48 protein-coding genes and 1 pseudogene (1 of these 49 running past the window's edge) are annotated in these 57,671 nt (G+C 64.7%); 27 read left to right on the top strand and 22 right to left on the bottom strand.

Annotated elements, in window-relative coordinates:
* Positions 1-94, top strand: the 3' end of a protein-coding gene (locus L6637_RS33175; protein WP_237864992.1) for an ABC transporter ATP-binding protein. The gene continues 689 nt to the left of window position 1, outside the view; only the last 94 of its 783 coding nucleotides appear in the window; the start codon falls outside the window, past its left edge; it ends in the stop codon at positions 92-94.
* Between the two features lie 16 nt (positions 95-110).
* A complete protein-coding gene (locus tag L6637_RS33170; RefSeq protein ID WP_237864991.1) occupies positions 111-995 on the top strand; it encodes an MlaD family protein in 885 nt (294 codons plus the stop codon).
* 125 nt (positions 996-1,120) lie between these two features.
* Here the strand turns inward: L6637_RS33170 and L6637_RS33165 are convergent, their stop codons facing one another.
* From L6637_RS33165 to L6637_RS33155, 3 genes are all read right to left on the bottom strand, one after another.
* The gene (locus L6637_RS33165) at positions 1,121-1,519 is read right to left on the bottom strand and encodes a hypothetical protein (RefSeq protein WP_237864990.1); all 399 of its coding nucleotides are present in this window, start codon (positions 1,517-1,519) and stop codon (positions 1,121-1,123) included.
* Between the two features lie 64 nt (positions 1,520-1,583).
* Positions 1,584-2,021 (bottom strand): type II toxin-antitoxin system VapC family toxin, encoded by a 438-nt coding sequence (locus tag L6637_RS33160; protein WP_237864989.1) that lies wholly within the window; start codon positions 2,019-2,021, stop codon positions 1,584-1,586.
* On the bottom strand, positions 2,018-2,320 hold the full coding sequence (locus tag L6637_RS33155) for a hypothetical protein (RefSeq protein WP_237864988.1): 303 nt from the start codon (positions 2,318-2,320) through the stop codon (positions 2,018-2,020). Before L6637_RS33155 ends, L6637_RS33160 begins: the two co-directional genes overlap by 4 nt.
* A 206-nt stretch (positions 2,321-2,526) precedes the next feature.
* Here L6637_RS33155 and L6637_RS33150 point away from each other — a divergent pair, with 206 nt between their 5' ends.
* Together L6637_RS33150 and mctP are read left to right on the top strand one after the other, a co-directional pair.
* Positions 2,527-2,703, top strand: a complete 177-nt coding sequence (locus L6637_RS33150; protein ID WP_237864987.1) for a DUF3311 domain-containing protein — start codon at positions 2,527-2,529, stop codon at positions 2,701-2,703.
* Complete coding sequence (gene mctP, locus L6637_RS33145) at positions 2,693-4,183, top strand: monocarboxylate uptake permease MctP (RefSeq protein WP_237873205.1); 1,491 nt, start codon at positions 2,693-2,695, stop codon at positions 4,181-4,183. The genes L6637_RS33150 and mctP overlap by 11 nt, the downstream gene beginning before the upstream one ends.
* Positions 4,184-4,255: 72 nt before the next feature.
* Here mctP and L6637_RS33140 read toward each other — a convergent pair whose 3' ends face one another.
* Positions 4,256-4,570 (bottom strand): hypothetical protein, encoded by a 315-nt coding sequence (locus L6637_RS33140; RefSeq protein ID WP_237873204.1) that lies wholly within the window; start codon positions 4,568-4,570, stop codon positions 4,256-4,258.
* Positions 4,567-5,673, bottom strand: coding sequence for an IS5 family transposase (locus tag L6637_RS33135; RefSeq protein ID WP_237873203.1), 1,107 nt, complete (start codon positions 5,671-5,673; stop codon positions 4,567-4,569). Before L6637_RS33135 ends, L6637_RS33140 begins: the two co-directional genes overlap by 4 nt.
* A 224-nt stretch (positions 5,674-5,897) precedes the next feature.
* Here L6637_RS33135 and L6637_RS33130 point away from each other — a divergent pair, with 224 nt between their 5' ends.
* The gene (locus L6637_RS33130) at positions 5,898-9,464 is read left to right on the top strand and encodes a hybrid sensor histidine kinase/response regulator (RefSeq protein WP_377803199.1); all 3,567 of its coding nucleotides are present in this window, start codon (positions 5,898-5,900) and stop codon (positions 9,462-9,464) included.
* Entirely contained in the window at positions 9,461-10,114 is a 654-nt protein-coding gene (locus L6637_RS33125; protein WP_237873202.1) for a response regulator, read from the top strand. The genes L6637_RS33130 and L6637_RS33125 overlap by 4 nt, the downstream gene beginning before the upstream one ends.
* Before the next feature lie 71 nt (positions 10,115-10,185).
* On the opposite strand, the gene L6637_RS33120 is transcribed toward L6637_RS33125, so the two are convergent.
* Entirely contained in the window at positions 10,186-16,032 is a 5,847-nt protein-coding gene (locus tag L6637_RS33120) for an apolipoprotein A-IV repeat region-like domain-containing protein (RefSeq protein WP_237873201.1), read from the bottom strand.
* 393 nt (positions 16,033-16,425) lie between these two features.
* Here L6637_RS33120 and L6637_RS33115 point away from each other — a divergent pair, with 393 nt between their 5' ends.
* Positions 16,426-16,800 carry an Hpt domain-containing protein gene (locus L6637_RS33115; protein ID WP_237864983.1) on the top strand — a complete coding sequence of 125 codons (375 nt, stop codon included), beginning with the start codon at positions 16,426-16,428 and terminating at the stop codon, positions 16,798-16,800.
* Between the two features lie 111 nt (positions 16,801-16,911).
* Entirely contained in the window at positions 16,912-17,232 is a 321-nt protein-coding gene (locus L6637_RS33110) for a 2Fe-2S iron-sulfur cluster-binding protein (protein WP_237864982.1), read from the top strand.
* Positions 17,233-17,241: 9 nt separating this feature from the next.
* Here the strand turns inward: L6637_RS33110 and L6637_RS33105 are convergent, their stop codons facing one another.
* Positions 17,242-17,709 (bottom strand): acyl-CoA thioesterase, encoded by a 468-nt coding sequence (locus tag L6637_RS33105; protein ID WP_237864981.1) that lies wholly within the window; start codon positions 17,707-17,709, stop codon positions 17,242-17,244.
* Positions 17,710-17,889: 180 nt separating this feature from the next.
* Here L6637_RS33105 and L6637_RS33100 point away from each other — a divergent pair, with 180 nt between their 5' ends.
* The 3 genes from L6637_RS33100 to L6637_RS33090 all read left to right on the top strand — a co-directional run bounded on the left by L6637_RS33100 (position 17,890) and on the right by L6637_RS33090 (position 20,257).
* Entirely contained in the window at positions 17,890-18,918 is a 1,029-nt protein-coding gene (locus L6637_RS33100) for an NAD(P)/FAD-dependent oxidoreductase (protein ID WP_237873199.1), read from the top strand.
* Between the two features lie 124 nt (positions 18,919-19,042).
* Positions 19,043-19,654, top strand: a complete 612-nt coding sequence (locus tag L6637_RS33095; RefSeq protein ID WP_237873198.1) for a DUF2147 domain-containing protein — start codon at positions 19,043-19,045, stop codon at positions 19,652-19,654.
* A gap of 246 nt (positions 19,655-19,900) precedes the next feature.
* Entirely contained in the window at positions 19,901-20,257 is a 357-nt protein-coding gene (locus L6637_RS33090) for a hypothetical protein (RefSeq protein ID WP_237873197.1), read from the top strand.
* A 51-nt stretch (positions 20,258-20,308) separates the two neighbouring features.
* Here L6637_RS33090 and L6637_RS33085 read toward each other — a convergent pair whose 3' ends face one another.
* The 9 genes from L6637_RS33085 to L6637_RS33045 form a co-directional block, all read right to left on the bottom strand.
* Entirely contained in the window at positions 20,309-20,578 is a 270-nt protein-coding gene (locus L6637_RS33085) for a hypothetical protein (protein ID WP_237873196.1), read from the bottom strand.
* Between the two features lie 256 nt (positions 20,579-20,834).
* The gene (gene garD, locus L6637_RS33080) at positions 20,835-22,376 is read right to left on the bottom strand and encodes a galactarate dehydratase (RefSeq protein ID WP_237873195.1); all 1,542 of its coding nucleotides are present in this window, start codon (positions 22,374-22,376) and stop codon (positions 20,835-20,837) included.
* A 165-nt stretch (positions 22,377-22,541) separates the two neighbouring features.
* Positions 22,542-23,990, bottom strand: a complete 1,449-nt coding sequence (locus L6637_RS33075; protein ID WP_237873194.1) for an aldehyde dehydrogenase family protein — start codon at positions 23,988-23,990, stop codon at positions 22,542-22,544.
* A gap of 81 nt (positions 23,991-24,071) precedes the next feature.
* Positions 24,072-25,430 (bottom strand): glucarate dehydratase, encoded by a 1,359-nt coding sequence (gene gudD, locus L6637_RS33070; RefSeq protein WP_237873193.1) that lies wholly within the window; start codon positions 25,428-25,430, stop codon positions 24,072-24,074.
* A 26-nt stretch (positions 25,431-25,456) separates the two neighbouring features.
* Positions 25,457-26,401 carry a 5-dehydro-4-deoxyglucarate dehydratase gene (gene kdgD / locus L6637_RS33065; RefSeq protein ID WP_237873192.1) on the bottom strand — a complete coding sequence of 315 codons (945 nt, stop codon included), beginning with the start codon at positions 26,399-26,401 and terminating at the stop codon, positions 25,457-25,459.
* A gap of 128 nt (positions 26,402-26,529) precedes the next feature.
* Positions 26,530-27,435 (bottom strand): LysR family transcriptional regulator, encoded by a 906-nt coding sequence (locus tag L6637_RS33060; RefSeq protein ID WP_237864972.1) that lies wholly within the window; start codon positions 27,433-27,435, stop codon positions 26,530-26,532.
* Positions 27,436-27,563: 128 nt separating this feature from the next.
* Entirely contained in the window at positions 27,564-28,904 is a 1,341-nt protein-coding gene (locus tag L6637_RS33055; protein ID WP_237873191.1) for an MFS transporter, read from the bottom strand.
* A gap of 274 nt (positions 28,905-29,178) precedes the next feature.
* Positions 29,179-31,131 (bottom strand): SGNH/GDSL hydrolase family protein, encoded by a 1,953-nt coding sequence (locus tag L6637_RS33050; protein ID WP_237873190.1) that lies wholly within the window; start codon positions 31,129-31,131, stop codon positions 29,179-29,181.
* 113 nt (positions 31,132-31,244) lie between these two features.
* On the bottom strand, positions 31,245-32,327 hold the full coding sequence (locus L6637_RS33045) for a lysylphosphatidylglycerol synthase transmembrane domain-containing protein (protein ID WP_237873189.1): 1,083 nt from the start codon (positions 32,325-32,327) through the stop codon (positions 31,245-31,247).
* A 427-nt stretch (positions 32,328-32,754) separates the two neighbouring features.
* Here L6637_RS33045 and L6637_RS33040 point away from each other — a divergent pair, with 427 nt between their 5' ends.
* From L6637_RS33040 to L6637_RS33030, 3 genes are all read left to right on the top strand, one after another.
* Entirely contained in the window at positions 32,755-33,261 is a 507-nt protein-coding gene (locus L6637_RS33040; RefSeq protein ID WP_237864968.1) for a YciE/YciF ferroxidase family protein, read from the top strand.
* Positions 33,262-33,402: 141 nt separating this feature from the next.
* Positions 33,403-34,815, top strand: a complete 1,413-nt coding sequence (locus tag L6637_RS33035; RefSeq protein ID WP_237864967.1) for an MFS transporter — start codon at positions 33,403-33,405, stop codon at positions 34,813-34,815.
* A gap of 105 nt (positions 34,816-34,920) precedes the next feature.
* Positions 34,921-37,320 carry a bifunctional diguanylate cyclase/phosphodiesterase gene (locus L6637_RS33030; protein ID WP_237873187.1) on the top strand — a complete coding sequence of 800 codons (2,400 nt, stop codon included), beginning with the start codon at positions 34,921-34,923 and terminating at the stop codon, positions 37,318-37,320.
* On the opposite strand, the gene L6637_RS33025 is transcribed toward L6637_RS33030, so the two are convergent.
* A complete protein-coding gene (locus L6637_RS33025; RefSeq protein WP_237864965.1) occupies positions 37,317-37,760 on the bottom strand; it encodes a hypothetical protein in 444 nt (147 codons plus the stop codon). The two genes, L6637_RS33030 and L6637_RS33025, sit on opposite strands and share 4 nt — an antisense overlap.
* Positions 37,761-37,820: 60 nt before the next feature.
* On the opposite strand from L6637_RS33025, the gene L6637_RS33020 reads away from it, so the two are divergent.
* Both L6637_RS33020 and L6637_RS33015 read left to right on the top strand, forming a co-directional pair.
* Positions 37,821-38,408, top strand: a complete 588-nt coding sequence (locus L6637_RS33020; protein WP_237873185.1) for a hypothetical protein — start codon at positions 37,821-37,823, stop codon at positions 38,406-38,408.
* 65 nt (positions 38,409-38,473) lie between these two features.
* Positions 38,474-39,073, top strand: coding sequence for a YdcF family protein (locus L6637_RS33015; protein ID WP_237873184.1), 600 nt, complete (start codon positions 38,474-38,476; stop codon positions 39,071-39,073).
* Between the two features lie 5 nt (positions 39,074-39,078).
* Here L6637_RS33015 and L6637_RS33010 read toward each other — a convergent pair whose 3' ends face one another.
* A complete protein-coding gene (locus L6637_RS33010) occupies positions 39,079-40,422 on the bottom strand; it encodes an aminotransferase-like domain-containing protein (RefSeq protein ID WP_237873182.1) in 1,344 nt (447 codons plus the stop codon).
* Positions 40,423-40,609: 187 nt separating this feature from the next.
* Here L6637_RS33010 and L6637_RS33005 point away from each other — a divergent pair, with 187 nt between their 5' ends.
* Entirely contained in the window at positions 40,610-40,846 is a 237-nt protein-coding gene (locus tag L6637_RS33005) for a DUF1127 domain-containing protein (RefSeq protein ID WP_237873181.1), read from the top strand.
* Positions 40,847-41,019: 173 nt separating this feature from the next.
* On the opposite strand, the gene L6637_RS33000 is transcribed toward L6637_RS33005, so the two are convergent.
* Genes L6637_RS33000 through L6637_RS32990 form a run of 3 tightly spaced genes read right to left on the bottom strand, consistent with a single transcriptional unit; the run spans position 41,020 to position 42,506 of the window.
* A complete protein-coding gene (locus L6637_RS33000; protein WP_237864960.1) occupies positions 41,020-41,478 on the bottom strand; it encodes a hypothetical protein in 459 nt (152 codons plus the stop codon).
* A gap of 15 nt (positions 41,479-41,493) precedes the next feature.
* Complete coding sequence (locus L6637_RS32995; RefSeq protein ID WP_237864959.1) at positions 41,494-41,919, bottom strand: universal stress protein; 426 nt, start codon at positions 41,917-41,919, stop codon at positions 41,494-41,496.
* Between the two features lie 50 nt (positions 41,920-41,969).
* Positions 41,970-42,506 (bottom strand): SixA phosphatase family protein, encoded by a 537-nt coding sequence (locus L6637_RS32990; RefSeq protein WP_237864958.1) that lies wholly within the window; start codon positions 42,504-42,506, stop codon positions 41,970-41,972.
* 154 nt (positions 42,507-42,660) lie between these two features.
* Here L6637_RS32990 and L6637_RS32985 point away from each other — a divergent pair, with 154 nt between their 5' ends.
* From L6637_RS32985 to L6637_RS32945, 9 genes are all read left to right on the top strand, one after another.
* Positions 42,661-44,136 carry an NAD(P)/FAD-dependent oxidoreductase gene (locus L6637_RS32985; protein ID WP_237873180.1) on the top strand — a complete coding sequence of 492 codons (1,476 nt, stop codon included), beginning with the start codon at positions 42,661-42,663 and terminating at the stop codon, positions 44,134-44,136.
* Between the two features lie 85 nt (positions 44,137-44,221).
* On the top strand, positions 44,222-44,734 hold the full coding sequence (gene msrB / locus L6637_RS32980; RefSeq protein WP_237864956.1) for a peptide-methionine (R)-S-oxide reductase MsrB: 513 nt from the start codon (positions 44,222-44,224) through the stop codon (positions 44,732-44,734).
* A 190-nt stretch (positions 44,735-44,924) separates the two neighbouring features.
* The gene (locus tag L6637_RS32975) at positions 44,925-47,177 is read left to right on the top strand and encodes a flagellar hook-basal body complex protein (RefSeq protein ID WP_237864955.1); all 2,253 of its coding nucleotides are present in this window, start codon (positions 44,925-44,927) and stop codon (positions 47,175-47,177) included.
* 34 nt (positions 47,178-47,211) lie between these two features.
* A complete protein-coding gene (gene flgK / locus L6637_RS32970) occupies positions 47,212-49,092 on the top strand; it encodes a flagellar hook-associated protein FlgK (protein ID WP_237864954.1) in 1,881 nt (626 codons plus the stop codon).
* A gap of 18 nt (positions 49,093-49,110) precedes the next feature.
* Positions 49,111-51,510, top strand: a complete 2,400-nt coding sequence (locus L6637_RS32965) for a beta strand repeat-containing protein (RefSeq protein ID WP_237873179.1) — start codon at positions 49,111-49,113, stop codon at positions 51,508-51,510.
* Positions 51,511-51,580: 70 nt separating this feature from the next.
* Complete coding sequence (locus tag L6637_RS32960; RefSeq protein ID WP_237873178.1) at positions 51,581-52,360, top strand: hypothetical protein; 780 nt, start codon at positions 51,581-51,583, stop codon at positions 52,358-52,360.
* 10 nt (positions 52,361-52,370) lie between these two features.
* Positions 52,371-53,918 (top strand): hypothetical protein, encoded by a 1,548-nt coding sequence (locus L6637_RS32955; RefSeq protein WP_237873177.1) that lies wholly within the window; start codon positions 52,371-52,373, stop codon positions 53,916-53,918.
* 16 nt (positions 53,919-53,934) lie between these two features.
* Entirely contained in the window at positions 53,935-55,182 is a 1,248-nt protein-coding gene (locus L6637_RS32950) for an ATP-grasp domain-containing protein (protein ID WP_237864950.1), read from the top strand.
* On the top strand, positions 55,179-56,681 hold the full coding sequence (locus L6637_RS32945) for a pyridoxal phosphate-dependent decarboxylase family protein (protein ID WP_237873176.1): 1,503 nt from the start codon (positions 55,179-55,181) through the stop codon (positions 56,679-56,681). The genes L6637_RS32950 and L6637_RS32945 overlap by 4 nt, the downstream gene beginning before the upstream one ends.
* Before the next feature lie 71 nt (positions 56,682-56,752).
* On the opposite strand, the gene flbT is transcribed toward L6637_RS32945, so the two are convergent.
* A complete protein-coding gene (gene flbT, locus L6637_RS32940; protein WP_237864948.1) occupies positions 56,753-57,178 on the bottom strand; it encodes a flagellar biosynthesis repressor FlbT in 426 nt (141 codons plus the stop codon).
* Between the two features lie 320 nt (positions 57,179-57,498).
* Here flbT and L6637_RS32935 point away from each other — a divergent pair.
* Positions 57,499-57,671, top strand: a pseudogene (locus L6637_RS32935) (flagellin); the annotation flags it as partial.

Raw genomic sequence — 57,671 nt, 5'->3', positions numbered from 1 at the left:
TGCGGCAGGGTCGATTGCCGACATGCAGGCCTCGCAGCATCCCTGGCTGAGGCAGTATTTCCATGGCAAGCGCGCCCGCGCAGTGATGAGTTGAGTAGCCGGAGCACCTGATGGAAACGCGGGCAAATTACGTATTGATCGGATCCTTCACGCTGGCGGTGATCGCAGCTGCGATCGGCTTCGTGCTCTGGTTCCAGTCGCTGCACACCACCAAGCAGCGCAGCCCCTTCCGCGTCGTGTTCGAGGGCCCTGCGGCGGGCCTGCGCAACGGCGGCAGCGTCAATTTCAACGGTATCCGGGTCGGCGAGGTGGTCTCGGTGAAGCTCGACAATCCGCGGCGGGTTGTCGCACTCGCCATGATCGAGAACAACACGCCGCTGCGCAAGGACACCCTGGTAGGCCTCGAATTCCAGGGCCTGACCGGTGTCGCCGCAATCTCGCTCAAGGGCGGTGAGGAGGCCGCGCCTCCGCCGCCGCTCGACGAGGACGGCATCCCGACGCTGACGGCGGATCCGAACAAGCTCCAGGACGTCACCGAGGCGATCCGCGGCACGCTGCAGAACATCAACAAGATCGTCGCCGACAATCAGGAGTCGGTGAAGAACTCGCTGAAGAATCTCGAGACGTTCACCAATTCGCTCGCGCGCAATTCCGAGAAGATCGATGGCGTGATGGCCAAGGTCGACGGCGTGATCGTCAAGGCCGACAACCTCATGCTCGGCCTCAACACGCTCGCCGGCGGCAAGGACGGCGGCGAGCTGTTCCTGACGGTGAAATCGATCCGCGAGCTCGCCGAGGATTTCGACAAGCGCTCCGGCGCGCTGATGACCGATGGCCGCCGCACCCTCGGCGACATCAGCCGCGCCGTGAACAATTTCGACCGCAACCCGACCCGCGTGCTGTTCGGCGCCAGCAACAGCAGTGCGCCGGCAGCCGCACCGCCTCCGGCCGAGGCTCCGAAGCCGGCACCGGCGAACGAGCGCAAGCGGCAGTAGGCGTCGAGCGTTCTAGCTTCCGTCAGTTCCCTGCATCGGTATCCATCGGAAGTCGATATCATCGGCTTCGATCACCCATACGAATGCTTTGCATTGGGCGCGATAGGCCCACTCAATCTCGTGGATCAAGTGACCGCGATCGAGATGCGAAATTCGTCGTAGCGCCAATCACCGTGCGACGGCGCATCGGGCGAAAGCTCACGGAGTGAGTAAGCATACACGGTCGGATACCTAATCTCGATGTGTCCATCCTTGTAGGCGCCGAGCAAGCGAAGCGCGATCGAACAGGATCGTTGACGAGGCTGGGAGCCCGGCCTCTCCAATACTTGCAGCGACTCCAGCCAGGCATCATGCGGACAGCGGTGATCCCTCGTATGGTAGAACCAGTCCGAAGTTGCGAGCTCATAGGCGCGAGGCGGGAACACCGCTTGGTTTTCGGCGAGATAGGTCTGGTACCGCTCGAACGCACGTTCTGCTTCAGGATATTCATCGTCGCGCCCGTCGTCCGAGAGAATGAACACCATTAGCCGGTTCCTATCAGATCCCTTTCGTTCAAGATAAATCAGACACCGTAGGTCAAATGCCCGACTAGTCGGCCTTGCGCTCTCGCAGCGGGTTCACGAATTTCAGTCCCGCGAAATCTTTCTCGTTGTCGGTCGCAACAATGCAGTCATTGGCCTCGGCCACGGCGGCGATGATCATATCGAGAGCGCTGCGGGGCCTGCCGGTGGTGGTGCCACGCGCCATGAGGCGCGCCCAGACTAGGCTTGCTTGCTCGTCGAAAGCCAGCACGCGCCCCGCGAAAAGCGATGGCGGCCCTTCAGGACCTGCGAACCAGGCCTCTAATGCGCTCCGTTTTTTCCCCGCTGGTTTTTCCAGGATACCTCGCCGGATTTCTCCGATCGTTAAAGCGGAGACGAACAGATCATCATCGTTCTGTGCGGCCAGCCACGCCAGGAGCGTTGGCGACGGGCGCGGTTTCGTGACGTTGCTGATGATGTTGGTGTCGAGGACGTAGCGTGTCACAGGTCGACCTTGCGACCCGTTACGCGCGTGCGCTTGACCTCGAGATCGGTCCCGACAAGCGGCGAGCGTCGCAGCGCGGCAAGGATGCCGCCCTTCCTGGGAAGTTCCGTTGCCATCGTTTGATGCAGTGTGGAGCGTAGTCGTTCGGCGTCGGCGCCATCTTCGGCGAGTTGCTTGGCAAGGGACCGGATCAATTCGCGATCGGTATCGAGCCCGAGCACCTCGAATCGTCCCATGCCACGCTTGGTCAGGCGGGCTCGGTAGTTTCGAAGTGCTCTTTTTTGGGCTGTGTCGGCCAAGGGCCGTCCTCCAAGTTCTTTTTCTGGATATATATCCTGAAATAGGTCGGAATGCAAACTGATCCAGCGTTGGCGCCCATACGAAAGTATGGGGGGCTGGCCGCGCCAAGGTAGGGGGAGGGGCTGGCGGGTGATCTCAGCTATATCGCGCTTAAGGCGCGCTTCACGAAAGGCGCGTCGACTTCACTCGCAGGGGAGGAGAGAGCGTGATACGTCTGCTGCTATTGTTGCCGTTCATCGGCCTGATGATCGTGCCGTTCTACAATATCCGGGAGCCCCTTCTGTTCGGCTTCCCGTTTTTCTATTGGTATCAGCTCGCCTGGGTGCCGCTGACCTCGCTGCTCACCTACATCGTCTACAGGAGCGTGCGTCGTGCTGGCTAATGTCGATAGCGCGGCCTTCGCCGTATTCCTCGCTTTGTTCATCCTCGTCACCGGCATGGGCTTCGTCGCCGCGCGCTGGCGCAAGCCGGAGACGCTCGCCCATCTCGACGAGTGGGGCCTCGGTGGCCGCAAGTTCGGGACCTGGATCACCTGGTTCCTGGTCGGCGGCGATTTCTACACCGCCTATACCGTGATCGCGGTGCCTGCCCTGGTTTACGCGGTCGGCGCCTACGGATTCTTCGCGCTGCCCTACACCATCATCGTCTATCCCTTCGTGTTCGCGGTGATGCCGGTGTTGTGGAAGGTCGCCAAGGAGCGCGGCTATGTCACCGCCGGCGACGTTGTGCGCGGTGCCTACGGCTCGCGCGGGCTCGAACTTGCGGTCGCCGCAACCGGCGTGCTGGCGACGATGCCCTACATCGCGCTCCAGCTGATCGGCATGGAAGTTGCGCTCAAGGCGCTCGGGCTGAGCGGCGAGGTGCCGCTCGTTCTGGCCTTCCTGGTGCTGGCGCTCTACACCTATTCGTCGGGCCTGCGCGCGCCTGCGCTGATCGCCTTCGTCAAGGACATCATGATCTACATCGTGGTGATCGCCGCGATCGCGATCGTGCCGTCCAAGCTCGGCGGTTATGGCGCGATCTTCAACGGGGCGGATGCAGCGTTTGCGGCGAAGGGCTCGGGCGGTATCCTGCTGTCGCCGGCGCAGATCGTGCCTTACGCCTCGCTGGCACTGGGCTCGGCGCTCGCCGCCTTCATGTATCCGCACACGCTGACCGGCATCTTCGCGTCGTCAGGCGGCAACACCATTCGCAAGAATGCGATGCTGCTGCCGGCCTACACGCTGCTGCTCGGCCTGCTGGCGCTGCTCGGCTACATGGGCCACGCGGCGGGGCTGAAGCTCGCGAGCAACAATGACGTCGTGCCGGAGCTGTTCAAGACGCTCTTCCCGAGCTGGTTCGCGGGTTTTGCCTTCGCCGCGATCGCGATCGGTGCCTTGGTGCCGGCAGCCGTCATGAGCATCGGCGCTGCCAACCTGTTCACCCGCAACTTCTGGAAGGTGTGGGTCGATCCGAAGGTGACGCCGGCCGGTGAGGCCAAGGTTGCCAAGATCACCTCCATGCTGGTGAAGGTCGGCGCACTGCTCGCCATCCTCCTGATGCCGACGCAGTTTGCGCTCGACCTGCAACTGCTTGGCGGCCTCTGGATCCTGCAAACGCTGCCGGCGCTGGTGTTCGGTCTGTATCTGAACCGGTTCTCGAGCACGGCGTTGCTGGCCGGCTGGGCCGTTGGCCTTGCGGGCGGATCGTGGCTGGCCTGGTCGGACGGCTTGAAGCCGCTGCACGGCATCGACTTCGGCGCCGGCAAGGTCGCGATCTACACCGGCGTGCTGGCGCTTGCGCTCAACATCGCCGTCGCGGTCGTGGTAAACGTCGTGCTCAAGGGCCTGCCGCAGGCCCGCCTGTCGCGCGAGGCGGCCTGACGTCAACCCTGGATCGGCGGCCGGACACCCGGCCGCCGATCCAAAAGTGCCTTCCACGCGATTGAAAACGCTTTAGCAGGCTGTTGAAGAAGTGGCCGCTCGGCGCGCGATAAAGGGAATGTCATCGCCGTTTTCGAGGCATATCTCACCTTCGAGTGAGCCGTCGAGGAGCTTTTCTGCCCAACCGCGGCCTCTTGCGGGCTCCATCTCGTCGCTGCCGTCCCATGTGAACTCGACGGCATCGCCTTCGCAACGACCATGTATCGCCCCCGTGAGGCAATCCAGGGCGAACTCGCCGCCTTTGTCTGTGAACAGGATGTAAGAGCCCGCCCCAGCCATGTCGTGATCGGGCGTTTCCACGACACGCCATTTGCCCTGCACACTCATGGCTGCATCGCCAGCAGCTTGGGCAGGCGGATCAGGTTGTAGGCCGCGAGCGCCAACGTAAAGACGGCGTCCACACGCTCGCGCCCCCGCAGCTTTATCTTGGCCAGACCGGCGGAACTCTTGATCCACCCGAACACCTCCTCGATCCGCTTGCGGCAGCGTTGGCTGATCTCGTAGCCGGCATGGCGGGTGGTACGGGCGTCGACCGCCGTCTTGCGCGCGATGCCAGTCTTGCTGAGGTGTCCGTCGATCGCGATATGCGGCGTCACCGATCGTTCTCTCAAGTCGCGCACGAACTGCGTAACGTCATAGGCCTTGTCCGCGCCGAGCGTGATCCGCCGCCCTCCGCGATCGCGACTATCAATCAACGCCAGTGCCGTCTCTCGTTCGGCGGTGCCGGTGGCCTGGCTGACGATGCCGCCGACCGCCAGCCCATGGCGGTTCTCCATCAGCGCATGCCCCATGTAGCAGAGCTTGGCCGGCTGCCCGTCTCCCTTCTTGTACAGCCGAGCCTCCGGATCGGTCGTGCTCTGGTGCGTTTCGTTTGAACGCTTCTCTTTGTGGAAGCTGCGCTCGGAGTTGCGCCCCGGACCCTCACTGTCGTTGTCGCCTCCGTCCTTCTTGCGGAAGCTCTTGATCGAAGCCCATGCCCCGATCAGCGTGCCGTCCACCGAGAAGTGATCGCTCGACAACAGCCGCTTGACTTTCGGCTGAGCCAGTACCGCCGAGAGAAACTTAACGGCGATCTCACCTTCTAACAGCCGGTCGCGGTTTTTGGAGAACGTCGAGTGGTCCCACACCGGATCGTCCACGCCCAGGCCGACAAACCAGCGGAACAACAGGTCAAACTCCAGCCGCTCCATCAATTGTCGTTCCGATCGGATGCCGTAGAAGGCCTGCAGCAGCATCGCTCGAAGCAGCCTCTCCGGTGCAATCGAGGGCCGGCCAAAGTCCGTGTAAAGACCCGCAAAAGCCGTCGATAGATCGCTCAGCGCAGCGTTCACGATCTCCCGAATCTTCCGTAGAGGGTGATCCGGGCGAACCCGCGCTTCAAGGTCCACGTAACTGAACAGCGATCCTGACCGCTCGTCCGATCCCCGCATCCTGGCCTCCCGATTCAACCATCGAGAGAATCACGTCCAATGCCATCTCGCCAGAGACTTCTTCAACAACCTGTTAGAGCTCTCCGTTCCGATCGTATCGGAACGGAGAGCTCTGGATTCTTGTTTTTGACGCGTTTTCTTGCCGCGAACCGGTGTCCACTTCGCTGGAAAACGCTCTAATATCCGCCCGCGTTCCGCCCCCTCGATAAGCGGGCGGATCGGTCTTGAGTGAGGATATCTTGCAGGCGTGGTTCGTTCTCGCGGTCGCAGCCGGTTATGTGACCACGCTGTTCCTGATTGCCTGGTGGGGCGATCGGCGGAGCGTGGACGGACCGCTGGTCTCGCCAAAATCCTGGGCGGCCGCGGTCAGCTATTGCCTGACACTTGCGGTCTACAACACCTCCTGGAGCTTCTACGGATCGGTCGGCCGCGCCGCCACCAGCGGACTGGACTTTGCCACGATCTATATCGGTCCGACGCTGGTGCTGCTGTTCGGCCGGAAGCTGCTCGCCAAGGTGATCGCGATTGCGAAAGCGCAGAATGTCACCTCGATCGCCGACTTCATCGCCGCGCGCTACGGCAAGAGCCAGGCGCTTGCCGCCTTCGTGACCCTCGCTTCGCTGCTCGGCGTGCTTCCCTATATCGCGCTTCAGCTCAAAGCCGTTGGCAAAAGCTTTGACTATCTGATCCTGCAGCCTGAGCGCGCCGGCGGCGAGGCGCTGCGGTTCTGGCAGGACTCGGCCTTTGGCGTCGCCGCGTCGATGGCGCTGTTTGCGATCGTGTTCGGCGTTCGCCACGTCCATGCCAGCGAGCATCATCGTGGCTTGATGCTGGCGATTGCGTTCGAGAGCGTGGTCAAGCTGGTCGCATTCCTTGTGGTCGCGCTGTTCGTGCTGTTTGGGCTCTCGGGCGGACCGGCCGCGCTGCTGTCGCAGTTCACTTCGGATCCGCAACTGGCTGGAATCCTCGCCTTCGATCCCGCCCAGCCGGTCTGGCCCTCGACGATCGTCATCTCGGCGATTGCCTTCCTGTGCCTGCCGCAGGCGTTCCACGTCGCCGTCGTCGAGAACGAGAGTCCTGGTCATACGCGCACCGCAGCGTGGCTTTATCCAGCCTATCTTGTGCTGTTCAGCCTGCTGATCCTGCCGATCGCCGCCGCCGGCCTTGCGAGGTTCGGTGCGATGATGGACCCCGACACCTACGTCATCTCGCTGCCGATCGCGGCGGATGCGGGCACCATCAGCCTGATCGCCTTCCTGGGTGGGCTATCGGCCGCCACCGGCATGGTGATCATGACCTCCGTCGCGCTGAGCACCATGCTCTGCAACGACGTCATCATGCCGCTGTTGCTGCGCTCGCGCTTCTTTGGCCTGCGCGCGCAAAGCCGGCAGGTCGCCTCGGTGCTGATGACAGTGCGCAGGCTCTCGATCCTCGGCATCCTGCTGCTGGCCTATCTCATGCACCGCCTGGTCAACCAGGCCTATCCGCTCACCGTGATCGGTCTGTTGTCGTTCGTCGCGGTCGCGCAATTCGGTCCGGCGTTCGTCGGTGGCCTGTTCTGGCAGCGCGCCAACAAGATCGGTGCCTCGATCGGAATCGCCGTCGGATTCCTGATCTGGGCTTATACGCTGCTGCTTCCCTCGGCCGCGCCGCTGTGGCCCGCCTTCGCGGAGATCGTTCGCCACGGCCCGTGGCAGCTCGGCTTCCTCAAGCCGAACGCGCTGTTCGGCCTCGAGGGGCTCGATCCGATCTCGCATGCGACGCTGTGGAGCCTTGCCGCCAACCTCATCGGTTTCGTCGCGTTTTCGCTGCTGGGGCGGCAAACCACCGTCGAGCGCAACCAGGCCGCGGCATTTGCCGACGGTGTCGTCCGCGACACCGTGCCAAAACTGTCCTCGCGCGTGGTGGTCCGACTTGACGATCTTCGTGCGCTCGCCCGGCGCTTTGTCGGTGCGGAGCGCGGCGAGGCGGCTTTTGACGGCTATCTCGCCGCGCGCATGTCGGGCACTGGGCCGCGCCTCGATCCGTCCGGCCTCGTCGATCTCGAATCGATCCGCTTCACCGAAAACCTGCTCGCCGGCGCGATCGGTGCTGCGTCGGCACGCGTGGTGATTGCGGCCTCGCTGGAAGGGCATTCGCTGTCGCGGCGGGCGGCGATGGCGATGCTGGATGAGGCTTCGGAAGCCCTGCGCTTCAATCGCACTCTGCTGCAAAGCACGCTGGAGAGCGTGCCGCAGGGCATCTGCGCGTTCGATGCCGATTTCAACATCACGGCCTGGAACGGGCGGTTCATCGCGCTGCTCGACCTGCCGTCGGATTTCGTGCGCGTCGGCCTTCCGCTCTCCGAGCTCATTGCCTTCAATGTCGAGCGCGGCGAATACGCCGCGTCCGAATTCGCGGCGCTCCTGGTCAATCGCGACGTCGCGAGCCAAAGCTGGCCCTATCTCTACGAGCGCAAGCGGCCGGACGGCACGGTGCTTGAGATCGTCTACGATCGCGCCGCCGAGGGCGGTTATGTCTCGACCTACACCGACGTGACCGAGCGCCACCGCGCTGCGGAGGCGTTGCGGCACGCCAACGAGGATCTCGAGCTGCGTGTCCGTGAGCGGACCGAGGCGCTCGAGCAGGCCAAGGCGGAGGCCGAGCAGGCCAATCTCGGCAAGACCCGCTTCCTGGCGGCGGCGAGCCATGATCTGCTGCAACCGCTGAACGCGGCACGTCTGTTCCTGTCGGCGCTCGACGAAAGCCTGCACGCTTCTTCGCACGCTGGTGTCACTGAGAAGGAACGAACTCTCGCCGGTAGTGCCATCACGGCGCTGCGCTCGACCGAGCATGTCCTCGACAGGTTGCTCGACATCTCCTCCTATGATGCCGGCGCTGTCAGTGCCGAGCCATCAGACTTTCCGATCGCCGATCTGCTCGTGCAACTGAACGTGGAATTCTCCGCGATGGCGCGCGAGCGAGGGCTCGTCCTCCGCGTCGTCGATTGCCAGCTCGCTGTGCGCAGCGATCCGCACTTGCTGCGGCGGATCCTGCAGAACCTGCTGTCGAATGCGCTGCGCTACACGCCCAGAGGACGCATCCTGCTCGGCTGCCGGCGACGCGGCGGCGATCTGCGCATCGAGGTCTGGGACACCGGTGTCGGCATCGCTGCCGCAGACCAGAAACGGATCTTCGAAGAGTTCCAGCGCCTGGCACCCGGATCGGAGAAGGGGCTGGGCCTGGGGCTTGCGATCGTCGATCGTGTCTCCCGGCTGCTAAGTCATCCCGTCGACCTCCGTTCGCGTCTCGGTCACGGTTCATGTTTTGCCGTCACGGTGCCGCTTGCGCGCGGCCCGGGAACGTCGCTCCAGCGCAAATCGGCGGACGCTGCGCCGGATGTGACAGAGCGGCCGCTGACGATCCTGTGCCTGGACAATGATGCGACTATCCTCGATGGGCTGACGGCGGTGCTCGGCGGCTGGGGTCATCGCGTCATGGTCGCGACCGATGCCGCCGGCGCAATGGCGGCGGCCGCAGCGAGCCCGCCCGACGTCGTGCTGGTCGATTATCATCTCGATGGGGAACGCACCGGCTTGGACTTTCTCGACGATCTCAGGCAGACATCGGGCCGCGGCACCTGCGCGCTGGTCGTCACAGCAGATCGCAGCGAGGCTGTCCGCACGGCGGCGAAGGCACGTGGCTGCGAGGTGCTTTCCAAGCCGGTCAAGCCGGCGGCGCTGCGTCGCTTCCTTGGCGGCGAAGCCTTGAGCCGGCAGTTCGGGACCAAACAGGGAGCCTCATCAGCGTGACCATGCGCATCCTTATCGGCGATGATCATCCGCTGGTGCAGGCTGCGCTCCGCAGCGCGCTGTCGACCGTGCTGCCCGACCTCGACATCATCGCCTGCCAGTCCCTCGACGAGGCGATCAGCGTGCTCTCGGCGCAGTCGGACGAGATCGACCTCATCCTATGGGACCTGACGATGCCGGGGATCCAGGGATTTGCCGCGCTGTTCATCCTGTCGGCGCAATTCCCGACGGTGCCGGTTGCGATCATCTCGGCGCGGCAGGACGCGGCCACGATCCGGCGCGCCATCGCCTATGGCGCGTCCGGCTACATCCCGAAATCGCTTGGTCTGCCCGAGATGGCGGACGCGATCACGAAGATACTGGCCGGTGAAATCTGGATGCCGCCCAATGTCGGCGGCCGCGGTTCGATCCAGAGCGCCGATGTCGAGCTTGCCGCGCGCATGGCCTCGCTGTCGGCGCAGCAGCTGCGCATTCTGGCGATGATCGTCGAGGGCAAGCTCAACAAGCAGATCGCGGGCGAGCTCGACATCGCCGAGCAGACCGTGAAGGGACACGTCTCCACGATCCTGCGCAAGCTCGGTGTCGGCTCGCGGACCCAGGCCGCGGTCCTCGCCGAGCGGCTGTCGTTCGGGCAGCCCGGCGGGAGCTGATCTCGCAAGGTCAAAAGCAAAACGGAGGCCGAGAGGCCTCCGTTCTTATTCGTCATCGCTGGCCTTGCCGCTTATCCCAGCCGGCCCGCCGCATGTGCCAGCAGCGTGTAGACCAGACCCGTCTCCGAGGTCAGGTGGCTGCGCAGCTCCTGCGGGCCGCGGCCCTCGCGGGCGACTTCGTCGAGCAGGCGTTCAAACTCGCTGATGTAGCGGTCGACCGTGCCCTTGAAGTTGCGGTCGGCGCGATATTTGCGGGCGACCTCGTCGAAGGCTTTCTGGCCGGCGGGGGTGTACAGGCGCTTGGTGAAGGCCTTGTTCTCGCCGCGCTGGTAGCGGTCCCACATCTCGGCGGCGAGGTTGCGGTCCATCAGTCGGCCGATATCGAGCGACAGCGATTCCAGCGGATTGCTGCTGGCTTGCGGGGCCTGCGGCTGCGGAACGGGTGCAGCCTGGCGGCCACGCGGGGCCTCACGTCCGGTCGGAGCCGCCTGGTTGGCGTCCGTGCGGTTGAGCAGATCCGACAGCCAGCCGTCGCGGCCCTGGTCGTTGCCACCAGGAGCGACCGGCGGGGCCTCGGTACGGCGCGAGGAGGCGGGCATGCCGAGGTCCGGCGGCGGCAGCGTCGAGGCGCTGCCGGTGTCGCGCATGCGGGTCTCGGTGCCACGGCCGCCCACAGACGCCATCACCGGCTCTTCCTGGCGCTGGACAGCGACGGAGGCGCGGCCCGCGGTGGTGACGTCGAGGCCGCGGCCGTGCTGGGCCACGATGCGGTTGAGCTCGGCGAGCGCCTCGATTTGGTCGACGATCACCTTGCGCATCTGCGCGGTGCTCTCGGCGGCCTCCTGCGGCATCTCGAGCACGCCGCGGCGCAGCTCGTTGCGGGTAGCTTCGAGCTCGTTGTGCATCTCGAAGGCCATCTGCTTCATGCTGGCGACGAGGTTGCCGAACTTCTCGGCCGACTGCTTGAACATCGCATCCGCCTCGTCGGTGGTCTGGCGGTAGATGTCGTGCATGGCCTCGATGGTCTGGCGGTGTTCCTCTTCGGACGCCGACCGCACAGCCTCGAACTGGCGGGTGATCGCGGCTGAGCCTGCACCGGCGGTCTCGGCGACCACGCGGGCGATGTCGCGGGCACGCTCTTCGGCCGCAGCGAGCGACTCATCGAGCAGCCCGGTGAAGCGCGACAGGCGCTGGTCGAGATCGGCGGTGCGCAAGTCGATGGTGGTGACGAGCGATTCTAGCGCCGCCTTGCGTTCGGCAAGCGAGGCGGTGGTGTTCTTGTTGCTCTGCTCGACGACCTGCGCGGCATCGACCAGCGCCTTGCCATGCGCGTCGAACTGGGTCGACAGCTCGCCGAGGTCCTGGAGCGCCCGCGTGGTCTTCGTGTTGAAGACGTTGAGCTGGTCTTCCAGGTTCTGCGTCGCCGCGCCGTTGCGCGAGGTGACGTCGTTCATCGCCGAGACGAAGTCGGCGACACGCGTCACCAGCGCCCGCTCCAGCGAGTTGAGGTTGTCGTGCGCACCGGTCAGCACCTCCTGGAGGAGGATGTTGCCTTCGCGCAGACGCTCGAACAGGGCGACCGTGTCGGTGCGCAGGATCTTGCTGGTCTCCTGCATCTCGGTGACGGCCGCGATCGAGACCTGGCGCGACTGGTCGATCGCCGCGCGCGAGGCCGATTCGAGGTCCTTGAGCGACTTGCCGACCGCGCTGGTCGCGATCTCGCTCGCCGCGTTGATGGTGCGGGCGACTTCGTTGCCGTTGCCCATCATGGTCTGTGAGAAGGCCTGGCCGCGCGTCTCGATCGACTTTAGCGCGTCCGAGGTGACGCGGTCGATGTCGAGCGTGAGCTGGCTGGTCTTCGAGCCGATCGCGTCCACGAGCGAGCCGCGCTTGGCGTCGATCATGTTGGAGAGGCGGTCGGCCTGCTGCTGCACATAGGTGACGATCTCGTCGGTCTTGCCGGTCATCGCCTGGCCGAAGCTCGAGCTGGCGGCGAGCACCGAACGCTCGACGTCGGCCGAGCTCGACTTGACCCGCGAGCTCGCCTCGTTGGAGGCGGAGATCAGCGCGTTCTGGGCGTTGAGCGCGCTGGTCTGGATGTCGTTGGTCGCGTTCGACGTGGCCGTGCTCAGCGCGCGCTCGATCTCGGTCGAGATCGTGCGGATCTGGCTTGCGGCATCCGCCGAGGTCGAGGTCAGCGAGGTCTGGGCCTCACGGGCGCTGTTGAGGATGGTCGAGGCGGTGTCGGCGCCGACCGCGGTCAGCGTGCGTTCGATATCCGTCGTCAGCGACTTGATTTGGCTCGCCGCGTCGGTCGAGGCGGAGATCAGCGTGCCCTGGGCTTCGCGCACGCCGCTGGTGAGCGCCTCGATGGTGGCGCCGCCGGCGGTCGCCAGCGCGCGCTGCATCTCGGCAGCGAGCGAGCGGACCTGGCCGGTCTGTTCCGCCGAGACCGAGAGCAGAGTGCTCTGGGCGTCGCGGGCGCTGGCCGTGATCGTTTCGGCGGTGCTCTGGCCGACCTGCGACAGCGAACGATGCACTTCGGCCGCGAGCGACTTGACCTGGCTTGCCGCCTCCGACGACGCGTTGACCAGGGTGCTCTGGGCCTCGCGCGCGCCGGCCAAAATGCTCTCTGCAGTCGAGGTGCCAGCCATGGAGAGCGACCGCTGCACGTCGGCCGTAAGAGCTTTGACCTGGTTTGCCGCATCCGCAGATCCGGCGACGAGCGTGCTCTGGGCCTCGCGCGCACCACTCATGATGCTCTCGGCCGTCGATGTACCCGCCATCGAGAGCGAACGCTGCACGTCGGAGGACAGGGCCTTGATCTGGTTGGCGGTCTCGGTCGAGGCCGCGATCAGCGTGCTCTGCGCATCACGGGCGCCGGCGGTGATCGATTCCGCCGTCGAGGTGCCGGCCAGCGAGAGCGAGCGCTGTACGTCGGCGGTGAGCGTCTTGACATGGTTGGCCGCGTCCGAGGACGCCGTGACGAGCGTGGTCTGCACCTCGCGGGCGCCGGCCAGGATCGAGGCCGCGGTGGCCGAGCCGGCTGCGGACAGCGTGCGCTCGACGTCGGCTGCGAGGCCCTTGATCTGGTTGGAGGCATCGCCTGAGGCCGCAACCAGCGACGACTGTGCTTCGCGGGCGCTGGTGAGGATCGAGTTCGCGGCACCGGTGCCGACCGCAGTCAGCGCGCGCTCGACCTCAGCCGAGGTCATCTTGAGCTGGGCGTTGACGTCGGAGGAGACCGTCATCAGCGACTGCTGCGCGGTGCGCGCACCGGTCTGGATCGTCTCGCTGGTGTTGACCACGAGGTTGGTGAGCGAGCGCTCGGCGTCTTCGACATGCGAGCGGATCGCGGTCGAGATCATCTCGGCGCGGGACATCATGTCCTCGCTGGCCTGACGGCCGCTGCTCTCGATGCGGCCGGCGACGGCCTCGACACGCGAGCCGAGCAGGTCCTCGAACTGCGCGACGCGGACGTCGATGTCGCTCGCGACCGAACCGACCTTGGTTTCGATCGCCTGCTGGATGTCCTGGAAGCGTGCCGTGACCGTGTCGGTCAGGTGCATGCTGCGGCCGTCGATGAGTTCGGCAACGCTGGTGATGCGGCGGTCGACCGCGTCGATCGCCTGCGCGGTGCCGTCCGTCAGCGTCGAGGTCAGCAAAGTGAGGCGGGTGTCGATCGACTGCACCGCCTGCGAAGCGCCGTTGGTCAGCGCGCTCGTCAGGTAGGTGAGGCGGCTGTCGACGGACTCCAGCGCCTGCGATGCGCCGCTGTTGAACGTCGTCGTGAGGTGCGTCAGCCGCGTATCGATCGCCTGGATCGACTGCGAAGCCCCGTCGGTCAGCGTCGTCGTAAGGTTGGTCAGGCGCGAGTCGATGGATTCGAGCGCCTGTGCCGCGCCGCCGGTGAGCGTCGTCGTGAGGTTGGTCAATCGCGCGTCGATCGACTGGATCGCCTGCGTCGCACCGTCGGTCAGCGTCGTCGACAGCGTGTTGAGACGTCCGTCGATGGTCTCGGTGACGGACTTGGCACGGGCGTCGAACGACTGCTCGAGCGCGCCGACGCGGCCGCCGAGCTGCTCGTCGAAGGTCTTGATGTGGCCTTCGATCGTGCCGTCGAGGCTGGCGATCTTGCCGTTCAGCGAGGCGTCGAAGTTGGACACGCGTTCGCCGATCGTGGTCTCGAACTGCACCAGGCGCTGGTCGAGAATGGCCGTGATCTCGCCGCCGTTGGAGGTGAAGCGGGTGTCGAAATTCTCGACATAGGTCTTCAGCGACTCATGGATGTCTTGCGTGCGCTGGCCCATGCGCTCGACGATCTCGCCGCCGAAGGTCTTCACGGTGCGATCGAACTCGGAGATGTGGCGCGTGATCAGGGCGCCCAGCGTGCCGGAATCGCGGGCGAACTTCTCGACCAGCTCGGTGCCCTGGTTCTTCACCAGTTCGTCGAACGCGCTCATCTGCAGCGACAGCGAGTCGTGCGCGGTCTCGGTCTGGCTGACGACCTTGGCGACGAGGGTGTTGACGGTGGCGTCGAGCGCCTCGCTCGCCTTGTCGCCGGAGGTCATGATCTGGCCGGCGAGGCGGTTGCCGGCGTCGTCGATCTTGGCGGAGATGTCGTTGGAGCGCAGCTCGAGCTCGAGCAGCAGCGAGTCCGACGAGTTCTTCAAGCTGTCGTGGACCTGCTCGGTACGCTCCGAGATGCCGTCGACGATGGCGGCGGAACGCTGCTCGAACTCGCCGGTGATGCGGTCGATGCGCTCGTTCAGCATCTCGTGGACGCGGTCGGCGAGGTCGACGAATTCGTCGTGGACGTGACCGGTCTTGAAGTTGAGGCTGGTGGTCAGCCGCTCGCTGGCGTCGAGCACCGCGCGCGTGGTCTCGGCGCTGGCCTCCTCGAGCCGGTCGAGCAGGTCGCCACCGCGCTCGCCGAGCGCCAGGATCATGTTGTCGCCGGCATGGCTCAGCGCGCCGGTGATGTGGGCGCCGCGCTCTTCCAGCGCGCCGGTGATGGATTTCGCGACCTCGTCGACGCGCGAGGCGATCGCGTCCGAGATCAGCGCGATGTCGTGGCGGAGGTCGATCTGCACGCCCGAAATGGCGCTGCGGACCTGCTCGGCCTGGCCGACCAGGTTGTCGCGCTGATGCGCGATATCCTGCAGCAGGGCGCGGATACGGACTTCGTTGTCGGAATAGGCGCGCTCGAGTGCGGCAACTTCGTTGGCGACCAGCGTCTCGAGCTCGCCGGCGCGTGCGATGGCGCGCTCGATGCCGTCGCCCATCGCCGCGACCTCGCGGCGGATGGCCTGGCCGACGGTGACCATGGAATCCGACGCCGAGCCTTCCGGCTCGGAGAAGCGGATCGCAACTTGCGCCATCGCCTGCGCGACCTGGCTCATCTGCTGGCCGCGCCAGACCAGGCTCGCGAGGAAATAGAACAGCATGATCGGCGCGAAGAACATCGTGGCGAGGCCGGCGATCGCCAGCACGCCGCCGCTCTCGCCCATGGCGGCCCGGATCGAGGGCAGGAAGCCGACCGTCAGCGCGGCGCAGGCCGCCAGCCAGACGACGGTGAAGATGGTCGCGCCGGTGTAGATGTTGCGGGCAGGGCGGCCCGTCTGCAGCGACTGCAGCAACTGGCCGATGGTCTCTTGGTCGTCATTGGCGGCGCGGCGCGAGGCGCGCGGTTCCTCGATGGAATCGATCACGGCGCGCTCGTTGGCGGCAGGCCGCGGCTCGAAGGCCGGCTCGTCGAACACGGGCGGCGCGGGCGGTGCGACCGGCGGTGCCGTTTCGTTGCGCATCGATGCGCTGCGGCTGGTATCGGCAGCCGTATCGCTGATGTTGAGGGCTTCCTGGATCGCAGAAAGCGCAACTTCTGTGGGGTCTTTGACCTTTTTGGGAGTATTGGCCATGTTCAGTCCGAGCCCTCGTTACTTTTACGCGTCCCCCCGCGAGCCCTGCGCGCTGCGCAAGTTCACAGACCGGATCATGCCGCTTGCGCGGATCTCCGAGCCATCCCCACCCGGACGGCTTGTCCGCCAATTTCCGCAACATCCTATTGGCAGAGCGTCGCGAATGAAATGCCCGCGATTAAGACATTCTTAATCATCGTTAACAGGAATGGCCCGTAACACCTTAGGCCTAAATGAAATTCTCCACCGGACTCGGTGGATTGCGGCAACTTTTCGTCCAGAAACGGGCGGATTTGCGTAAAACGGCCTAAACACTTCGTTAACCATTTCCGTGCTTCGGTTGCGAGGAACCGCCGGACCGGCGGACCATCGCGCGATGCCGGGGCCTGCGCCATGACGCCTGAACTGCAACGGATGGACTGGATGCCCTCGCCCCCGCTTGCACCCATCGACAGCCCGCTTGACCTCGACCACCTTTCGCGCATGACGCTGGGCGACGCCGAGCTTGAGCAGGAAGTGCTGGCGATGTTCGCCGAGCAGGCGGTCCGCCTGATCGCGGCAATGGCCGCGCTGCCGGCGGAGACCGGCGCGCTCGCGCACAAGCTGAAAGGCTCGGCGCGCGGGATCGGCGCGTTCGCGGTCGCCGATGCCGCCGCCAGCCTCGAAACGGCGGTCCGGATCGGCCGCAACCAGCCACATGCCCTTGCCGCGCTGAAAGAGGCGGTCGCCGAGGTTCGCGCGGCCATTGCGACGATCCTCAAGCACTAAAGCCGGGGTCTCCAAAGGGCCGTGGTCTGCGCACTAGCGCGGCCCGGAGCGACCCGTTATAGGACAACCCGGACCCTCCTTTTTCCCCAGATCGCGGCAGCACGAGAACACATGGCCAAAATTCACTTTGTCGATCACAAGGGCGAAACCCGCACGGTGGACGTCGAGAACGGCGCGACCGTGATGGAAGCCGCTATCCGCAACAGCATTCCCGGCATCGAGGCCGAGTGCGGCGGCGCCTGCGCCTGCGCGACCTGCCATGTCTATGTCGACGAAGCGTGGCGCGAGAAGGTCGGCAGCCCGACGCCGATGGAAGAGGACATGCTCGACTTCGGCTTCGACGTGCGCCCGAACTCGCGCCTGTCGTGCCAGATCAAGGTCTCCGACGAGCTCGACGGGCTCGTGGTGTCGACGCCGGAACGTCAGGCCTGATCGCCCGAATTAAGTGCTCGGCAGCGCGACCTCGATGCCGCGCTTGTGCCAGGGCTTGAATTTCGCGATCACCTCTGCGGTCAGCGGCGCCGGCCGCCGCGTCGCCTCGTCGAGCAGAACGCCGACTGACGTCGCCGACGCGATGCACTTTCCATGCGAGAACACGACCTGCTCGAAGGTCACTGACGTGCGTCCGAGCTTCACGACGCCGAGACCGAGCTCGATCGTGCCCGGCCAGCGTAGCTCGGCGCGGAAATGCATGTCGAGCCGCACCATGATCCAGGCGAAGCCCGGCGGTGTCAGGCCGTATTCGGGGAGCTTCATCAGGGTGACACGGCCGGTCTCGAAATATGTGGCGTAGACCGCGTTATTCACGTGCTGGTTGGGGTCGAGATCGCCGAAGCGGACGTTGTCGCTGAGGCGAAAAGGGAAGTCCTCCAGGCGCGGCGTCGTTTCGAGGCGGCTTGGTGCGTTCACCGATTGATCTCCGTCAAATCCAACCTCGTTACAGCCCAGTTATTTTGGCCCGGCAAGTGGTGTGCTTGCGGGGCGCTCCCGCTTTTATGCCTTCCCTGATCCATCCCCGTTGGTTAGACAGGCAGGGTTCCTCTGCCCATAGGGCGCCGTCCAACCGATAACGACCGATAAAGAGACGACATGAGCGACGTGATCAAAACCGATGTGCTGATTATTGGCGCTGGCCCCTGCGGTCTGTTCGCCGCCTTCGAGCTTGGCCTTCTCGACATGAAGGCGCATTTCGTCGACATCCTCGACAAGGTCGGCGGCCAGTGCGCCGAGCTCTATCCGGAAAAACCGATCTACGACATTCCAGGGATTCCGCAGGTGTCGGGGCAGGGCCTCACCGAGGCGCTGATGGAGCAGATCAAGCCGTTCCATCCGACCTTCCATCTCGGCGAGATGGTCGAGACCGTGGAGAAGATCGGCGATCCCGCGTTCCGCTGCACCACCGACACCGGCAAGGTGTTCGAATGCAAGGTGGTGGTGATCGCGGCCGGCGGCGGCTCGTTCCAGCCCAAGCGTCCGCCGGTGCCCGGCATCGAAGCCTATGAAGGCACCTCGGTGCACTACGCCGTACGCAAGATGGAAAATTTTCGCGACAAGAACGTGCTGATCGTCGGCGGCGGCGATTCCGCGCTCGACTGGACGCTCAACCTGCATCCGCTGGCCAAGCGCGTCACGCTGCTGCATCGTCGCGACGATTTTCGCGCCGCGCCCCACAGCGTCGAGCAGATGCGCGCGCTGGTTGCCGACGGCAAGATGGATCTGCGCCTGGGCCAGGTCACAGCGCTGTCAGGTGCTGATGGCCAGCTGACCGGCGCCACGGTCAAGGGCAACGACAACAATGTCAGCGAGATCGCCTGCGACACCATGCTGCCGTTCTTCGGACTGACCATGAAGCTTGGTCCGGTTGCGAACTGGGGCATTGCGCTGGAGAACAATCTGGTGCCGGTCGAGACGTCAGCGTTCGAGACCAACGTGCCCGGCGTCTTCGCGATCGGCGACATCAACACCTATCCAGGCAAGATCAAGCTGATCCTGTGCGGCTTCCACGAGGGCGCACTGATGTCGCAAAAAGCCCACCGCTACGTGTATCCGGAGAAGCGGCTCGTGTTCCAGTACACGACCTCGTCCTCCAGCCTGCAAAAGAAGCTCGGTGTCAACTAGTGGCACCGGTGTCGGACGCGTGACCTCCCATAGTTCTGGTGCTGGAATCGTTCGCGAAATCGCCGTAGTCTGCGGCCAATCCGGTCTTGGCAAGCAAGTTGTTTGGCTTAGCAAGGTGATGATAATGCGGAATCCTTTTTCGAGCTTTCGGCTGCTCTCGCTTCTGACGCTCGCTGTCGCCCTGGCGATTGGCGCGGCGAAGCCGGCCGCGGCGCAAGCGCCGGCTCAGCAGCCGACCGCAGCGGGCCTCTGGCAGAAAGTCGAAGACGGCAGGCCGGTGGGCTGGTTTCTCTTCATCGATCACAACGGCATCTTCGAAGGCGTCATCGCGAAGACCTTCCCCCGTCCCGGCGACAATCCGAACGAGGTCTGTGCGAAATGCACTGACGATCGCAAGAACCAGCCGGTGCTCGGGCTCTCGTTCATCCGCGACATGAAGCGCGACGGGCTGAAGTATGAGGGCGGCAACGTGGTCAATCCGCGTGACGGCAACATCTGGAAGGCCAAGATGACGGTCAGCCCGGACGGACAAACGCTGACCATGCGCGGCTTCCTCGGCATATCACTGTTCGGCAAGGACGAGACCTGGCAGCGTCTGCCGGATGCCAACATGGCTGAGGTCGATCCCGCGATCATCGCCAAATATCTTCCCGCACAAGCCGCCGCGACCAAGCTGCCGCCTGCATCTGCCAAGAAGGGGGGCGCGGGGATGATGGCGCCGGCAGCGAAGAAGTAGGTTAGCCGCGCGGCTGTTGCGGCCGCTGTCTCACACATCACTGCCAATTCTGTAGGCGAGCGCATTCGTCGAAAGGCCAATGCCGGCTACGGCTCCGCCAGTAGTTCCCCGGAATGCGCCCTGGCGCTGGATTTGCATAGCTGTCGGCAAAGCCGCTGGGGGAACGAGTCGTCGTTTTTACGCCTGTTCAAGGGCGTGAGCGGCCTTGTCTGTCCCTCGTGGCGCGATTCGACCGCGAGAGACGATATGAGACTTGCAAGACCGTGTACGGCGATAGTGCCGGGACTGCTCCTGCTGCTGGCGACATCGGCGCTCGCGCGCGATGACGGCCGCTATGCCAACTCGCCGCTCAAGCCGTGGTTCGAGAGCCTGCGCAGCGAGTACGGACAGTGCTGCTCGGACGCCGACGGCTATGTCGTTGCCGATGTGGACTGGGAGTCCGACAAGGGACACTACCGTGTGCATCTCGACGAGGAGTGGGTCGTCGTGCCCGACGGCGCAGTCATCACCGAGCCGAACAAGATCGGGCGCACGATGGTGTGGAAGCATTATATCGATGGCCACCCGCGCGTGCGATGTTTCATGCCGGGCAGCATGACGTAAAAATGCCCACGGCGCCCGCGACTGGTGCGGGCGCTGCGATGAAAGCGAGGCTTAGCGCGCTTCGCTGTCGGAGGTCGTGCTGGCGAACCGCTTCACGCGTGGTGACAGCACCGACATCTGTGCGGGCGAGGCGGGCATTCCGGCGACGATCATCATGGGCGCGGTCGATTGCTCCTCGACACCGGCGCCGCCGAGCACCTGCACTTGCGTCGCCGAGATCGGAAACGACTTCACTTCGTAGGAGGGAAGCTCGCCGGCAAATGCGCCGGCTGTGCTCGCAATCATCGCGCCTGTCACGGTAATCATCGAGAGAATACGCATTTCAAAATCTCCGTTGAAGATATCAATCGGAGGTTTGGTCGTGGCACCACTGCGATAGGTTCGCTTGTGTGCGAACATTCGATCACTGTCGCTGGATAAATTTGGTTGCGCGACACGGCGGAATGAAACGAGGAGGAAATTTTCCGCGCCAATGTTTCAGGACGGCTTCGCGAAAGACGGATGATCCTGCTCTACGCGTCGAGCCTGGACTCTCGCACCACTGCGGGCTTCGACCGCTCGCGGGCGCGGCGCCGGTTCACGTCACCGGCGCCGGATTGAACAGCGTGAGATCGTTGTGGATGCCCCAGCGGTCGGACCACGGCTTGGTGCGGCCGGAGGCGACATCGAGGATCAGGCGGAACAGGTCCCAGCCGGTTTCCTCGATGGTCTTTGCGCCGGTGGCGATACCGCCCGCATCGAAATCGATCAGGTCCTTCCAGCGACGGGCGAGCTCAGTGCGGGTCGCGACCTTGATCACGGGCGCAGCCGCGAGGCCGTAAGGCGTGCCGCGGCCGGTGGTGAACACCTGCAGCGTCATGCCGGAGGCGAGCTGGAGCGTGCCGCAGATGAAGTCGGAGGCTGGCGTTGCCGCGAACAGCATGCCCTTCTGCGTCGCCTTCTGGCCGGGCGACAGCACACCGGTGATGGCTGATGAGCCGGACTTGACGATCGAGCCCAGCGACTTCTCGACGATGTTGGCGAGGCCGCCCTTCTTGTTGCCGGGCGTGGTGTTGGCGCTGCGATCGGCGCCGCCCCGGGCGAGATAAGAATCGTACCAGGCCATCTCGCGTACCAGCGCGCGGCCGACGTCCTCGTTGATGGCGCGGCGGGTGAGCAGCTGGATGGCATCGCGCACCTCGGTGACTTCGGAGAACATCACCGTGGCGCCGGCGCGCACCAGCAGATCGGCGGCGAAGCCGACGGCAGGATTGGCGGTGACGCCGGAGAAGGCATCGCTGCCGCCGCATTGCAGGCCGATAACGAGGTGGGAAGCGGGGCAGGTCTCGCGCGTGCGGGTGTTGAGCACCTTCAGCCGCGCCTCGGCCTGGGTCATGATCGCATCGACGATCGCGCCAAAGCCGTCAAAGGCTTCGTCCTGCATGCGCACAATGGCGTTATCAACGCCTTCCGGCACCAGCCGCTCGGGCGCGAGCTTTTCGCAGCCGAGGCCGACGACCAGGATCTCGCCACCAAAGTTGGGATTCAGCGCGAGGTTTTGCAACGTGCGGATCGGCACGACTGCGTCCGGCGCGGTGATGGCGACGCCGCAGCCATAGGCGTGCGTCAGCGGCACGACGTCGTCGACCTTCGGGTACTTCGGCAGCAGCTCGGCGCGGATGCGCTTCACTGCGTATTCCATCGTGCCCTTGACGCATTGCACGGAGGAGGAAATGCCGAGGATGTTCTTGGTGCCGACCGATCCGTCCGGATTGCGATAGCCCTCGAAGGTGAAGCCTTCGAGCGGCGGCAGCGGCGCGGGGACGGCGGTCGAGATTTCCAGCTTGTCGAGGGCAGGCGCCTCGGGCATGCGGATGCGGGCTTCGTCGACCCATTCGCCGGCCAGGATCGGCGAGAGCGCGTAGCCGATCACCTCGCCATAGCGGATGATCGGCTCATCTTGTGCGATGTCGACCAGGGCGGTCTTGTGCCCTTGCGGGACAAAAGCGCGCAGCGTCAGTCCGCAGGCGAAGCGGGAGCCGGCGGGAAGCCCGAAGTCATTGACCACGATCGCGACATTGTCGCGCGCGTTGAGCTTGATGTAGCGGGGCTGCTCTTTGGCTGCGACGTCCTGGTCCATCGTGGACTCCGAAGTGTAGGGTGGGTTAGCCCCGCAGATGCGCAGAGCGCATCTGCTCGGCGTAGCCCACCACTGTCTCAATCCGCGGAAGCAGAAGAGGTGGGTTACGCCAGCGAACTGTGCTTCGCGCAGCAGCGGGCTAACCCACCATACGAAGTCAGCCCATCAACCCGGATAGGTGTAAGCCGTCTTCACCGTCGTGTAGAACTCGCGTGCATAGGAGCCCTGCTCGCGGGCGCCGTAGCTTGAGCCCTTCCGGCCGCCGAACGGCACATGGTAGTCGACGCCGGCGGTGGGCAGATTGACCATCACCATGCCTGACTCGCTGTTGCGCTTGTAGTGCGAGGCGTATTTCAGGCTGGTGGTGCAAATGCCGGATGCGAGACCGAACTCGGTGTCGTTGGAGATCGCCAGTGCTTCCTCGTAATTCTTGGCGCGGATGACGGCTGCGACCGGGCCAAAGATTTCTTCACGTGCGATGCGCATGTTGTTGTTGGCCTCGGTGAACAGCGCCGGCTGGAGATAGTGGCCGGGATTCTCGCGCTTGAGCAGCTCGCCGCCGAAGGCGAGCTTGGCGCCCTCGTCCTGGCCGATCTTGATGTAGCGCAGGTCCTGGTCGAGCTGGCTCTGGTCGACCACCGGGCCGATATGCACGCCGGCCTTGAGCGCATCGTCCACCGACAGGCTGTTCAGACGTTCGGCCACCGCGGCAACGAAGCGGTCATGAATGCCTTCGGTCACAATCAGGCGGGACGAGGCGGTGCAGCGCTGACCGGTCGAGAAATAGGCGCCGTTGACGGCGACCTCGACTGCGGTCTTGAGGTCCGCATCATCGAGCACGACCAACGGGTTCTTGCCGCCCATCTCGAGCTGGAATTTCTTCATCGGGTTCGAGAGCACGCAGGCCTGCGCGATCTTGCGGCCCGTCTGCACCGAGCCGGTGAAGGAGATCGCCGCGACATCGGGGTGTTCGAGCAGGGTCTGGCCGACCACCGAACCGGAGCCGACCACGAGGTTGAACACGCCGGCTGGAATGCCCGAGCGGGTGATGATCTCGGCGAGCGCGTGGCCCGAGCCGGGCACCAGCTCGGCCGGCTTGAACACCACGGTGTTGCCGTAGCAGAGCGCGGGCGCGATCTTCCAGGCGGGGATCGCGATCGGGAAATTCCAGGGCGTGATCATGCCGACGACGCCAACCGGCTCACGGGTCAGCTCGACATCGAGACCGGGACGCACCGAGGCACCCTTCTCGCCGATCAGCCGCAGGGCTTCGCCGGCGAAGAATGCGAAGATCTGGCCGGCGCGGGCGACCTCGCCGATGCCCTCGGGCAGCGTCTTGCCTTCCTCGCGCGCCAGCAGGCGGCCAAGCTCTTCCTTGCGGGCGAGGATCTCGGTGGAGATCTTGTTCAGCGCATCGTAGCGCACCTGCGGCGTCGACTGCGCCCAGGCCGCGAAGGCGGCCTTCGCGGCGGCGATCGCCTTCTCGGTCTGCGCCTTGTCGGCCTTGGCGTATTCGCCGACGACATCGTTGGTGTTGGAGGGGTTGATGTTCTTGGTGACGCCGGAGCCATCGACCCACTCGCCGCCGATGAAGTTTTTCAGGATCGCAGTCATACAGTCCTCCAAGTCATTTAAGGGGGCATGATCCTAGTCGGAAAACCGGTACCCACTTTTCCGGGATCATGCCTCAGTTTCTTAGCGAACGAGGCAGGGACGCTTGTCGTCAAAGGTCCAGCCCGGGATCAAATCCTGCATGGCAATAGCGTCATCACGGGCGCCGAGTCCATGCTTCTTGTAGAGCTCATGCGCGGCCTCGATGGCCGCCCGGTCGATCTCGATGCCGAGACCCGGACGATCCGGGACCGCGATCTTGCCGCCGCGGATCAGCAGCGGCTCCTTGGTCAGCGCCTGGCCATCCTGCCAGATCCAGTGGGTGTCGATCGCGGTCACCTTGCCGGGGGCAGCCGCGCCGACATGGGTGAACATGGCGAGCGAAATGTCAAAGTGGTTGTTGGAGTGCGAGCCCCAGGTCAGGCCGTTGTCACGGCAGGTCTGGGCGACGCGCACGGAGCCTTGCATGGTCCAGAAATGGGGATCGGCGAGCGGAATGTCCACCGCGCCTAGATGTAGCGCATGGGAGAGCTGACGCCAGTCGGTGGCGATCATGTTGGTCGCGGTCGGCAGACCCGTGGCGCGGCGGAACTCGGCCATGATCTCGCGGCCGGAGAAGCCGGCCTCGGCACCGCAGGGATCCTCGGCATAGGCGAGGATGCCGTGCATGTTCTTGCAGAGGCTGATGGCCTCGTCGAGTGACCAGGCGCCGTTCGGGTCGAGCGTGACGCGGGCATTGGGGAAACGCTTGGCGATCGCCGTGACGGCCTCGATCTCTTGTTCGCCGCGGAGCACGCCGCCCTTGAGCTTGAAATCGGCGAAGCCGTAATGGTCCTGCGTGGCTTCCGCCAGGCGCACCACGGTCTCCGGCGTCATCGCCTCTTGGTGGCGGAGGTTGAACCATTCCGCCTTGCCGGTCTCCCCCTTGACGTAGTCGAGCTTGCTCTTGCCGATGTCACCGACGAAGAAAAGGTAGCCGAGCGTCTCGACGCTGCTGCGCTGCTGGCCTTCGCCGAGCAGGGCTGCGACCGGCAGATTGAGATGCTGGCCGAGCAGGTCGAGCAGGGCGGATTCAATTGCGGTGACCGCGTGGATCATCACGCGCAGGTCGAAGGTCTGCTTGCCGCGTCCGCCGGCATCGCGGTCGGCGAAGGTCGAACGGACATCGGCGAGGATGTTGTTCATCGCGCCGACGGTCTTGCCGATCACGAGATCGCGGGCGTCCTGCAGCGTCTGCCAGATCTTTTGCCCGCCCGGCACCTCGCCGACGCCGGTATGGCCGGCATTGTCGGTGAGGATGACGATGTTGCGGGTGAAGAACGGCGCGTGCGCGCCGCTCAAGTTGAGGAGCATGCTGTCGCGGCCGGCAACCGGGATCACTTGCATCGCCGTGACGACCGGTGCGCCAGCGACTGACGCACCAGAAATATCTGTCCGGGCCATCGCACACTCCTCCCTGTTGTCGTTTGTTATTCTGCAGCCTGTTGTGACGAGCGGATGGCGGGCAGGTTCTTCGCCAGCGCGGCCAGTTCCGTCACCTCCTGCTCGGTCAGGTCGGTTAGCGGCGGACGCACCGGGCCGGAATCGCGGCCGATCACCTTCATGCCGGCCTTGATGATCGAGACCGCATAGCCCTTCTTGCGGTTACGGATCGCGATCAGCGGGAGGATGAAATCCTTCAGACCGGCATGGATGGTCGCATGGTCGCGCTTGCGGACCGCGGCGTAGAAATTGGTGGCGAACTCAGGCACGAAGTTGAACACGGCCGAGGAGTAGGTCGTCACGCCCATGTCGAGATAGGGCAGCGCGAAGGTCTCCGCGGTCGGCAGGCCGCCGACATAGGTCAGGCGATCGCCGAGCTTGGTATAGACACGGGTCATCAGCTCGATGTCGCCGATACCGTCCTTGTAGCCGACGAGGTTCGGGCAGCGCTCGGCGAGGCGCGCGAGCGTATCCGGCTGAAGGATGGCGTTGTCTCTGTTATAGACGATGACGCCGATCTTCACGGAGGCGCAGACGGCCTCGACGTGGGCGGCAAGGCCGTCCTGCTCGGAATGGGTGAGGTAGGGCGGCAGCAGCAACAGGCCATCCGCGCCGGCCTTCTCGGCGCCAACAGCGATCTCGCGGGCGATGGCGGTGCCATAGCCGGTGCCGGCGAGCACGGGCACGCGGCCCTTGGTCTCGTCGACGGCGACCTTGACCACTTGCGGGACTTCAGTCGGGGTCAGCGAGAAGAACTCGCCGGTGCCGCCGGCGGCAAACAGACCTGCGACGTCATAGCCGCACAGCCAATCCATGTTGGCGCGGTAGGTCGCTTCGTCGAAGGAGTAGTCCGCCTTGAATGGCGTGACGGGGAAGGACAGGAGGCCCGATCCGATCTTCTGGGCCATTTCCTGCGGGGTCATCTTGCTCATGGGCGCTGCTCCCTGCTCTCGTATGTGTCGGGGACGCTCACTGAGGCACGCGTCCATAGACCGCTGTTTAGGAAACCGTTCGATGCGCGTCCAAGCCAAAGCCTATATCGACCGATGCGGATTGAGCATCAATCCTCCACGACCTCCGCGGACGACAATTCGCTGGCGATTTTGACCAGCGCCGACAGCAGCGGATTCTCGTCGTCGCGGCGCCAGACCATGAAGAGCTCGACCGGGACGCGGTTGCGCAGCTTCAGCGGCCGCAGCCGGACGTCGGAGATCTTGAGGCCGGCGGCCGCGGCGGGCACGATGGCGAGGCCGAGACCGGCGCGCACCATCGCCAGGATCGAGTGGATCTGACTCAAGTGCTGGACATAGCGCGGCAGGATGTCGGCGCGGGTGAACAGCGCCACCAGGAGATCGTGGAAGTAGCGGCTCTCATAGGGCGAATACATCACGAAGGGCTGGTCGTCGAAGTCCTTGATGGTGATGTTCTCGGCATTCGCCAGCGGATGCTTCTTCGGGATCGCGGCCAGCAGGGGCTCGGCGACGACGCGGCGGCTGGCAAGCTCCGGCCGCGCGATCGGCGGCCGCAGCAGGCCGGCATCGATCTGGCCCGAGGTGAGGGCCTCGAACTGATCGCCGGAGACCATCTCCTTCAGCGAGAAGTCGACCTCCGGCAGCTTGGCGCGGCAGGCCGCGACCAGCTCAGGCAGGAAGCCGTAGGCGGCTGCGGCTGTGAACCCGATCTTGACCGAGCCGGTCTTGCCGAGCGCGATGCGGCGAGCCACCTGCGAAGCGCTTTCCGCAAGCTTCAGGATGCGGCGCGCCTCGGGCAGGAAGCTGCGGCCCGCCGGTGTCAGGCGCACCGAGCGGCTGGTGCGCTCCAGCAGTGGTGCGTCGATGATATGCTCGAGCACCTGGATCTGCCGTGACAGCGGCGGCTGGGTCATGTTCAGCCGCGCGGCGGCGCGGCCGAAATGCAGTTCCTCCGCCACCGTGACGAAACAGCGGAGCTGGTTGAGGTCGAACATCGATACATGCCTTGGATGGATAAGGCGTTTCCCCGGCACTTCTAGCATCGATCGCCTCCAAAACAAAGACGGCGGCCTTTTGGGAGCCGCCGTTGAGTTGCCTGTCCCACTCCGATCACTCGGAGCGCTCAGGAGGAATGTTCGAGCACCACCCGCTCGATCTTGCCGACCACCACGAGATAGGCGACGGCGGCCACCAGCGCGTTGATGCCGACGAACACCAGGGCGCCGTTGAAGGAGCCCGTTGCGGCCACGATGTAGCCGATCACGATCGGCGTGGTGATCGAGGAAAGGTTGCCGAAGGCATTGAACAGGCCGCCGGAGACACCGCCGGCTTCCTCAGGCGAGGTGTCGGCGACCACAGCCCAGCCGAGCGCGCCGATGCCCTTGCCGAAGAAGGCGAGTGCCATGAAGCCGACCACCAGCGCCTGGCCGTCGACATAATTGCAGGCGATGATCGACATCGACAGCAGCATGCCGCCGACGATCGGGATCTTGCGCGCCAAGGTCAGCGAGCCGGTCTTGCGCAGGATGACGTCGGAAATGATGCCGCCGAGCACGCCTCCGACGAAGCCGCACAATGCGGGCAGCGTCGCGACGAAGCCGGCTTGCAGGATCGACAGGCCGCGCTCCTTGACGAGGTACACGGGAAACCAGGTCAGGAAGAAATAGGTCAGCGTGTTGATGCAGTATTGACCGAGATAGACGCCGAGCATCATGCGATTGGAGAGCAACTGGCGGATATGCTCCCATTTCGGACCGGAGTCCGCTGCGCGCTCGTCTCTGGGCGCGTCGAGATCGACCAGCGCGCCGCCCTCCTTGATGTAGTCGAACTCGGCCTCGTTGACGCCGGGATGCTCCTTCGGGCCGTAAACGGTCTTGATCCAGACGAGGCCCATGAGGATTCCAAGCCCGCCCATCACGAAGAACACGTAGCGCCAGCCGTAATCATGGGCGATCCAGCCCATCAGCGGCGCGAAGATCACGGTGGCGAAATACTGCCCCGAATTGAAGAAGGCCGACGCCGTGCCGCGCTCATTGCCGGGAAACCAGGCCGCGACGATACGGGCGTTGGCGGGGAAGGACGGTGCTTCGGCGACGCCGACCAGGAGGCGAAGCGCGAACAGCACGGTGACGGCAACGCCGGCGCTGAGGAAGCCGACCCAGCCCTGCATCATCGTGAACAGCGACCAGACGATGATGCTGAAGGCATAAACGAGGCGCGAGCCGTAGCGGTCGAGCAGCCAGCCGCCCGGCACCTGGGCCACGACATAGGACCAGCCGAAGGCCGAGAAGATCCAGCCCATGGCGACCGGATCGAGATGAAGTTCCTTGGAGAGGGCGGGGCCTGCGATCGAGAGCGTGGCGCGGTCGGCGTAATTGACCGTAGTGACCAGGAACAGCATGGTCACGATGAACAGCCTGACGCGAGACCTCCTCACATCCGTTGCGGACACCACTGCGCTCATCTGGCGCCTCCTCGAACTCGAATTGTTTCCTCTCTGCGACTCCTAGAGGCGCGCGCGGGAAAGTGTCCAAGTTGAAGGGGGTATCGATTGATGCCGGTTTTGAATTGATGGAACGGCAGGCGCCACGTGCTCCACTATCATTCCCCGCGAAGGCGGGGAATCCAGTAAGCCGCAGCTTCTCGATTCATCGCGCCTTTCACGGAGGCCAGAGTCCCTCCGTGGAAAGCTTCTGGATTGCTTCGTTGCGCTCGCAATGACGGTGGAGAGAGCTCGCCTACTGCTGCGTGCCGCCCAGCAGTGGCGCTAGCAATCCGCGCGTGACGCCCGGCGGCACGGCATCCAGCCCCAGCACTGCGCTTGCAGCGGGCAGCGTCGCATCCGCCATCGCGGCGTGGCCTTCGGCGCTCGGATGCACGGCGCCGCCGTAGACCGCCGAGAGCACGCCCCAGGTCGCGTCGTGGATGTCGTTCGGCTGGCTCGCCGCCGGCAACCCCTGGGGATAGGTCATCGCTGCGAAATAGCTGTCATTGGCGTCGCGGATCCAGCGCGCGCGCGGCAGGTAGGCGCGATACTCCGAGGCGCCGCGGCCGCACAACATCGGCTGGCTCGCCCCCGACACGATGTCCGGATTGAAGCTCTGTCCGTTCTCGGCAAAGCAGGTGCGGTCGAATTCGGGATCGTTGCCGGCATGCGCGCAGAAGCCGTGATCGGCGAATGCGGCCTGGTGGGTATCGACAAACGTCATGCGGTCAGCTTCGGGATCGCGGCACAGCGCACCGTTCGTGCAGGTGGCGAGCCCCTTCAGCTGCGGCAGGAACTCCGTGTCGACGAAGGTCGAGACGCGCGTGAGGCGCTGCGGATCGGCCTTGAAGGCAGGATGGATGTCAAAGCCGCCGCGGCCTCCGCGACAGGGCACGCCGCCGTCTGCAAGCGCCGGATTGGCGTAGGAGACATAGACCACATGCGAGAGATCGCCGCCGACCAGTGGCTTCAGCGCCTCGCGCAGCTTGGCGAAATTCTGCGGCAGCTCGCGCTGGAGCGCGTCACGGGAATCGTCGACGCTCGCCATCACCCCGGAGCGGCGGAACAGTGCACGTTCGGTCGCTGTGTCGACGATGACGTCGGCGACCAGGCCGGAGAAGTAGACGTCGTTGGCGCCGATCGAGAGCAGCACGAGATCGAGATTGCGATCCGGCTGACGCTTCTTCGCCGCGGTGAGCGCCTCGCGCAGTTCGGCGACCTGCGCATTCACGCTGGTGTTGCAGACGCCGGACTTGCCGGGCGGGCATTCGCGGGCGCGTTGAGAGCCGAGCAGCCCGTCGCTGATGCTGGCGCCGGTGCAGGCGAGCGGCAGATAGGTGACGGCAATATGGGTGTAGCGCACGGCGAGGGCGAGCGCGGTCCGGGCCTGATAGCTGTAGAGCGAGCGGTGGCACGGCGAGTTGAACCAGAGCGCGCCGTAGCGTTGCCAGTTGGCGAGCGTATCCGGCGCCTCGCAGGCGCGGCCACCCTTGAAGCCGGCGCGGCTCGGCCGGTAATACTGTCCGCCGGCGGTGCCGAGATAGGAGCGGAAGCAGAAGCCCTCGTCCGACAGCGCCAGCGCCCGGTCCGGATTGCCCTCGCCGGAGGCGATGCTGTCGCCAAGGCCGGCGATGAAGATGTCGCGGACCTGGATCTCGGTCTGAAGGCGCTGGCTTGGATCCGAGCCCGAAGAGACATCGACGGTTGCCACCGTCTGCTTGCCGTAGCGGACCCGCAGATTGACCGGTTCGGCGCAGTCGAAGGTGGAGGATTGCGGACCGTCACCGTCGTCGAACGACCAGGCACAGGTGGCGCCGACCGGCACCGCGCCGGTCAGGCGCACGGTGATGGGATGGTCGACCGGGGTGAGGTAGTTTTCTTTGACGTTGTCGCGGGTGCAGGGCTGGTTGACCCGGCCCTGCAGGTCGATGCAGAGCCGGTTGACCATGTTGCGGGCCCAGCCGCGGCCTTCGCTTTGGAGCTCCAGCGACTGCTCCGCGGCGAGAATGCTGCGGTTACGCGCATTCTCGACATGCAGCAGGAAGTCGCGCTCCTCGCGGAACAGGCGGAAGCGGTTGCGGACCTCCCAATTGATCTGCATGGCGCCGGCATCCTGCGCGAGGACGCGCTGAAGCGGCAGAACGGTGAGGAGCCCGGCCAACAGCAGGGCGCCCGCAAGGAAACGGCGAGGGGAAACTGGGATCATGGCCCGCGTCTTCAACGGCAAAGTTGAGGCGGAAATAAGAGAGCATAGCTCCCCGGCCTGCAACCTTCTGCTTGCCGCTCTTTGCGGGCTTCCGGCGCGGCCGCAGGCCGACCTTACCGCTTGCTGGCCTGGCGCACCAACCGTTCGCGCTCCATCGGCGTCACCTCCTTGGGCAGGTTGGCCTGCGCGCAAGCTTCCGCCAGCCGCCGCCGTTCCTGCCAGGGCCGGACCACGTTCATCCAGAGCTCTCTTGTGCCCATAATGGAAATGGCCAGACCAAACGGGATCACGAAATAGAGGATACGGAAGACCAGCAGGGTCGCGAGCAGTTGTTCGCGGCCGAATTCGGGCAGCGCCACCAGCATGGCGGCGTCGAACACGCCGATCGAGCCGGGTGCGTGGCTGGCGAAGCCCAGCAGCGTCGCCAGGATGAACACCACCGCGAGCGACAGGAAGTCGATCGGCGGTTCGGCCGGAATCAGCAGATACATCGCGAAGGCACAGAAGCCGAGATCGACCACGCCGATCAGGATCTGTACCAGCGTCAGCGGCGCCGACGGCAGCACCACCTTCCAGCCCTTCTGGCCCAGCTCGCGGCGTTTCTCGCCCATGCTGAGCCAGACCAGATAGGCGGCGATCGAGGCGAGGCCGCCAAACGCAATCAGCCGGTTGATCGACGATGGCAGCTGATCCATGTAGGACGCCGCATCCGGATGGATGGCCATGCCGATCGACAGCACGAAGATGTTACCGAGCCAGAAGGTCAGGCCGGAGAGGAAGCAGATCTTGGCGACGTCGATCGCGTTCAGCCCGTAATCCGAATAGATCCGGAAGCGGATCGCGCCGCCGGTAAATACCGTGGCACCGATGTTGTGGCCGATCGAATAGGACGTAAAGCTGGACAGCGCTGCGATGCGATACGGCACGTGTTTCTTGCCAATCGTTCGCAGTGCAAAAAAGTCATAGAAGGTCAGCGTACAGAACGCGAAGAACACGCAGATCGCGGCGAGCCCGATATGTCCGCGGGGAATATCGGCCAATGCGGTCAGGATGACGCCGGTATCGATGCCCTTGAGGGTCCGCACGAGCGTGGTCACCGCGAAGGCGATGATCATCACGCTCGCGGCAACTCCGAGCCGTCGCCAGCCGATCCATCTCTTGAAGCCGCGTTTCAGCGCGGGCAGCAGTCCGTGCATTCATCCTCCCGGCGGGGGGCAAGACCGACCGGGCCAGACATTGGCCGGTCGGTTGCGATCACTGCCCGAAATGAGGGGCGATCGCTAGGCATGATCTAGCTCATTTAAGGCAAAAACACCGACTTGTGCAGCCCTTGACAACGACAGGTTCTGCGCCGGACCGGCCGTTTTGTCATACGTGGTTCACATGGACGGCGCGTTAAGCATATGAGTCGAGGGTGAAGCTTCGACTGCGCCCCCGTATTTGCAAATGGTCCCAAATCCCGCGCTGGCAAGCATTGTTCCGGCGCAAGCGAGGCGAGAGTTTTTTGGAACGACGACGCTGCGCACCGGTTAGCGCTCCATCAGCAATCGAACACGGCGAAATCGCGGCTTTTGTCCAAGCCGGTGCCGTCGTGTTCCCAAAGACTTCTCGAGGATTGGAACGATGGGACTGTTCACCAAAGACATCAAGACCATGAACGACCTGTTCGTGCATCAGCTGCAGGACATCTATTACGCCGAGCAGCAACTCACCAAAGCCCTGCCGAAAATGGCAGATAAGGCCACCGATCCGCAGCTGAAGCAGGGCTTTTTGACGCACCTTGAAGAAACCAGGCAGCACGTCACGCGGCTCGAGGAAGTGTTCAAGATGCACGGCGTCGCGGTGAAGGCAGTCGATTGCCCGGCCATCGACGGTATCATCGAAGAGGCCGAGGAAACTGCGGGCGAGGTCGCCGACAAGGCGGTGCTCGATGCAGCCCTGATCAACGCGGCACAGGCCGCCGAACATTACGAGATCGTCCGCTATGGCAGTCTGATCGCTTGGGCCAAGCAGCTCGGCCGCAGTGACTGTGCGGCCGTGCTTGCCAAGACGCTCGAGGAAGAGAAGGCAACCGACAAAAAGCTGACGACGCTGGCCGAGAGCAAGGTGAACCTGAGGGCGGCGAGCTAAGCCTGACCGGTCTCCAAAGAGCGCCGCGCGGTTCCCCCACGCGGCGCTTGCATTTCGGGTACCCATCATTCGATCATTGCCGAAGCATGCCAGCGGGAGAGCGGCATATATGTCGCATGGGGCCGCAATCGAGGTGGCAGCATGCGAGCAAATACCATCAAATATGAGACCTTCGCGAGCGGCGCGCCGCGCAACGCACCGCGCCTTGCAACGTCGCTGACGCTGGCCGCGATGAGCCTCGGCTATGGCGTCGTGCAGCTCGACGTCACCATCGTCAACACTGCGCTCGACGCCATGGGCAAGACACTCGGCGGCGGCGTCGCGGAGCTGCAATGGGTGGTCAGCGCCTACACCATCGCTTTTGCCGCCTTCATCCTGACGGCCGGTGCACTCGGCGATCGCATCGGCGCCAAGCGCATCTTCATAGCGGGATTCGCGATCTTCACTGCGGCCTCGCTGGCCTGTGCGCTGTCTCCCAACGCGATCGTGTTGATCGGCGCGCGGCTGGTGCAGGGACTGGCGGCGGCGATCCTGGTGCCGAATTCGCTGGCGCTTCTCAATCACGCCTATCCGGACGATCGTGCGCGCGGCCGTGCTGTCGCGGTCTGGGCGGCAGGCGCGAGCCTGGCGCTGACCGCTGGCCCCTTCGTCGGCGGTGCGCTGATCACGCTGGTCGGCTGGCGTGCGATCTTCCTTGTCAATCTGCCGATCGGCGTCGCAGGCCTGTGGCTGAGCTGGCGCTATGCGACCGAGACCACGCGGGCGCGCTCACGCGAGATCGATCTACCCGGCCAGCTTGCCGCGATCGGGGCGCTGGGTGCGCTCGCTGGTGCGATCATCGAAGCTGGCGCGCTCGGATGGGATCATCCGGCGGTGATCGCCGCCTTCGTGACTTCCGCCATCCTCGCGGCGTTGTTCGTCTGGCGCGAGGCCAGCACCGAGCAGCCGATGCTGCCGCTCTCGTTGTTCAGTCATCGGCTGTTTACCCTGACCACGATCGTCGGCCTGCTTGTCAACGTCGCAATCTACGGCCTGATCTTCGTGCTGAGCCTCTACTTCCAGCGCATCAACGGCCTGTCCGCGTGGTGGACCGGGCTCGCCTTCGTGCCGATGATGGGAGCGGTGCTGCCGGTCAATCTGCTGGCGCCGCGCCTGGCCGAGCGTATCGGCCCGTGCCCGATCATCGTGGCCGGCGCCTGCATCTCTGCGCTCGGCTGTCTTGGCCTCGTCTGGATCGAGGCCGGGACGAGCTATCCCGCGATCTTTGCGCAGATGATCGCGATCAGCAGCGGGCTTGGCCTCCTGGTCCCACCGCTGACCTCGACCATGCTCGGCAGCGTCGAGAAGGCGCGCTCGGGTATCGCTGCGGGCGTCCTCAACGCGACACGGCAAACCGGCAGCGTCCTTGGCGTCGCGCTATTCGGCTCGCTGGTGGCGTCCGATCGCGCGTTCATGAGCGGCCTTCACCAATCGCTAATCATATCGGCGGCGGTGCTGCTGCTGGCCGCCGGCGTGATCGGCCTTGGCGTCACCGCGCGGGCGCGAGATATGTGAGCGGCCGCACACATTCTCTGTTCACCATTGCGGCAACCGGCGCATAGCCGGTTACCGACTGTCCACCTCTGCCGGCTGTACTGCCCGATGGAATAGGGGCCGGCAATGTATCAAGTTCTGTTTTGTCTTACGGACCAGCATGATTGGCGTCTGGTCGCACTCGGCGGCGCCGTGTGTCTGCTGGCAAGCGCGGCGGCAATCAGTCTTTTTCATCGGGCACGTGCGGCGAATGGCGGTGCTCGCCTCGTCTGGATAACGCTCGACGCCGTTGTGGCCGGTTGCGGCATCTGGGCAACCCATTTCATCGCGATGCAGGCCTACGGGCCCGGCGCCGGTGGCGCCTACAACATCCCCGTGACGATCCTCTCGCTGATCTTTGCGATTGCGGTCACCTTCATCGGTCTCAGTATTTCGGTTTCGACGAGGCGCGGAGCTCTGGTCGCGCTTGGCGGCGCTGTCGTGGGCGGCGGCGTGGCGGCGATGCATTACACCGGCATGATGGCGTTCGAGATTCCTGCCCATGTCGGTTGGGCCGCGGGAACGGTGACGGTATCCATCCTGCTCGGCATCGTCTTTGGATCTTGCGCCCTGTACGTGGCAGGTCGAGACGACAGCCTATCCAACGCGCTTGCCGCAACGACCTTGCTGACGGTTGCCATCGTCTCACACCATTTCACCGCGATGGGCGCATTGCAGTTGACGCCAGATCCGACGCTTGCGATCGGCGGTCTTTCGATTCCGCCGGCGTCGTTGTCCATCCTGACCGCCAGCGCAGCCGTTGCTATCATCGCTATCGCGCTCACGGCCGCCGTGCTCGACCGTCGCGCCAAGGGCGAGATCGGCCGCCAGCAGATCCTGCTCGACACCGCGCTCGAGAACATGTCGCAGGGACTGTGCATGTTCGATGCCGAAGGCAAGATTATCCTGTTCAACGAGCGTTACGCGGCGATGCTCCGCCGCTCCGACATTCAGCTCACCGGCCGCGTCCTGCTCGATATCCTCCGCGAGGAGGCGGCGAAGGGCCAGTGGAACGGCGATGCCGAACAATTCTTCGCGCGCCTCGTCGAGGATGCCCGGGAGGGACGCACAACGACGGATGTGGTTCGCCGGTTCGATCGCTCGATCCGTGTCGTCAACCAGCCGATGCAGGGCGGCGGTTGGGTCGCCACCTTCGAGGACATCACCGAATGGCTGGACGCGCAGGCCAAGATCTCGCACATGGCGCGTCATGACGCGCTGACCAATCTGCCGAACCGCGTGCTGTTCCACGAGCAGCTCGAGCAGGGGCTGCGCCGGGCGGCCGCGGACGACCAGCTCGCGGTGTTCTGCCTCGACCTCGATCACTTCAAGGACATCAACGATTCGCTCGGCCATCCCATTGGCGATGCGCTGCTGAAGCAGGTCGGCCAAAGGCTGAAGGCGACGGTCGGCGAGCACGACACCGTGGCCCGCCTCGGCGGCGACGAGTTCGCCGTGGTCCAGATCGGTCGCGCGGAGGAGGCTGCCGCGCGGGCACTTGCAAGACGCATCGTCGAGGTGGTCTCCGCGCCCTACGAGATCGAGGACCATCAAATCGTGATCGGCGTTTCGATCGGCATCTCGTTGTCGCCGCAGGACGGCAGCAGTCCGGACGAGCTGCTGAAAAACGCGGATTTGGCGCTGTATCGCGCCAAGGCCGACGGCCGCGGCACCTATCGTTTCTTCGAAACCGGCATGGATGCGCGCGCGCAGGCCCGGCGCCTGCTGGAAATGGATATGCGCGCGGCGCTACAGCGCGATGAGTTCCAGCCGTATTATCAGCCGATCCGTGACGTCGCCAGCGATCGCGTTGTCGCCTTCGAGGCGCTCTTGCGCTGGAATCATCCGGAGCGCGGCCTGATCTCGCCCATCAACTTCATTCCCCTCGCGGAGGAGACCGGTCTCATCGTCCAGCTCGGCGAGCTCGTACTGCGCCGCGCCTGCGCGGATGCCGCGACGTGGCCGGACGATGTCGGCGTCGCCGTCAATCTGTCGCCGGTCCAGTTCAAGAATCCAAGTCTGATTGCCTCAGTGACGGAAGCGCTGAGGAATTCAGGGCTCGCGGCGCGTCGCCTCGAGCTCGAGATCACCGAATCCGTGCTGCTCCAGAACAGCGAGGCGACGCTGACCACGCTGCACGATTTGCGCGCCATGGGTGTGCGGATTTCGCTCGACGATTTCGGCACCGGCTATTCCTCGCTGAGCTACTTACGCAGCTTCCCCTTCGACAAGATCAAGATCGACCGCTCCTTCGTGTCGGAGCTTGCCACGCGCGAGGATTCCGTGGCGATCATTCGCGCCGTCACCGGCCTTGGACGCAGCCTCGGCATCGTCACCACGGCGGAGGGCGTTGAAAACGACGCGCAGCTCGAACTGCTCAGGCGCGAGGGATGCACCCAGGCGCAGGGCTATCTGTTCAGCCAGCCGCGGCCCGCCTGCGAGGTGGCGATGATGCTGGATCGGCCCCGGCTGCGGGCTTCGGCTTAATTGGACTTGCCGCCGCGCAGCGCGAAATGCGCGCCGCAGAAAGCCATGACGGCACCGAGGCACAGCGCCGCGAGGCCAGCGAGCACACCGGAAACGGTCGGAAGCGGGCTCGGCGCCGAGGCCGCTTGCCCGGCGCCCGCGAGCAGGAGCACGCCGACCACGATCAGGAACTGGCGCATCCGCTGCGGGATCTGGCCGGAGACCGCGCTCTGCATCAACGTCGCCGTGAAATAACCACCGGAGAATCCGACTGATGCAATCAGCCACCAGGCGATCGCAGCACCGGTCGGCATGAACTCGTGCGTGTCGGAACGCCAGAGGCCGCCGAGGTCGAGCCCGTAGCGCGCACCCAGCATGTGCACCGCGAGCGCGAGCAGCACGCCGGCGATCGCAGCGGCCCCGAGAATCAGGCGGCGCGGAAAATAGATCGTCTCAGCCATGGCTCGCTTGTAGGATGGGGAAGGGCGATCGCGCAAGCGCATCGCAGACGGGATCGAGTGATGCAGGATATGGACGGGCAGGGCGGACCGGTCGTCAGCTATGCCTACAAGGCGTCGCTGATCGGCTCGGCGCATCGCTTCGAGCTGACTGAGGAGGGATTGTCCTGGCACATTGCCGGTCGCGCCGGCCTTTGGCGCTATGACGAGATCAGCGCAATCAGGCTGTCGTTCCGACCGGTCTCGATGCAGCAGCACCGCTTTCGCGCCGATCTCAGCCACGTCAAGGGCGGCCGCATCGCGATCCTGTCGACAAGCTGGCAGACCGCGGCGCTGATGGCGCCGCAGGACGATGGCTTCCGCGACTTCGTCGTCGCGCTGCACGCGCGGATGGCGAAGGCCGGCAGCCGGGCGGAGCTGACCGCCGGCCTCGGCCGCAAGACCTATGCTGCAGTGCTGGCCTTCCTGGCGGCGCTGGCCGTGGCGATGGCCGGGCTTCTTATCCGCGCGCTGATAACAGGCGAACTCGCCGGCATATTGTTCATCCTTGGCTTTGCGGCGCTGTTCGCCTGGCAGGTGGGCGGCTTCGTCCGGCGCAATCAGCCGCGCAGCTACAGTTTCGATCGGTTGCCGGCCGGCTTGCTGCCGTAGCGCTTGCAATCAGCCGCAATCAAAATTGACTTCGCAGCCGCGCGTCGGCCTCGCATCCTGCCACGATGACATCAATGAATCGCAGCACGCGCGTGCCGACGGCGGACGAGATCGCCGAGATCAACCGCACCCATCTGATCGATACGCCGCTCCGGCCGGCCGATCTGCTGTTTCTGTTCGGCACCCGTGAGGACGTTGCGCTGCGCGTCGAGACGGCCGCGCGGCTCTGGCGCGAGGGCCTCTACCGCTGGTCGATTGTCAGCGGCGGCGTGACGCCGGGCTCGGAGCAATCCGAGTGCACGATCATCAAGGCGGCGATGGTCGCTGCGGGCATTCCGGCGGACCGGATCCTGGAGGAGCACCGCGCGATGAACACCGGCGAGAACGTGATCTTCTCGCTCCCCGTCATCGATGCGGCGCTGGGACTGCGCGACATCCGCAGCGTAATCTGTCTCGGCAACACCTGGACGGCGCGGCGCTATCCGATGACATTGCACCGACACTGGCCCGAGGTGACGAAGCTGCTGCTCACTGTCGATAGCTTTGCGACGTCGCGCGCGCTCTGGCATACCGATGCCGAGTTTCGACGTCGTGTCCTGCATGAATGGGACAAGATCGAGCCCTACAAGGCGAAGGGTTTTATCGCGGAATGGCCGGAGCCCTGAGAGGGCTACTCGGTCGAGTCGAAATCTTCCTCCTTGGTGCCGAGCAGCGACACGATGGTGCGCAGGCCGGAATCGAGCTGCTCGAACGAGGGTGGGGCAAGCGCAAGCCGCACCGCGTTCGGGGCATGGCCATGCGCGACTGCGAAGGTCGAGGACGGCGTCAGCGCGATGCCGCGCCGGGCCGCCGCGGCAACGAAGGTCTGCGAGCGCCAATGCGGCGGCAGCGTCAGCCAGAGATGATAGGAACGTGGATCGGCCGAGAGTTGATAGCCGGCGAGCAGCCGTGCCGCGGTCTGCTGGCGCCGCGCGGCATCGATCCGCTTCAGCCGCGTCAGCTCGGCGACGGTGCCGTCGGCCATCAACCGTTGTCCTGCTGCGAGTGCGTGGCCTGAGGCGATCCAGCCGCCGGTGCGCACCGCGCCCATCAGGCTTTCGCGCAAGTGCGGCGGCGCGACGAGGATGCCGAGCGCGAGACCGGGTGCGACCTTCTTGGAGAGGCTGTCGAGCACGATGCAGCGGTCCGGTCCGAGCGCTGCAAGGGGCGTGTCGTCGGCGAGGAAGCCGTAAACGGTGTCCTCGATGATGGTGAGATCAAGCTTCTCGGCGACGCGCATGATGTCGGCGCGCCGTGTCGCGTTCATGGTGACGCCGAGCGGATTCTGGATGATGGGCTGGAGATACAGCGCCGACAGATGCGCTTCGCGGTGTGCCTTCTGGATCGCATCGGGGCGCGCGCCGAATTCGTCCATCGGGATCGGCACCAGCGTGATGCCGAGCCGCGCGGCGATGCTCTTGACGTAGGGATAGGTGAGCGCCTCGACGCCGCAACGGCCGCCGGTCGGCACGAGCGCTGCAAGCGCAGCGGCGAGCGATTGCTTGCCGTTGGCGGTGAACACAATCTGCTCGGCCTGCGGCGTAAAATCCTTGCGCGCGAGATAGGTGGCCGCAGCAACGCGCGAACTCTTGGTGCCCGTGCTGGTCGACGAGCGCAGCACGGCTTCCAGCGCATCGACGCGCTCGAGCCCCGCGAGGCTCTTGGCGATCATCGCCCATTGCTGCGGCAGCAGCGGATAATTGACCTCGAAATCGATGCGGGCGTCGCGCGGCTCGGCGATGGTTTCGACCTCGCGTCTGATGTCGCCGGAGATGAAGGTGCCGCGGCCGACCTCGCCGACCACGAGACCACGGCGCAGCAGCTCCGTATAAACCCGGCTGGCAGTCGAGACCGCAATGCCACGGTCATAGGCAAAATTGCGCTGTGGCGGCAGCCGGTCGCCGGGCTTTAACGTGCCTTTAGAGATATCTGCGGCAATGGCATCCGCAAGCTTCACGTACTCGAACTTGGACATTATTGCACCGAGAGCAATGTTTTTCTTGCTCCGAGCAATGTACTGGAGCATTTAAGTTCCATCAAGTTCCGCGATTGAACCGAGGTGAGCGAGAGCAATCCGACGGTAAGATGAGGTGCAAGCGCTTCCAGCGTTTGCGCCAACGGCACCTGCTTCGCCGCGCGGGATATAAGGCCGGAGAAGAAACATGACCACGATCTCGCAAACTGCCGGGCGGTCTTTACGCCCATCCTCGTCGAGCGGATTTCTTGCCACGCTCGTCAACGCCGCCTACGCCCTGTTCGATCGCCTGGAGCGCCGCTCCGCCATCAAGACGCTGAACGATCTCGACGACCGCGCCCTGCGCGACATCGGCATCAACCGCAGCCAGATCGAAGACGCCGTCTACGGTCAGTTCAAGACCGAGCTGACGCGGTATCTGTGAGCTTGCTCTTCTGTGTCCCGGACGCGCTGCAACGCCCTTGGCGTTGCGGCGCAGAGCCGGGACCCAGAAGCTGATACGCTGATGCATGGGCCCCGGCTCTGCAGCGTACCGCCGAACAAGCGCTGCGTTCGCAATGACGGCTTGGTGAGAGCTTTGACCCCGCATCGCTGCAATCAGGCGAGCGCGATCTGACCCCACACTCCATAAGCTCGATCTTCCTCAGATGCACTAGGCTTACGACGCGGACGCATCGGAGTGCTACGCTGGCGCCCATGCCTGATATCGAAGCGCTTTACTCGTGAAACGGTACTGTCCGCGAGCGCCGCGATGCGCGCCGCCGCCTGTTTGACGACGAACATGATCGTCGTGATGCGGCTCAGCACGCCGAGCAGGAACAGCACCGAGAAGATGTCGATATAGGCTAGGAAGTCGCCGACCAGCATCAGCTCCGGCGGAATCGGGATGCTGTGATAGTAGGCGGCGATGAGGATGACGACGGGGATGAAGGCGATGACCTTGCGCACCGTCAGCCTGTCGAGCAGCGCGGCGAGTTGCACGACCAGCACCTCCCACAGCGCATCGCCGATTGCTAGCGGGACCTCGTAGGTCCACCTCCGCCAGAATTGCTTCACGCCATTGTTCCTGTTTCAGTGCCTCACCACCAGTACGGAGCATTTGGCATAACGCACCACGTGCCCGGCATTGGAGCCGAGGAAATACGTGCGCATCGCCGGCCGGTGCGAGGTCATGACGATCAGGTCGGCCTTCATCTGCGCGGCTTCCTCCAGGATCTCGTGATAGATGCCGCCCTGGCGGACCACGCTGGAGATGTGGGAGGCGTCGATGCCCGACTCGCGGGCGACGATGGCGAGCGCCTCTTCAGAGGTCTGGCGCTGCTGTTCGTCGAAGTCGGCCGGGACATATTCGGCCAGCATCACTGGCGTCATCGGCAGCACGTTGAGCAGCCGGACCGATCCGCTCCAGTTCTGCGACAGCGTCGTCGCGGTTGCGATCGCTGGCTTTGCTAGATCGGTGTCGGCGAGGTCGATGGGCACGAGAATGGACTTGAACATCTGCGCCTCCAAATCTTCCGGTCAGCACGTTGTCCCGGTACGTCGCGCGATCATCCCAGTCGAAGCAATTTGGGGCTGACGAACAGCACCAGTTTGCCGCGGCGGTAGGCCACGTCCCCCCAATCCTTGACATCAAAGTCAAGGACCGCAAGCCCCGCCGTGGGCAGATTGTCGGCGAGTGCCTTGGCACTGGCCTGGTCGCCGCCGCCCGTCAGCATCAGGGCCGCCTCATGCATGCCGGGATTGTGCCCGACCAGCAGGAGCTGCTTGGGATTGGCCGGGATCGTTGCAGTGCGAATGGTTTCGAGAATCTGCGCGGGATCGGCGCCGTAGAGTTCCGGCAGGATCTCGACCTTAGGCGCTGCGACGCGGTCTTTCATCGCTTCCCAGGCGATGTCCCAGGTCTGTCTGGCACGGACGGCATGCGACACCAGCACGGTCTCGGGGACGGGCGGATGGGCGGCCATCCAGTCGCCCATCTCGGCGGCATCCCGCTGACCGCGATGGTCGAGCCGGCGGTCCTGGTCGCGGCCGCTTGGCGCGTCGGTCTCGGTCTTGGCGTGACGCAGCAGCATCAAACGGCGCATGGCATTCTCGAATCGTTCCACGTTCAGAATAATCTACAGGCGGCCCATTGAGGACAAGGTGACAAGCGCCCGATTGGTATCAGCTTATTATTTTGAGCATGATCTTATCGGAAAACCGCTGCGCACTTTTCCGGATCATGCTCTAAGAAACGCTATGAGCGAGACTTTCACAAGCGCGTCCCAGGAAGAAGCCGGCTTTCGCGAGCGCGCTCGGCTGTCCTTCGATCTTGACGCTGATATTTGCGTGATCGGGGCAGGGCTTGCCGGCCTTTCCATTGCACTCGAGGCGGCACGGCTCGGGGCCAGCGTCGCGGTGCTCGAGGGCCGTCATATCGGCTGGAACGCCTCCGGCAACCAGCTCGGCACCGTGATGCCGGGCTTTGCGTTGCCGCTCACCGAGCTGATCGAGCGCATCGGCTTCGAGGATACCAGCGAATTGTGGGCGCTCTCGAAGGAGGGCGCGGAGCTCGTACGGGCCAACGCGACCGAAGAGAACATGCCTGATATCGGCCTCACCGAGGGCGTGCTCGAGGTCTCCAACGTCGATGCCGGCGACCGGCTGATCAGCCGCCTCCAGATGCTGTACGAGGATTTCGATACCGAGGTCGAAGGCTGGCAGGTCGATCGCGTGCGCGCAGCGCTCAAGACCGATCGTTACTTCCACGGTGTCTACTACCCCAAGGCGTTCCAGGTCGACGGCCGCAAATATGTGCATGGCCTTGCGGCGCTGGCACGGCGCGCCGGTGCGCGCATCTTCGAGGACACGCCAGTCGTCAGCATCGACCATTCCGGTATCCGCAAGCGCATCGTCACGCCCTCGGCGCGACTGCGCGCCTCCCACATCGTGCTTGCCGGCAACATTCATCTCGGCGCGCCCCTGCGGCGCCTGTCGGAGACGTTGCTGCCGGTCTGGCGCTATGCCGGCATCACCGCGCCGCTCGGCGAGCGCGTGCACGAAATCATCGGCTTCAAGGGATCGGTGATGGATTCCGACGGCGTCGATCACTTCCGCATCGTCGATGGCGACCGCCTGATGTGGGAGAGCCCCGAGACCACCTGGGCCGCGAGACCGCAGCGCTTCGCGGGCAGCGTCAAGCGTCGCATCCGCTCGATCTTCCCCGAACTCGGCAATGTCGAGGTTACTGACATGTTCGGCGGCGCCACCGGGCAGACCGTGCACGGCATGCCGCAGATCGGCCAGCTGCGCAAAGGCCTGTGGGTGGCGAGCGGATTCGGCCGCCAGGGCATGAATACCTCAGCCATGGCCGGACAACTGATTGCGCGCAGCATCCTGTGGGGTGAGGAGCGCTGGAAGCTGTTCTTGCCGTTCGAGCTGGTCTGGGCCGGCGGCGCGACGGGACGGGTTGCGGGCCAGTTGGTCGGCCTATGGGGCAGGGCGAGTTCCGCGGCCGCGGGGACGCTTGCCCGCTATCGCGAGCGGGCGCGGGTGAAGGACAGGGAACGCGAGGCGCGCCTCGCCGAGGCCAACCGGGCCGCCGGCACCGGTCCGCGCCGTCCGCCCTCAGGGGTTCGGCCGCGGATGGCCCCGCCGCCGCCACAGCCAACTGCGGCCGAGGAGGCGGAACCTGCCGCCCCGGAGACCTCGCAGGTGCAAGGCGTTCCGCAATAAGGGCGCGAAAAATTCGGCCTTGACGTGTAACATTGGCCGTCAGAGCCCGTATCTCAGGGCGTACAGCTCCCGCACGGAGAATGAGATGTTTGACCGCCGCATCCTGCTAACGACTGTCGCCGGCCTGTTTGGCCTTTCGGCCTTCCGCTGGCTGAGAGCAACGCCGGCCGAGGCCGGAGAGAAGGCCGCGCAAAAGTTCGAGATCGAGAAGACCGACGCCGAGTGGCGGGCGCAGTTGACGCCGCAGCAATATGAGATCTTGCGCAAGGAAGGCACCGAGCGCCCGGGCTCGAGCCCGCTGCTGAACGAGCACCGCAAGGGCACTTTCGCCTGCGCCGGCTGCGACCTGCCGCTGTTTACGTCCGAGACCAAATTCGAGAGCGGCACCGGTTGGCCGAGCTTCTACCAGCCGATCGAGGGCAATGTCGGCAAGACCGAGGACCGCACCTTCGGCATGGTGCGCACCGAGGTGCACTGCCGGCGCTGCGGCGGCCATCTCGGCCACGTCTTCGACGACGGTCCGAAGCCGACCGGCCTGCGCTATTGCATCGACGGTTTCGGGCTGGTTTTCCACCCGGCGACACCGTCGGCGACGTGAGGTCTTATTGACGAGTTTCCCCGGCAATTGTTGCCGGTCCGGCAAATATGCCCCGGTCCATCGGCTGGGGCATATTTATTTAAGTGATTGATTTCATGGGAATACCCGCGTTGGCACAGGCCTTGCGGCGTCTCCTCCGACTGCGGCCACGGGTCTGCCGGCCGCCGAGATCGGATTTGGAGACAAAGTTATGGGTATCTTCGATGCAATGAACACCTCGGTGGGTGGCCTGCAGGCGCAGTCCTACGCGCTTCAGAACATCTCGGGCAATATCGCGAACTCATCCACCACCGGTTACAAGGGCATCGGGACCAGCTTCGTCGATCTCATTCCCGACGCCTCGGTGCCGAGCAAGCAGGTCGCGGGCGGCGTGACTGCCAATGCCAAGGCCACCATCACCACCCAGGGCACGATCTCGTCCTCCACCGTCGCTACCAACATGGCGATCACCGGTGACGGCTTCTTCTCGATCCAGAAGGCGACCAGCGTCGTCGACAACTTGCCGCAGTTCAGCGGCGTCACCTATTACACAAGGCGCGGCGACTTCCAGCTCAATTCCAACGGCAACCTCGTCAATGGCGCCGGCTACTATTTGATGGGCGTCACGGTCGACCCGAAGACCGGCAACCCGCAGGGCAACGTTGCGACCGTCCTGAAATTCCAAAACAACTTCATCCCGGCTCAGGCCACCACCTCGATCCAGTACGCCGCGAACCTGCCATCCGTGCCGAACACGGTGGCGAGCTCGACTGCTGCGACCGGCACGCTACTGGCGGCCGGAGGACTGAACCCGTCGGACTTCCAGGCCAACCCGTTGCCGGTCGGCACGCCGCCCGCGCCCTATACCAGCGCGACCGTGTCAGGTGCAGCCGCAACCGGCAATATCCGCTCGCCCTACTCGTCGACGACGGGGACAGGCACGGTTGCGCTCCAGAACAATTCAGCCGCGGTGGCCTCGACCTCCACGTCCCTCGACAACTCGGTGGGCACCCATCTCGCCTCCAGCATCCTCACCGCGCTGAGCGGCCAGACGCTGACCATTAACGGCAACACCATCACCTTTAACGGCGGCACCACCGTCACGACGGCCGGCAGCAACACCACGATCGGTCTCGGCGCGGGCACGTCGGCGACGGTTCAGAGCATCCTTACCGCGATTCAAACCGCGGGTGGCGCCGGTGTTACAGCATCGCTGAACGCCACGGGCAACATCCAGATCTCGACGGGTACCGGCACCGACGTGGCGGTCGGCAGCGGTACGGCGGCCACCGCGCTTGGCCTCAGCACCGTGACGCGCGGCGGCAACGTGCTGTCCTCTCCCGCTATCACCGGCGCGACTGTGCTGAGCGGCGCCGCGACGGCCGGCGGCGCCGAAGTGCTCACATCAGGGTTTGCTGCGAACGACACCATCACGGTCGACGGTCAGACACTGACCTTCATGGCGTCGGGCGCGTCCGGCCCGAACCAGATCAACGTCACCGACAACATTACGACCCTGCTCGGCAAGATTGATGCTCTTTCCGGTGCGTCGGGATCATCGATCAGCGCCGGTGGCGTGATCACGCTGAACACCGGCACCGTTTCGAACCTGTCGGTGTCGAGCTCCAACAGCGCGGCCTTCGCCGCGCTCGGCTTCACCTCGACCATCACCAAGAACCGCGACGGTGGCGGCACCGCCGGCACCGGCGGCGTGATCGGCAACGACATCGCCACCTTCACAAAGGAATCGATCAGCGGCGGCGCGGTGACCGCCTACAATGCCGCCGGCACGCCGGTGAATCTGCAATTGCGCTGGGCCAAGACCGACAGTGCGTCGCTGGGCGCGGGTCATTCCGATAGCTGGAACCTGTTCTACCAGACCGACCCGAATGCGACCGGTACGACGGTCGGCTGGGTCAACACCGGGCAGGCCTTTACCTTCGCTGCCGACGGCTCGCTGACCTCGCCGAGTGGCTCCGGCATCACCATCAACAACGTCAGCGTCGGCGGTCAGTCGCTCGGCTCGGTCGCCTTCAACATCTCCTCTGGCGGCCTGACGCAATATGCCAGCACCAGCGGTGCGGTGACGATCAACACCATCACGCAAAACGGCTACGCCGCCGGCCAGCTCCGCTCGGTCGCCGTCAACAACAACGGTCTCGTGGTCGGGACCTTCTCCAACGGCCAGAACCTCGACCTCGCCCAGGTGTCGCTGTCGCATTTCAACGGGACCAACTACCTCAAGGCGCTTGACGGGGGCGCCTACGCTGCGACCGACCAGTCCGGACCTGCGATCGATGGCGCCTCGGGCACCATCAGCGGTTCGTCGCTGGAGGGATCCAACACCGACATCGCCGACGAATTCACCAAGCTGATCGTGACCCAGCAGGCCTATTCGGCCAACACCAAGGTGATCACGACGGCGAATTCGATGGTCCAGGATCTCCTCAACGTGTTGCGCTGACCGGCGCGTAACGTAACCAAAGGCGGCAAGTAACATGGGTTTGAGTTCAGCCCTTGCCAGTGCGATGAGCGGTCTGCGTGCCAACCAGGCTGCGCTCTCGATCGTCTCGTCGAACGTCGCAAATTCGCAGACGCCGGGTTACGTCGCCCAGACGCCGAACCAGATCGAAGTCACCACCGGTGACTTCGGCTCGACGGCCAAGACGACAGGCGTCAGCCGCGACATCGACAGCTATGTGCAGAACCAGCTGCGCACCGAGACCGGCGGCAGCGGTTATGCCGACCAGATGGCCAACATTCTGAAGCAGCTTCAGAGTGTCTACGGCACGCCCGGCAACAGCGGCACGCTCGAAAACGCGCTGAACGATTTCACCTCTTCGCTGCAGGCGCTCTCCACCAGCGCAGGCTCCTCGTCGGCGCAGCGCGTTGCGCTCGGCGCCGCGCAAGCGCTGGCGACGCAGCTCAACCTCACCACCAAGGGCATCCAGTCGCTGCGCTCGAACGTCGAGCAGGATCTCGGCACCTCGTCGCAAGCTGCGAACGCGGCATTGAACCAGATCGCCGACATCAACACCAAGCTGCAGGGCCTGGCGCCGACGGATCCGTCCGCGGCAACCCTGATGGATCAGCGCGACCAGGCCATCAACAGCCTGTCGAAATATGTCGACGTCCGCGTCACCACCGACGGGTCGAACCAGGCCAACATCTACACCACGACAGGCATCCAGCTGGTCGGCGCGGGGCTCGCCTCGCAATTCTCCTTCGCGTCCGCAGGCGCGCTGAGTGCGACTTCGCTCTACAACATCGATCCAACCAAGTCCGGCGTTGGCGCGCTCACCATCAAGCTGCCGAACGGCTCGTCCATAGACGTCGCCGGCAACAACGTCGTGTCCTCCGGCCAGATCGCGGCCGATCTGAAGCTGCGCGACCAGACGCTGGTTCAGGCGCAGAACCAGGTCGACCAGCTCGCCGCGACGATGTCGAGCGCGATGTCGGACAAGACCACGGCGGGCACCCCCGTCTCCGGTCCGCCCGCTGGCTTCGACATCGATCTCGCCGGCGCGCAGCCGGGCAACACCGTCAACATCACCTATATCGACTCCACCAACACCCAGCGCCAGGTCACGCTGGTGAATGTGACCGATCCGACGGCGTTGCCGCTGCCGAACGGCACCAATGCCAATCCGGTGCAGATCGGCCTAAATTTTTCAGGCGGCATGGGCGCGATCGCGGCGGCGCTCAATACCGCGCTGCCGGGCTCGCATTTGTCGTTCTCCCCGGCGCCGTCGCCCGCCACGGCGACGACGCTGCGCGTCACCGACGACAACAGCGGCCTCGCCAAGGTCACTGCGGCGTCGAGCAGCAAGACGGTCTCCTCGCTGACCTCGGGCGGCCCGCAGCTGCCGCTGTTCACCGATGGCGGCCAGGCACTCTACACCGGCGCGATCACGGGATCCGGCTCGCAGATGACCGGCCTTGCCGGCCGCATCGCCGTGAACACGCAGCTCACCGCCGACCCGACCAGGCTGTCGATCTACAGCACCTCGCCGGTGACGCCCACGGGCGACACGACGCGCTCGGACTATCTCTACTCGCAGCTCACCACTGCGGTGTATTCCTATTCGCCGCAGACCGGTCTCGGCTCAGCGAGCCAGCCGTTCACCGGCAGCGTCTCGAACTTCCTCCAGCAGTTCCTGAGCGTGCAGGCCAACGCCTCGACCCAGGCGACCCAGCTCCAGCAGGGCCAGAGCGTCGTGGTCTCGACGCTGCAGGCCAAGTTCAATTCGACCTCCAGCGTCAACCTGGACTCGGAGATGTCGAACCTGATCCAACTTCAGAATGCCTATGCCGCCAACGCGCACGTAATGTCGGTGGTGCAGAGCATGATGAACACGTTGCTCCAGGCTCAAGGGTAATCAGTAGGGCTCTGAAACATGTCGATCAGCAGCATTAATTACGGCTCGTCAGTCCTCGGCGCGCAGATCCGCAACATCAACCAGCAGCTCACCGACCTGTCGACGCAGCTCTCGACCGGCAAGCTGTCGCAGAACTATTCCGGCATGGGCACCAACGAAGGCTTTGCGATCGCCTCGCGCGCGCAGCTTTCGAATATCGCCGCCTATACCGACACGATCACCAACGTCAACGTCAACATCAACCTCGCCAACACCGCGCTGCAGTCGCTGACGACGATCCGCAATACGGTGCAGACCGGCTCCGCCGGCACCTCGCAGGATCTCAACGTCAACGGCCAGACGATCGCGCAGAACACCGCCGCCGCCCAGTTCGGCTCGATGGTCGGCGTCCTCAACACGCAGTCGGGCAACCGCTATCTGTTCTCCGGCACCGCCTACAACACGCAATCGGTGGCCGATGCCGGCGACATCATCAACGGCACCACCACGCAGGCGGGCCTGAAGACCGTCATGGCCGAACGCCAGGCCGCCGACCTCGGCACCAACGGTATGGGGCGGCTGGTGCAGTCGACGTTGCCATCAGGCGCGATACAGGTGCAGGAGGATTCGCCAACGTCGCCGTTCGGCCTGAAGATCGCGGCGGTGTCCTCGACGCTGACGGGTGCGACCGTGACCGGCCCGAGTGGCTCGCCGGTGGCGTTCTCGGTCAATCTCAATGGCGTCAATCCGAACAATGGCGACAAGCTCAGCGTGCAGTTCACGCTGCCTGACGGCTCGACCGAGCAGATAAACCTGACCGCGTCGACTGCGACACCGACGCCGGTCGGCAGCTTTGCGATCGATCCCGGCAATCCCAACATCATTCCACCGGTTCCCTCCAACCCGGCCATCACCTCGGCGAACCTCAACACCGCGCTGAACACTGCGATCACGAAGCTCGCCAACACCTCGCTGGTGGCGGCGTCGGCCGTTGCCGCCGGCGACAATTTCTTCAATAGGGTGGGATCAGCCACCGCGAATGTGGCGGCCACCGGCAATCTGATCTCGGCCTATACCTCGACGACCGGGACGGGCTCGGTCGCGTTGCAGGACAGCGCATTGGCGCCTGCGTCTGCGACCACGTCGCTCGATCCTTCGGCGACACCCCATCTCAACGGAACCACTCTCAACGCGCTCGCCAACGCTCCGACCGGTACCACCCTGACCATCACCGGCGCGAGCGGCGCCCACACGATCACCTTCAACCCGACCGTCACCACTGTCACGACGGCCAGCGGCAATACTACGATCGGATTGGCTTCGGGCAGCGCCGCGAAGGTGTCTGATATCTTGAATGCGATCGCGACGGCAGCCGGCGTTCCCTCCGCCAACGTGACTCTGAGCGCCAGCGGCAATATCCAGATCGCGACCGGCACCGGCACCGACGTGACGGTCACCGCCGGCGCGGCGGCCACGGCGCTCGGTCTCAGCAGCGTGACGCGTGGCGGCAACGTGTCGTCGACGCCTCCGATCACCGGTTCAACGGTGCTCAGCGGCACGGCGACCACGGGCGGCCCGGAAGTCCTTTCAACGGCGTTCCAGGCGGGGTCGGCGGGTCCACCTGCCGTTAGCCCCGATACGATTACGGTGAATGGTCAGACGCTGACTTTTGTCGCCTCGGGCGCCACCGGCCCAAACCAGATCAACATTACCGACAATGTCACAACTCTGCTTGGCAAGATCGATCAGATCACCGGCACCACGAAGCCGTCGACCATCCATGGCGGCGTGATCACGATCAACACGGACGATCCCGGGAGCCTCAACATCACGAGCTCGAACAGTACGGCGTTCGCGGCGCTCGGCTTCACGACCTCCCCGGTCACGGCGGCAAAGGCTCCGCTGCGCGTCGGCTCTTCGCCCCTCGGCTCGGCGACGACGCTGGTGAATGGCTCGGCCAATACAGTGAAATGGTACACTGGAAATGACGGGCCGGGCTCCGCGCGTTCGACCGCGGTGGCGCGGGTCGACGATTCCGTCACGGTGCAATATGGCGCGCAGGCCGACGAGAACGCGATCCGCAGCCAGTTGCAGGCGATCGCGGTGTTCGGCACGTTCTCGACCTCGCCGACCGGGCAGTACTCGGGCGCGCAAGTGGCCGCGCTGAGCCTGCGCACCACGCAGGCGCTGACGCCGCAGGCCGGGCAACAGAAGATCGAGGATATCCAGACCGACATCGCGATGGCCCAGAACACGATGAAGGACGCCTCCACGCGCCAGACCCAGGCCAAGGCGCAACTCCAGACCATCGTCGATCAGGCGGAATCGGCATCGCCCGACCAGGTCGCGAGCGAGATCTTGTCGCTCCAGAACGCGCTGCAGGCGTCCTACCAGACTACCGCCAACCTCGCGCAGCTCTCGCTGGTCAAGTACCTGTAACGGCGCATTAAGGCGCCGTTAACCATGCCTCTTTACCTCTTGGAGAGGATTTGAGCGGGCGGAGCCGTCGATGTCGGACAAGATGCAATTGGTGGTCGCGACGCCCTGCTTCGGCGGCCAGGTGTCGAGCATTTACGCGAGCTCGATCTTCGCGCTCCAGCGCGCCGTGCATGGCATGTCCAATCTCGCCCTCAAGGTGCACTTGCGCGACGGCGATGCGCTGATCACGCGCGCACGGGCCAATCTTGTCGCGATGTTCTTGGACGACCCGAACGCCACGCATTTTCTATTCATCGACGCCGATATCGGCTTCAAGCCCGAGCAGGTGTTCCGGCTGATCGAATGCGGCGCGGACGTCGTCGCCGGCTGCTATCCGATCAAGCGCGTCAACTGGGACAAGGCGAGGAGGGCGATCCAGGCCGGCCGGACCGACGTGACGGCGGCCTCGCTCGACTACGTACTCGAGATCGAGGACCCCGATCGCATTGTGGTCGTCAACGGCTTTACCCGGGTGCGCTATGCCGGCACCGGCTTCCTGATGATCCGCCGTCAGGCGCTGGAGGCGATGTGCCGGCATCCGGACTATGCCAATCTGCAATTCTTCCGCGAGCATTCGCACGACACGCTGGCTGCGAGCCCGAACCGGTTCGCGCTGTTCGAATGCATGATCGATCCGGCGACCGGCACTTACCTCTCCGAGGACTTCGCCTTCTGCAAACGCTGGACCGATATCGGTGGCGAGATCTGGGCCGACATCCAGAGCTCGCTCGACCATGTCGGTCCCTCGGTGTTCCACGGCGACATCGCCTCGCAATTCGCGCCGGCCCCTGCGGCGGCCGACGCGGCGTGAGCCTGTCGGGATGAGCATCGGCGCATCCCGCCCGTTAGAGCGCGCATCCCAGGGCGGCTCGCGCTATCGTCTGCGCGATCTGTTCACGCCGCTGGATACGCTGCTCGCCTATGGCTGCGCGCCGTCGCCTGAACCCGAAATCTGGAATTTCGCCTCCTCGACGGCGTCGACGATCTCGCAGCCCGCCTATGACCGCGCCGCGCTGGCGCGCGAAGAACTGGTCCACAAATCGCTGTTCGACGAGATCGAGATCGCCTTCGACCGGCGTTGCGAGGACATGCGCGAGGAGCTGCGCGGTCACTTCCAGCTTCCGCCTCGCGTCGACGTCGTGTTCTCGCCCTCGGGCACGGATTCCCAGCTCCACGCTCTGTTCCTTGCCCACGCGGTGCTCGGCGCGCCGCCGGTGACGGTCGTGGTCGGTGCCGACCAGACCGGTAGCGGTACGGCGCATACCGCGCGCGGGCGCCATTTCAGCACAGTGACGGCGAGCGGTGTTGCGGTGCGCAAGGATGCTGCGATCGCAGGCCTTGCCGGCGACACGATCGCGGTGCCGCTGCTTGACCGGGCCTTTGGCATGGCGATGCGCTCCGACGCGGACGCAGAGGTCATCCGTGCAATCGAGGCCAGCCTCGCGCAAGGCCGGCGCGTTCTGTTGCACATCATGGATTCGTCAAAGCTCGGCTGGCGTGCACCGAGTGCCGCTTGTCTCGATGAGATCGCGCGGCGCTGGCCGCGCGAGGTTCAGGTCGTCGTCGATGCCTGCCAGGCGCGGCTCGGCCGACGACGACTGCGCTCCTATCTCGATCGCGGTTACATGGTGCTGATGACGGGTTCCAAGTTCTTCGGTGGTCCCGCCTTCAGTGGCGCGTTGCTGCTGCCGAAGGGCCTGTCGCGTGCGCTCGAACGGATTGAAGGGATTGCGCCTGATTTCTTCGACTATGCCGGCCGCTGCGACTGGCCGATGGCGTGGACGGCGCTACGCTCGCGCTTCGAACGCCGACCGAATTTCGGCCAATGGCTGCGCTGGGAAGCGGCGCTGGCCGAGATCGGAAGCTACTACGCCGTGCCCGGCCCGTTCCGCGCGAAGGCGATGGCCGAGCTTGCAGCCGGCATCGACAGCATGATTGCGCTGTCTCCGCCACTGCGCGCCGTCCCGTCACCCGTCGGCACCACTAATGCCGATGATGAAGAATTTATGCAGCGGTCGATCTTTCCGTTCACCCTATTGCGCCACAATAGGCCGGTGTCGATCTCGGATACCAGCACCGTCCATCGCGCGCTTGCTCGCGACATGAACGATGACATCGGCGGCAGCGCGGCGGACCGGCAGGTCGCGGCGCAACGCTGTCTCGTCGGCCAGCCGGTGCGGCTGGAGCAGCCGGACGGCGCGCCGCGGGCCGCGTTGCGGCTATGTGTCGGCGCGCGGCTCGTCACCGACGCCTGGTCGCTCGACGGCGCGCAAGCGCAACGTAATGTGCAGCACATTCTCGATCGCATCGCCCACGTCCTGGTGAAGATCGAGCTGCTGCTTGACCGTACCGCCGCTGTGCCGGCGTAGCCCGTATAGGTGTGAGATGTTGCATCCGCTTGCCGCGCCGAATTATGCCGACCGTATCGGCTTTGCGCATTTGACGCGCCAGGCCTTCGAGGGCGTCGATCTGCACCCGCTGCGCGAGCATCTGCTGGCGCGGATTGCCGAAGGGACGGCGCAGGCCGGCGAGGGCCTCGATCTGTCCCTGATCGCCCAGCTGATGGGAGAGAAGGAAGCCGGCCTCGTGATCCAGTCCGAGGTGCTGTCGTTCCATCAGCTGTTTCGTACGCCCACTGCCGCGCCGAAGCCGGGCCTGCGCGTGCTTGCGCTTGCTGCCGACATCGACATGGGCGGCAACACGCCGATCGAATTCCTGCTCGAAGGCTCCGACATCGAGCTCCTGACCCTCTACGTTACCAAGGCAACCGGGCTGCCGGAAACACTGCCTGAACATGATGTTGCCATCGTGGTCGCATCCGACTCCGAGGAGTGTCGCGAAGCGCTTGCGCTGATCGAAAAGGCCGCGCCACGCTGGCCGCGGCCGCTGCTCAATCGCCCCGAGCTGATCGGCAATCTCGATCGCGACAAATTATTCCGGCTGCTCGCTGATATCCCCGGTCTCGACATTCCCGTGACCGCCCATGCGACCCGTGCACAATTGTCGGCTCTTGCGGAAGGCCGGATTGCCTGCACGGAGATCACAGACGAACTGCACTTCCCGATGATTGCGCGGCCGCGCGGTACGCATGCCGGCGTTGGACTTGCCAAGCTCGATGATTCCGCTGCGCTCGCGGCCTATCTTGCGGAGCGGCGGGAGCAGGACTTCTTCGTGGCGCGTTTCGTCAACTACGCGAGCCCCGACGGCTTCTATCGCAAGATCCGGCTCACCATGGTCGACGGCAAGCCCTATGCCTGCCACATGGCGATCGCCGATCGCTGGGACATCTGGTATCTCAACGCCTACATGGCGTTCAACGAAGAGAAGCGCGCTGAAGAAGCAATCTTCATGCAGGACTTCGATCGCGCCTTCGCCGCGCGACATAGACGCGCGCTCGACGAAATGAGTCGGCGTGTCGGGCTCGATTATTTCATCGTCGATTGCGCCGAGAACCAAGACGGCGAGCTGTTGGTGTTCGAAGCGGACAACACCGCCGTCGTGCACAACATGGATTCGCCGGTCGTGTTTCCGTACAAGCCGCCGCAGATGCGCAAGATCTTTGCCGCATTCACCGCGATGCTGTCGCGGCATGCCAAGGCGGCCGCACAGGCGGACGTCGGGAGCGCAGCATGAACGAGGTCATCCGGAATCAGAAAGCCGGCAGCACCAGCGGATCGCTCGATCCGCAGGACTGGAGCGCGTTTCGCACGCTTGCCCATCGCATGCTGGACGAAGCGATCGACGGCATTGCCAATGTCCGCGCGCGGCCGGTCTGGCAGCCGATCCCCGACGAGGTCCGCGCGGCTGTTCGAACAGACGTGCCGCGCGAGGCAACCGGTCTCGCTGAAGTCTATCGCGAGTTCTCCGAACATGTTGCGCCTTACGCGACCGGCAATGTTCATCCCGGCTTCATGGGCTGGGTGCATGGCGGCGGCACCGCCGTCGGCATGCTCGCGGAGATGCTTGCAGCTGGCCTCAATGCCAATCTCGGCGGACGCGATCACATGCCGATCGAGGTCGAGCGCCAGATTGTCGAGTGGATGCGCGGCCTGTTCGGCTTTCCGCAAGGTGCGAGCGGGATCTTCGTCACCGGCACGTCGATGGCCAATCTGATGGCGGTGCTGGTGGCGCGTACGAATGTGCTTGGCGCGCTGGCGCGGCAGCACGGCATCGGCAGCGACGGCGCGCTGCTTACGGCCTACGCGTCGAAGGCTGCGCATGGCTGCATCTCCCGCGCCATGGACATCGCCGGATTCGGCACCGATGCGCTGCGCAAGATCGATGTCGATGCCGATCATCGCCTCGATGTCGCTGCGCTACGCGCGCGGATCGCAATCGACCGCGCCGTCGGTTTCAAGCCGTTCCTGGTCACTGCGTCGGCCGGCACCGTCGATATCGGTGCGATCGACGATCTCAGGGCGATCGCTGAGTTGTGTCGCGATGAGGGTATCTGGTTTCACGTCGACGGCGCCTTCGGTGCGCTCGCGATCCTGTCGCCCGAGCTCGCGCCATTGCTCGATGGCATCGCGCTTGCGGATTCGATCGCACTCGACTTCCACAAATGGGGGCAGGTGCCTTACGACGCCGGCTTTCTGCTGGTGCGCGACGGCGAACGTCATCGGCAGGCGTTTGCGCAGCCGGCGGCCTATCTGAGCCGGGAGGCGAGGGGGCTTGCGGCCGGCGCTGTCTGGCCTTGCGATCTCGGCCCGGATCTGTCGCGCGGCTTCCGCGCGCTGAAGACGTGGTTCACGCTGAAGACGTTCGGCACCGATCGGCTCGGCGAGGTGATCGCGCGAAGCTGCGCGCTCGCAAGATATCTGGAGACGCGTGTGCTCGCCGAGCCCCGGCTCGAGCTGCTGGCGCCGGTCAATCTCAATATCGTCTGCTTCCGCTACCGTGCCGACGACGCGGTCAATCGCGAAGTCGTCGCCGATGTCCAGGAATCCGGCATCGCCGCGCCGTCGGGCACGATTCTGGACGGCAAGTTCGCGATCCGCGCCGCGATCGTCAATCACCGTACTGCGAAGAGCGATATCGACGCGCTGGTGGCGGCCGTGATCAAATTCGGCATGCAGCGGACCGGCGGATTGATCGAGGTCGAGGCGCCGCCGCTCGCGGCGGAGTGTTCGTAATGGGCTGAAAACGACAACGGCCCCGGAGATGATCCGGGGCCGTTGTCGTTTGCGCGAACTTTTTGCGAAGATCAGGCCGCCGTGCTGACGTGGCCCTCGGGATGCGCAGCGTTGTACTGGTCACGCAGCTTCTCTTCATAGGCGATCAGCTTGCGAGCATCCTTCAGCGCCCTGTAGAGGTCGCCGTTCAGGATGTTGTTGTTGATGCCCTCGATGATCGGCCAGGAGCTCGGTACGGCGGTGACGATGTCGCGCACCAGGTTGAAATAGGTGCCGTGCTGGGTCTGCGGGTCCGGCGAGATGTACATGAGCTGGACCGCGAGATAGACGAGCTTGGCAGGGGTATCGGCGGTCTCGGGCGTGAGGATGTCGCGCTCACGTAGGATCGGCACGTTGTCGCCGTCGATCAGAAGGCGGGCGCGCTGGTCGGTGTTGGTGATGACGCAGTTGCCGACAATGATGCGTTCGTGCGGCCTGAGCTCGACCTTGAGGGCCATTTGCCTGTTCTCCATCAACGCTTTCGTAACCGAAGCGCATGTTGTGGCGGTGCAGGGCGCAATACTCCCTCAACATTAGTTAACGAGTTCTGAATCCCGACCGTCGCCACGAAAAATCTCTATCATATCAATGATGAAATTGCCGGGCGGCGCCCCGCCGCCGCTGCGTAGGCGAGCCGAATCACGCCGCGACTCAGCGAAAGCGCGGGTTTCATTTCATGCTTCGTTAGATTCTCGGAGCCACCGTCCGCCGGTCGCTGGGTCAATCAAGATCCCAGGACGCGTAACAGTAGCGTCGTTTACCAGAAAGGTAACATCCAATGTCCGGTATCGTTCTCTCCGCATCGGTTCGTCAGAACCTGCTCTCCCTCCAGTCCACCGCCGATCTTCTCGCCACCACCCAGAATCGTCTGGCCACCGGCAAGAGTGTCAACTCGGCTCTGGACAACCCCACCAACTTCTTCACCGCCCAGTCGCTCGACAACCGCGCCAG

It is taken from the genome of Bradyrhizobium zhengyangense, assembly GCF_022012435.1.
Classification (GTDB): domain Bacteria; phylum Pseudomonadota; class Alphaproteobacteria; order Rhizobiales; family Xanthobacteraceae; genus Bradyrhizobium; species Bradyrhizobium zhengyangense.
Note: the sequence above shows the minus strand (reverse complement) of the source record. Positions and strands in the feature narration are given on the sequence as shown.

What these genes read in the sequence shown, in the direction of transcription:
- L6637_RS33170 (WP_237864991.1), top strand. Translation starts at nt 111, where the DNA reads ATGGAAACGCGGGCAAATTACGTATTGATCGGATCCTTCACGCTGGCG.
- L6637_RS33165 (WP_237864990.1), bottom strand. Translation starts at nt 1,519, where the DNA reads ATGGTGTTCATTCTCTCGGACGACGGGCGCGACGATGAATATCCTGAA.
- L6637_RS33140 (WP_237873204.1), bottom strand. Translation starts at nt 4,570, where the DNA reads ATGAGTGTGCAGGGCAAATGGCGTGTCGTGGAAACGCCCGATCACGAC.
- L6637_RS33135 (WP_237873203.1), bottom strand. Translation starts at nt 5,673, where the DNA reads ATGCGGGGATCGGACGAGCGGTCAGGATCGCTGTTCAGTTACGTGGAC.
- L6637_RS33120 (WP_237873201.1), bottom strand. Translation starts at nt 16,032, where the DNA reads ATGGCCAATACTCCCAAAAAGGTCAAAGACCCCACAGAAGTTGCGCTT.
- L6637_RS33115 (WP_237864983.1), top strand. Translation starts at nt 16,426, where the DNA reads ATGACGCCTGAACTGCAACGGATGGACTGGATGCCCTCGCCCCCGCTT.
- L6637_RS33110 (WP_237864982.1), top strand. Translation starts at nt 16,912, where the DNA reads ATGGCCAAAATTCACTTTGTCGATCACAAGGGCGAAACCCGCACGGTG.
- L6637_RS33100 (WP_237873199.1), top strand. Translation starts at nt 17,890, where the DNA reads ATGAGCGACGTGATCAAAACCGATGTGCTGATTATTGGCGCTGGCCCC.
- L6637_RS33095 (WP_237873198.1), top strand. Translation starts at nt 19,043, where the DNA reads ATGCGGAATCCTTTTTCGAGCTTTCGGCTGCTCTCGCTTCTGACGCTC.
- L6637_RS33090 (WP_237873197.1), top strand. Translation starts at nt 19,901, where the DNA reads ATGAGACTTGCAAGACCGTGTACGGCGATAGTGCCGGGACTGCTCCTG.
- L6637_RS33085 (WP_237873196.1), bottom strand. Translation starts at nt 20,578, where the DNA reads ATGCGTATTCTCTCGATGATTACCGTGACAGGCGCGATGATTGCGAGC.
- garD (WP_237873195.1), bottom strand. Translation starts at nt 22,376, where the DNA reads ATGGACCAGGACGTCGCAGCCAAAGAGCAGCCCCGCTACATCAAGCTC.
- L6637_RS33075 (WP_237873194.1), bottom strand. Translation starts at nt 23,990, where the DNA reads ATGACTGCGATCCTGAAAAACTTCATCGGCGGCGAGTGGGTCGATGGC.
- gudD (WP_237873193.1), bottom strand. Translation starts at nt 25,430, where the DNA reads ATGGCCCGGACAGATATTTCTGGTGCGTCAGTCGCTGGCGCACCGGTC.
- kdgD (WP_237873192.1), bottom strand. Translation starts at nt 26,401, where the DNA reads ATGAGCAAGATGACCCCGCAGGAAATGGCCCAGAAGATCGGATCGGGC.
- L6637_RS33060 (WP_237864972.1), bottom strand. Translation starts at nt 27,435, where the DNA reads ATGTTCGACCTCAACCAGCTCCGCTGTTTCGTCACGGTGGCGGAGGAA.
- L6637_RS33055 (WP_237873191.1), bottom strand. Translation starts at nt 28,904, where the DNA reads ATGAGCGCAGTGGTGTCCGCAACGGATGTGAGGAGGTCTCGCGTCAGG.
- L6637_RS33050 (WP_237873190.1), bottom strand. Translation starts at nt 31,131, where the DNA reads ATGATCCCAGTTTCCCCTCGCCGTTTCCTTGCGGGCGCCCTGCTGTTG.
- L6637_RS33045 (WP_237873189.1), bottom strand. Translation starts at nt 32,327, where the DNA reads ATGCACGGACTGCTGCCCGCGCTGAAACGCGGCTTCAAGAGATGGATC.
- L6637_RS33040 (WP_237864968.1), top strand. Translation starts at nt 32,755, where the DNA reads ATGGGACTGTTCACCAAAGACATCAAGACCATGAACGACCTGTTCGTG.
- L6637_RS33035 (WP_237864967.1), top strand. Translation starts at nt 33,403, where the DNA reads ATGCGAGCAAATACCATCAAATATGAGACCTTCGCGAGCGGCGCGCCG.
- L6637_RS33030 (WP_237873187.1), top strand. Translation starts at nt 34,921, where the DNA reads ATGTATCAAGTTCTGTTTTGTCTTACGGACCAGCATGATTGGCGTCTG.
- L6637_RS33025 (WP_237864965.1), bottom strand. Translation starts at nt 37,760, where the DNA reads ATGGCTGAGACGATCTATTTTCCGCGCCGCCTGATTCTCGGGGCCGCT.
- L6637_RS33020 (WP_237873185.1), top strand. Translation starts at nt 37,821, where the DNA reads ATGCAGGATATGGACGGGCAGGGCGGACCGGTCGTCAGCTATGCCTAC.
- L6637_RS33015 (WP_237873184.1), top strand. Translation starts at nt 38,474, where the DNA reads ATGACATCAATGAATCGCAGCACGCGCGTGCCGACGGCGGACGAGATC.
- L6637_RS33010 (WP_237873182.1), bottom strand. Translation starts at nt 40,422, where the DNA reads ATGTCCAAGTTCGAGTACGTGAAGCTTGCGGATGCCATTGCCGCAGAT.
- L6637_RS33005 (WP_237873181.1), top strand. Translation starts at nt 40,610, where the DNA reads ATGACCACGATCTCGCAAACTGCCGGGCGGTCTTTACGCCCATCCTCG.
- L6637_RS32995 (WP_237864959.1), bottom strand. Translation starts at nt 41,919, where the DNA reads ATGTTCAAGTCCATTCTCGTGCCCATCGACCTCGCCGACACCGATCTA.
- L6637_RS32990 (WP_237864958.1), bottom strand. Translation starts at nt 42,506, where the DNA reads ATGCGCCGTTTGATGCTGCTGCGTCACGCCAAGACCGAGACCGACGCG.
- L6637_RS32985 (WP_237873180.1), top strand. Translation starts at nt 42,661, where the DNA reads ATGAGCGAGACTTTCACAAGCGCGTCCCAGGAAGAAGCCGGCTTTCGC.
- msrB (WP_237864956.1), top strand. Translation starts at nt 44,222, where the DNA reads ATGTTTGACCGCCGCATCCTGCTAACGACTGTCGCCGGCCTGTTTGGC.
- L6637_RS32975 (WP_237864955.1), top strand. Translation starts at nt 44,925, where the DNA reads ATGGGTATCTTCGATGCAATGAACACCTCGGTGGGTGGCCTGCAGGCG.
- flgK (WP_237864954.1), top strand. Translation starts at nt 47,212, where the DNA reads ATGGGTTTGAGTTCAGCCCTTGCCAGTGCGATGAGCGGTCTGCGTGCC.
- L6637_RS32965 (WP_237873179.1), top strand. Translation starts at nt 49,111, where the DNA reads ATGTCGATCAGCAGCATTAATTACGGCTCGTCAGTCCTCGGCGCGCAG.
- L6637_RS32960 (WP_237873178.1), top strand. Translation starts at nt 51,581, where the DNA reads ATGTCGGACAAGATGCAATTGGTGGTCGCGACGCCCTGCTTCGGCGGC.
- L6637_RS32955 (WP_237873177.1), top strand. Translation starts at nt 52,371, where the DNA reads ATGAGCATCGGCGCATCCCGCCCGTTAGAGCGCGCATCCCAGGGCGGC.
- L6637_RS32950 (WP_237864950.1), top strand. Translation starts at nt 53,935, where the DNA reads ATGTTGCATCCGCTTGCCGCGCCGAATTATGCCGACCGTATCGGCTTT.
- L6637_RS32945 (WP_237873176.1), top strand. Translation starts at nt 55,179, where the DNA reads ATGAACGAGGTCATCCGGAATCAGAAAGCCGGCAGCACCAGCGGATCG.
- flbT (WP_237864948.1), bottom strand. Translation starts at nt 57,178, where the DNA reads ATGGCCCTCAAGGTCGAGCTCAGGCCGCACGAACGCATCATTGTCGGC.